The organism is Epilithonimonas sp. (genome assembly GCF_036780765.1).
Lineage (GTDB): Bacteria > Bacteroidota > Bacteroidia > Flavobacteriales > Weeksellaceae > Epilithonimonas.
This window is the reverse complement of sequence record NZ_DAIQCG010000001.1, coordinates 631,987-689,657: the sequence shown is the minus strand read 5'-3', so window position 1 is coordinate 689,657 and position 57,671 is coordinate 631,987. Positions and strand designations below refer to the sequence as shown.

The following is a 57,671-nucleotide window of genomic DNA, read 5'->3' as shown; positions in this document are numbered from 1 at the left end:
ATTGCATAAACAGCAGCTAAAACGATAACGCCAACGATAATATATTGTATCAATAATGAATTGTCCATTTTAAATTTATTTTAAAATTTGATAAACAATCAATGCCGAAAAGTATGCCAACAATGTCATTGAAAAGGTTTGTAACATTGTCCATTTCAAACTTTTTGTCTCTCTGTAAACAACCGCAATGGTAGAAATACATTGCATCGCAAAAGCATAAAAAAGTAAAATCGAAACACCGGTTGCAAAACTGAAAACTTTTTCGCCATTGGGATGAACATCTAATCTCATTTTTTCGATGAGTTTTCCTTCTGGTGCTTCATCATCCAAACTGTAAAGTGTAGATAATGTTCCAACAAAAACCTCTCTCGCTGCAAAACTTGTCAGGATTCCGATGCCCATTTTCCAATCGTAACCAAGTGGCGCAATTGCTGGTTCCATCTTTCTACCAATTCTTCCAAGATAAGAATGGTCAAGGGAAGATTCTGTTGCTACCAATTCATCTTTATGTTGTGGGGGACCAAAATAGCTCAAAGCCCAAAGAATTATACTAACCGTGAAAATCACTTTTCCGGCTCCAGAAATAAATTCCCAGACTTTCCCCAAAACCAATTTGAAATCATATCCGAACAATGGCATTTTGTAAGTTGGCAAATCCATTACCAAAAAACTCTTGATTTTGGTTTTGATGAAACTTTTCAAAATAAATGATGAAAATAAAGCCATCAAAAATCCAATCAGATACATTATCATTAATGCAATTGCTCTGTATTTGATACCGTAAAAACTTTCATCAGGAATAATCAATCCAATAATAATACTGTAAATTGGTAGTCTTGCAGAACACGTCATAAAAGGCGTTACAAGAATTGTAATCAATCTTTCTTTTACGTTTTCGATGTTTCTGGTGGACATAATCGCAGGAATGGCACAAGCTGTTCCGGAAATCAATGGAACAATACTTTTTCCATTCAATCCGAAAGGTCTCAGCATTCTGTCCATCAGGAAAACAACTCTCGCCATATATCCTGAATCTTCTAATAAATAAAGGAAATACAAAAGAATTCCAATTTGAGGTGCAAAAACCAAAATCCCACCGATTCCTGGAATAATTCCGCTAGAAACCAAAGAATTAATTGGTCCTTCAGGAAGATGTTCGCCTGAAAATTCTGACAACCAAGTGAAGAAATCCTCAATCCAGGTCATCGGATATTCTGCGAGGAAGAAAACACCTTGGAAAATCATTAATAAAATAAATAAGAAAACGACATAACCCCAGAACTTGTGAACCAGAACTTTGTCCAATCTTTCTGTCAGCAATTCTTTTAATTGAGGTTTCTTTTCGGTAATCTGAGCTGTAATTTTATCAATATTCTGATATCTCCTTACGGTTTCCGTAATCTGAAGACGTTTTGGAACACTACATTTTGAATCTTCCTGAGTAATAATCTCGTGGATATTTTCAATTTTTCCGAGATAAGTATCTGCCGCTAAAAGTGTCCAGATTTTGTAAAGATTTTTTTCTGATGTATTAGATGAAATCTTATAAACCAAAGATTTTTGTTCTAATGGAATTTCGAATGAATTAGTCTCCGCAATTTTGAATTCATTATTAAAAACTGCTTCACGAACGGTTTCTATTCCAACATTATTTTTGGCGTTGGTTTCAAAAACCGGAATATTCAGAATCTGTGAAAGTTTGGAAATATTAATTTTGATTCCTCGTTTTTCAGCTTCATCCACTTGATTGACAACCAAAATCGCTGGAATTCCTAAATCCTGAATCTGCTGAAAAAGAAGCAAGCTTCTTCTCATATTAATAGCGTCAGCAATATAAACAACGCCAGAATAATCCTCCTGAATCAGATAACGAGAAAAAAGGGCTTCGTCTTCCGAAGTTGGATAGATACTATAAGAACCAGGCAAATCGATAACCTCGATTTCCTCATTTTTGTAAATGTAATTTCCGGAATGGCTGGCAACCGTTACACCAGCATAATTTCCCGTTTTTTGTTTTCTGTTACAAAGGATATTGAAAAGTGTAGATTTCCCGACATTGGGATTTCCAACCAATAGAATTTGTTTTTGCTTTTTGTCCTGCATCATTCCGAAACTTCTACCTTAATAAATCTTGCTTCTGCTTCTCTCAGGGCGATTCTGGTTTTATCAGAACCGTATTCTATATAAAGAGGTCCATTGAAAGGCGCCTGATAAAGAACTCTGAAAGTGGTTTCCGGAAGCAATCCCATTTCGATTATTTTGGTTGGCATCTGAAGGCTTTCGTTGTCATAACCAAGAATTTTCCCGATTTTATTTTTCGGAAAACAACAGAGCTTATCGATGTGTTTTGTTTGCAAGACTAAAATTTTTGGACTACAAAGATAGCTTATTTCAAATTAATCTAAATAAGATGTTTGTCATAAAAAAAACCGGAAACTAATTTCCGGTTAGATATTTATTTTTTCTTTTTCTCTGTGACTTGTGGAACTTCTATTGGATTGTCTGTAGATTTGAAGAAATCGTTGAGCATTTTTTCTTGATTCTTCAGCATTTCTCCAATGGTAAGGTCGCTTCCCGGCATTTTCATGGAAAGCATATTTTGTGGGATTTGAGTTCTCGCTTCTGCCATTGGGTCTTGTTTGAAAGCAGCGTAAGCTTTTTCGAATTTATCTTTAGCAATCGTTTTCTTTTCATTACTCATTCCGTATTTTGCATTAACTTCCTCAGCATAAGTAAATTCTTTCCAGTCTTTCACAGTTTTGTTACCCGATAATAGCCAAGAATAATTTTTCTCGTCGTCTTCAATTTTTACGATTAATCCAGGTAATCCGTAGAATTTATAAGGTCCGTCTTGGAAAGGAATATCAGTTGAGAACCAAGCTGTCCATTTTCTTCCCCCAAACTCGGTTGTCGCTTTTTGCGTATTATAAGTTCCGATTTTTTCTTGTTCTGTTAGAATTTTCCAATCGAATTTAATTGTTTCATCGTATGCAAAAAGATTTCTGTTGATTCTGTCAACATACATTTCTGTCATTGCAGGATAGTTTTTGTAGATTTTATAGGAGAACTTTGGCCATTTTATCATTTTGGACATATCCTTAAAAGTCTTTGTTTTCTCCATTTCTTCAACTGCAGATTTGATGATAGAATCTTGTGCAGGCAAAGTGAAATCCTGATAAATTGATTTGTCTTTAGCAATGTCAAGTGTTGTCATTACTTTGTCCAATCTTGCAGAATCTTTTTTTGGTTTATATGTTAATTCATAAAAAAAACGGTTGGCTGTTTCTTGTGCAGAAACCATTAATCCTAATAATAACAAAGGAAGAATGACTAATTTTTTGAGAGATTTCATATTTTTATTTTCTTATTTATGACTAATTAGTGCAGGATTCTGAAAAATGTTACAGAATTATTGATACATTTTTTTTATCGATTCATTCATCAATTGATATATTTTCAAATGTTCTTTATCAGTAATCAGATCTTCGTGGAGTTTCAGAACTCTTTCATCTCCTCTTACGGCCGGTCCTGTTTGTGCCAATTTCGGTTCTAAATGATGAATTTTCTCCACAGTTTCATCAATCAAAGGAATGAAATAATTGAAATCTAAATCCTGAGAATCAGAAATTTCTTTAGCTCTTGCAAAAAGATGATTCACAAAATTGCAGGCAAAAACAGCTGTCAAGTGGATGTATTTTCGTCTTTCGTAATCCGAAGTTTCAACATTTTCAGAAATAATAGATGCTAATTCAAATAATGATTTTTCATCAATCTGATTTTCGGCCTCAATGAAAAAAGGAATTTTGGAATAATCCAGGTTTTTGGTTTTGGAAAAAGTCTGCAAAGGATAAAAACTTGCTTTTCTGTAATTACCTTTCAGGATTTCTAGTGGAAGAGAACCAGAAGTATGAGCAACTAAAGCATTTTCATTTTTGATTAAATCTGAAACTTGTTCTACCGAAGAATCTGAAACAGAAATCAAATAAAAATCTGCATCTTCCAATTTTTCTGTCGAAAAAGGAATGTTGAATTCTTCTGAAATCTTTTTTAACTCAATTTCATTACGCCCAAAAATTTGAAGAACTTCTAATTTGTTTTGAGTAAAAGCTTTTGCTAAGTGATAAGCAACATTTCCAGAGCCGATGATAACTGTTTCCATACAACAAAGATAAAGTTTTGACTAATTTTTAAACAGTTATGCTTAATATAAATTCAAAGAAAATTCAAAAAAAAATTTAACTTTGGTCTTATTTTTTAATCAAAACAACGAAACATCTGAATGAAGCTCAACGATGAGGAAATTGTAAAGCTTTTAACTGCACCTCAAACTGTAGAGAAAGGTTTGCGCGCGATGATGGATATCTATCAGAGTCGCCTTTATTGGCATATCAGACGTTTGATTGTGGATCACGACCAAGCTCAGGATGTTTTACAGGATACTTTTATCAAGGCGTATCAGAACATTCATCAGTTCAAGAGTGATAGCAAATTGTACACTTGGCTCTACAGGATTGCAACCAACGAGGCTTTGCAACAACTCAACAAAATGAACCGGATGAAGAAAACAGATGAAGATGCAGAATATTATATGCAGAATCTAGTTGCTGATACTGCTGGCAAAGATGGAGAAGAAATCCAGGTTTTGTTGCAACAAGCGATACAAACTTTGCCAGAGAAACAGAAATTGGTTTTTAATATGAGGTATTATGATGATTTGCCTTACGAGGAGATTTCTAAGATACTGGATATGTCCGTCGGAACTTTGAAGACCAATTATCATTACGCAAAAGATAAAGTGGAGCAATATATAAAGGACAACTACTCGGAAGAGTTTTAAAATAATAATAGAATAATAGTTATGAAACGTCTTTGACGTTGCTTTTGACAAATGAAAAATTAAATAAGAGCAAATGAAAATTGATATAGAAAAACTGAGCAGAAATACGCCGTATCCGGAACCTTCGGATGAGTTTTTCAAAACGCTTCAGGATCAAGTGATTTCGAAAACAATTGGAGAGAAAGTTCCCGTTGTTCAGAAAGAAGCAAAAGTTTTCTCTCTGAATTTCAAATGGATGGCTGCAGCTGCAGTAGTTTTGATAGCGGGAATTACAGCGTTTTTAGGAGTTGATAATTCTTCCGAAACACAAAGCCTTGCCAATCATAAACCGATTGTAGATTCTGTTTATAATATTAATGAGCCTAAAAGCAATACATCAGAACAATTGGCAAATAATACAGCGACTGAAGAACATCATGCAGATGTAATCAAAAAACAAAATGTTAAAAATCATCAGATTGCTTCTGCTAAAGTAAATGTTTCTACTGGTAAATCATTTAATAAGACAGACCGACAAGATTACGCTGTAGAAACTAAGAGAAAATCCGAGTCAGAAGTAGAGAAGGTTTTAGTAGCTTTTACGCCAGAACAATTGAAAGATTTGGATAGAAATAGTGAGCAAGATGTCTATCTTGACCTTTATAATTAATAACAAAATAGAGAGAAATGAAAAAATTGTTATTGACTTTTTTAATTACCGGTTTTTTTTCTGCACACACAGTTAGTGGACAAGACAGAAGATCTGGCACTACAAGTTTAAGGTCTAATTCGAGTTCAAATTCTACTTTGCGCGGTAATTCTGCATCATCATTATCACCGATTGGAAGCATGCAGAAACAGAACAATATCCCCAGAACTTCTGAATGGAGAACTATGAATAACCAAGAGAAAAGGGAGGTCGTGAACAATATGTCTACAAAAGAACGTTCTATGTTTCTACAGAAGATGAAAGAAAATATCGTGATTGATGATATAGACATTTCTGCAGATAAACAAGAAGAATTCAAAGCGCTTTATAATGAATATCAAACTAATCAAAAACAGATTAAAGAAAAATTTCTTGTAGAAAATAATATTGGAAACCTTTCTGATGAAGAAGCAACGAGAAGACTTAATCAAAGTTTTGATGTTGGACAACAACTTCTCAACAACCGAAGAACTTACGCGGACAAATTTTTAAAAATCCTTACACCGCAACAGGTTTTGAAGTTGTTCCAAACAGAAGGAAAAATGCGAGAAAAAGTTCTCGATAAAAAAAACGATAAGTAAACCAAAAACCTCTACATTTAGAGGTTTTTCTTATTTTATATTGCACATTCACAAATGTATCCAAATAATTTTCCTATTCTGCTAAAAATATGTATTTTCGCAAACTGATTATAAACACATAATATAAAATGGCAATTTTAGGCGAAATTAGAAAGAGATCATGGCTTCTGTTAGGTGTAATAGCCTTAGGATTGGTGGCATTTCTTTTCAACGCAGATACTTTTGATAAAATGTTCTCAAAAAACCCGAACGTTTTTGGTAAAGTGAATGGCGAAGATATTACAAGAGATGAGTACAACGACCAGTTATTCATCATGCAGCAACAGGCTCAGCAGCAAGGTCAACCTACAAAAGGTCTTGAGGAGCAGGCTTGGCAGATTCTTGTACAGTCAAAATTAATCAAGCAACAGTTTGATAAAATGGGTCTCCAGCTGACTGATGATATTTTCTGGAGCCAATTGCAATACGATCCAATGTTCGCTCAAAATCAACAATATTTTGATGAGAAAGGTAATTTCAAACTTCAGGAAATTAAATCTGAAATAGAAAAAGCTCAAACGACTAGTCCTGAGAATTATTCTTATTGGTTGAAGAACAGAAAATCAATCGAGTACAGAATGATGGCTAGAATGTTATTCGGAAATATCACTTCAGGAATCACAACCAGCAAAAAAGAAGCTGAATTGATGATCAAGTTCCGTGATGATATGGCAAACATCGATTTTGTAAAAGTTGATTACCTTGAATTCTCTAAAAAGAATGACGTAAAAGTGACAACTCAAGATCTTGCAGATTATATCAAATTGCATCCAACAAGATTCAAAGCAACTGCTAGCAGAAATTTGGCTTATGCTTATTTCCCAGCTACTCCAAGTGCTCAGGATGATGCTGCAACATTGAACGAAATCAACAAATTATATCTTAAAGGAACAGATGCTTCTAACGGAGCAGAAAACTTCCAGAATACAACAAACGATTCTATGTTCGTAGAATTGAACTCTGATGTTCCTTTCATTCCTCAGTATGTAACTACTTCTCAATTACCTCAAGAAATAAAAAATAAAGTTGCTACTGCTTCTATAGGACAGACTTTTGGTCCTTACAAAGAACAAACGCTTTATGTCGTTTCAAAATTATTGGATAGACAAATGAAGCCTTCTGATTCTGTAAGTTCAAGCCATATTTTGATTGGATATAAAGGAGCGGAAAGATCAACAGCTACAAGATCTAAAGAAGAAGCTAAAGTTTTAGCTGAGAAAATTTTGGCTGAAGTAAAATCAAATCCTGCTAAGTTTAACGAAAACCTTAAACAATCTGATGAACCAAATGCTGTCGAAAGAAACGGAAGTGTAGGTTGGACAACGCCATCATCTCCATTTGCGCCAGGATATTTAAGTTTCCTAGCATCTCACAAAAAAGGAGATATTGGATTAGCTGAGACAAATTTTGGTTACCATATTATTAAAGTCGATGAAAGACCAGAAAGTTTAAAATATAAAGTGGCTCATCTTGCTAAAAACATCAAAGCCTCTGACAAAACAGAAAATCAAGTTCTTACTCAAGCAACAAGATTCATTCAACAGACTGAAGGAAAAAGTTTCAATCAATTCAAAAGCTTAGCTGAAAAGAACAAGTACAGATTCGATAATCCTAAAACGGTTGGTCGTTTTCAAGGAACGCTTCCAGGTCTTAACACAGATAAGGATAGCGATGTGATTGCTTGGGCTTTTGATAAGAAAAGAGAAATTGGTGATACAGATATCTTTACAGTAGAAGGAACTGGTGACAGAATTGTAGCTTACGTTGTAGGAAAACAAGATGAAGGTCTTGCAGATCCGGAAACTGTAAGAGATCAAATTGAGCCAATTGTAAAAAATAAAGTTCTTGCTAAGAAAATTATTGAGAAAATCAACGCTGGAAAATATTCTACTCTTGATCAGGCAGCGAAAGCATTTGGAACTACAAAAGGAAATACAGATGTTAACTTGTTCAACCCAGCTGTAAATGGTGCTATGGAGCCTAAAGTTGCTGGTGCAGCATTTGGAGTGGCAAATAACAAATTATCTCAGCCAATTGAAGGAATGACAGGTGTTTATCTAGTGGTTAAAAAATCTGTTAAGACTAACAAATTGCCGGGTGATATCAAACAGATTACAGAGTCTATCAACCAGCAAAACTCTCAGCAGTTTACAGGCGCTTTCTTGAAGAGTCTTCAGGATAATGCTGACATTAAAGATTTTAGAATCGAAGTTTGGGACAAAACAGCTCAGAAATAATTTCCCAACATTTATCAATATAAACAAAAGCGGCATAATTGTCGCTTTTGTTGTTTTTTATTTATATGAATTATAAACCCAATATGCTTATATTTGCTAATTAGTAAAACCCAAATAAAACGTGAAGTTAAGTAAAGAATTAAAAACAGGATTAATCGCTATATTCGCCATAATTGGTTTCGTTGTGCTTTATCAGTTTATGAAAGGAAAAAATCTTTTCACAACAGATAATGTGTTCTATGCCAAGTATGATAATGTAGAAGGACTTTCTGTTTCCAATCCTGTTTCTATAAATGGATTGAAGGTAGGACAAGTAGATGAAATAAAACCGATAACTACAAAAGATGGCAAATTACATTTTGTTGTTAAATTGACAATAGACGACAAATTCGAGTTTTCAAAAAATTCTACTTTAGAGATTTTTGAACCAGGATTGATGTCAGGAAAAGAAATGAAAATCAACCTTGCTTATGGAGGAGGAATTGCAAAAGATGGTGATACGCTGAAAGGAAATTATCAATTGTCGATGCTTAATTCTCTTTCGTCTCAAGTAAAACCTGTTAAAGATCAATTGTCAAATGTATTATTGAGGTTGGATTCAACTTTAGCAAGTACAAACAAAATTGTAGATGAGCAAAACAGAAGAGAAATCAAATTGTTGTTGTCAAATCTTAACAGAACCATCGAATCTTTTAAAGGTGCATCTGATAGAACAAATGCTATTCTTGCCAATAATGAAAAAGGTCTTCACGAAGTTGTTGCTAATGCTAACAATGCAATGGTGACGGCTCACAAAACGTTGGATAAATTTGGATCTGTTGCAGAACGTGTAGATATCGATAAACTAAACGGAACAATTGACCAGTTCAACCAAACCGCTGGAAAACTGAATAACGTTATTTCAGGCATACAAAACGGAGAAGGTTCTCTTGGTAAATTGGCAAAAGATGAAGAGCTTTACAATAACCTTGAAAAGACTTCTAAAAACCTAAATGCTTTGGTAGAAGATTTCAAAGCTAATCCGAAAAGATATGTGAACTTCTCGGTTTTTGGTAAAAATTCTGAAAAAAAGTAATTTATGCAATATATTGACAATGTAATATTTCTGATTTTATTGATTGCAGGTTTCGGCTTGTTTGCTAAAAGCCTGAAAGAATTATATCGCAATATAAAACTCGGAAGAGAAATTGACCGAACCGACAGAAAAGCAGAACGCTGGGCAACTATGACCAGAGTGGCGCTTGGACAGAGCAAAATGGTAAAACGTCCTATCGCTGGGGTTTTGCACATTTTTGTTTATGTTGGATTTGTCATTATCAATATAGAATTATTAGAAATCATTGTCGATGGTATTTTCGGGACACACAGATTTTTAGCAAGCGTTCTTGGAGAATCATTTTATTCCTTTTTCACGGCAACTTTAGAGATTCTTGCAGCTTTAGTTGTATTTGCAGTTGTCGTATTTTTCATCAGAAGAAATTTTTACGGAGTCAAGAGATTGACGATGAAAGAACTTTTCGGTTGGCCTAAACATGATGCCAACTGGATTTTGATTATTGAATTTGCATTAATGGTTGCTTTCTTCACAATGAACGGTGCAGATTATTATGCAGATTCCGCTCGTTTCAGTTCCAATTTTCCAATTTCAAAACATCTATTTCCATTCTTTGGGAATTTCAACTTAGAAACACTTCATATTGTCGAAAAATCTGCTTGGTGGTTTCACTTTGTGGGGATTCTTTTCTTTATGAATTACCTTTATTATTCCAAACATTTGCATATCATTTTAGCATTCCCAAATACTTGGTTTGCTAATCTTGAGAAAAAAGGAAAATTCAATAATTTGGATTCTGTAACAACAGAAATCAAATTGATGATGGATCCGAATGCAGATCCTTACGCAGCTCCTGCAGAAGGTGAAGCTGAAGTTCCGTCAAAATTCGGTGCAGAAGATATTTTTGATCTTAATCAACATCAACTTTTAAGTGCTTATTCTTGTACAGAATGTGGAAGATGTACATCGGTTTGTCCAGCTAATATCACAGGAAAAAAATTATCCCCAAGATTGATTATGATGAAAACCAGAGATCGTTTGGAAGAAGTTGGGAAAAATCTAAATACAAACGGAGGTAAGTTTGTAGATGACGGAAAAAAATTACTTAACGACTATATCACCAAAGAAGAACTTTGGGCTTGTACTACTTGCAACGCTTGTGTAGAAGCTTGCCCGGTTTTAATTGATCCTTTATCAATTATTTTCGAAATGAGAAGATTCTTGGTAATGGAACAATCCGCAGCGCCACAAGAATTAAACTTAATGATGACCAATGTGGAAAACAATGCAGCGCCTTGGCAATATAATCAAGCTGATAGATTGAATTGGGCTAATGATTAATCTCTTAAAGTAAAAAGAACATTTACATTAATACAAAATACATTTTTACAACAAATGGATTTCACTATAAAAACAATGGCAGAATATGCAATGGAAGGCAAATCTCCGGAAGTTCTCTTCTGGGTTGGTTGTGCCGGAAGCTTTGATGATCGTGCTAAAAAAATAACCCGTGCATTTTGCAAAATCCTTAATAAAATCAATGTAGAGTTTGCTGTTTTGGGACAAGAAGAATCTTGCACTGGAGATCCTGCAAAACGTGCTGGGAATGAGTTTGTTTTCCAAATGATGGCTTTGACCAATATCGAAGTTTTGAATGCTTACGATGTTAAAAAAATAGTAACAGCTTGCCCACATTGTTTCAATACTTTGAAAAATGAATATCCAAGTCTCGGTGGAACCTATCAAGTGTTGCATCACACTCAATTTTTAAAAGATTTGATGAATGAAGGCCGATTGAAAATCGAAAGCGGAAGTTTCAAAGGGAAAAAAATTACTTTCCACGATCCTTGTTATTTGGGAAGAGCAAATGATGAATATGAAGCACCAAGAATGCTCTTGGAAAAGTTAGATGCGGAATTAGTAGAAATGAAACGTTGCAAAACCAACGGATTATGTTGTGGTGCTGGTGGTGCTCAAATGTTCAAAGAGCCGGAAAAAGGAAATAAAGACATCAATATCGAAAGAACAGAAGAAGCGCTTTCATTCGAGCCAAAAGTGATTGCTACAGGTTGTCCGTTTTGCAATACAATGATGACTGATGGTGTAAAACATTTCAACAAAAATACAGAAGTAGAAGTAAAAGATATTGTCGAGCTTTTGGCAGAAGCAGAAGATCTTTAAATCATCTTTATAATAAAAATTAAAGCCTCAGAATTTCTGGGGCTTTTCATTTTACGGATTTAGATAAAAAATCCGTAATTTTATATCTTTAAATTTCAAAAAAGAAATCGCCACCAGCGATTCCTTAAGACAAATAAAAATCAATAAATATCTTCTTATGAAAATCGAGGAATCCAGTATTGTAGAAACAAACGATTACCGAGTTATTATATACCCAGCGTCCAGACCGTTTACAGCGAAAGAAAGTAAAGTGATTGCCGAAAAATTGTACGATTTCTTAAGCGATTGGGCAGCGCACGGAAAAGAGTTATCTTCTTCTTTCAAAATAGAAAAAAATCAATTTATCATTATCTGTGTTGATGAAGAAAAAGAAGCAGCTTCTGGCTGTAGCATTGATGCACTTGGAAAAATAATGAGAGAGTTAGATGCAGAATTTGATCTTGGATTATTTGACAGGATGAAAGCTAGCTTTGTAGAAAATGGTGAAGTAAAAACTTTGAAATTATCAGATTTTAAGCATAAAATCAGAAGTGGCGAATTGTCAAAAGATATCGAGGTTTTTGATTTCTCTAAAAATACTTATCTTGATTTCCTAAGTCATTTTTTACAGCCTTTTGCAAGAAGCTGGGCATCGTCAATTTCATAATTTGATTCATCTTTACAATTAATTTCAAAACATCATTTTGAAAGTTCTTTTCCTGACAACTGCGCACAGATATAATGATGATCGTATTTTTTATCATCAGGCATTGGAATTAGTGAAAAGAGGGTTTGATGTGAAAATTTGTAGTCTTTCTTCAGATTTTGAAGGCACGATTGATGGAATCCAGATAGAATCTTATTCGGTTTTAGATCAATCTTCTAAACAAAAGGAAGATTTATTTCTTAAAATTTGTAATGCTTTTCGACCAGATTCAATTATTTGTTCTGAGCCACTGGCTGTAATCGCAGCAGGAAAATACCAAAAAATTAAAAAGTCAAGTATCGTTTATGACATTACAGAATGGTATCCATCATTCAGAATGTTGCAACCTTATTCGTGGTTGCTGAAGCCTTTTCATTTGATTAAGTTTTTTCTGATTCAGTTGTATGCAGGATTTCTGAGTACCCATTTTATTTTTGGAGAAGATTCTAAAAAATTCCCGTTGATGTATTGGTTTCCATTCAAAAAGAAACTAACACTGCCTTATTATCCCGATGATATTTACATTAAAAAACATATCAAACAAATCGAAAAAAATAAAATTACACTTTGTTGTACGGGACGGATTTCTAAAGAAGATGGAATTGATAATTTTTTTCAGACAATTGATTTTGCTAGAAAGAAAAAACCGAATTTAGAAATATCAATTTTAATTGTTGGAGCGCCTAAAAGAGATTCTGATGTCACACATTTTAATCAACTTTTAGAAAAATATGCTTGGAAAAATATCACTATCGTAAAGCCTACAAGTTTTGAAACGTTCACGAGTTCTTATTCTGATGCGGATATTTGTTTTGATTTGAGAGAAAAAAACTTTGAGTACAACAATTCTTTACCAATCAAGTTGTTTTATTATGCTGCGTCTGGTAAGCCAGTTATTTATACCAATTTGAAAGCGATTAGAAAGCATATTGATGTTTCAAAATTCGGATATTTGGTTGAGCCAGAAAACTCTGAATTGATTGCAGATTTGATTATAAATTACACAGAGAACCCGAGTCTTTATGACAAGCACGCTCAAAATGCAAGAGTCAATTATGAAAAAAAATACAACTGGGATTTAATTAAGCAAACATTTGTAGATTTTGTAAAACAATCTGAAAAGTGAAATATAAAGCAGTAGCAGAGACATTTGTTTCCCGATTTTTGATGCTGATATTGAATTTCGGATTGATTATCTTTTCTACCAATATGTGGGGCAGCGCAGGTAAAGGAACAATCTCTATTGTGACTTTGGATCTTGCTATTGTTGTGTTTTTTAGCAATATTTTTGCAGGAAGCAGTGTCTCATATTTTGCATCCAAATACAAAATAGAAAAACTGTTAGGATACGCTTATATTTGGTCTGTCTTGGTAGGTATATCGGTTCCGTTACTGGTTAGTTTATTCCATCAACAAGATTATCTTTTTTATCTTATTCCACTTTCTGTTTTCTCGTCACTATTGGCTGCTAATACCAATTTTTTCATTGGTAAACAGGAAGTTAGGTTGTATAATTTATATACTATTTTACAATTGGTAGTTCACATTGTTTTTATTTTCGCGATTATATTTTTGCTGAAAATAATGACCGTTGAATCCTATTTTTTGGCTCAGATTTTTTGTTTTATATTTTTGTTCCTGATAAGTTCTGTCAGACTTTTGAAAAGATGCAGCATAAAGAATATCTCTTTTGAAAAAGAAGTTGTAACTCATGTATTCAACTATGGTTGGAAAACGCAACTAAGCGCATTTGTGCAATTTCTTAATAACAGAGTATCATTTTATTTCTTAGAATACTATAAAGGTATTGCTAGTGTCGGTATTTTTTCTGTGGGTGTTGCATTTTCTGAAGCTATTTGGACAGTCAGCAGAAGTCTTGCTTTAGTTTTATATTCCGAAGCTTTGGATGATGAAAATAAAGGGAGTCTCATTCTCAAAACTAAATTATCCATCAAAATCAGCTTCATCTCAACAGCCTTGTTTATTGGCGTTGTTCTACTCTTGCCAGCTCAGTTTTACACTTGGATTTTCGGCAAAGATTTTTCACAGACTAAGCTGATTATTTTAGTTTTATCTCCAGGGATTTTAGCGATTGCAGTCAGCAATATTGTTGGATTTTATTTTGCCGGAATTAACAAATTGAAAATTCTTAATATCAAATCTTTTATAGGTTTTATAGTCACAATGATCACTTCTATTTTTCTAATTCCAAGATTAGGAATTTTAGGCGTTTGTATTGTAACTTCGCTTTCCTATTGTGTTTCGTCAATTATTTTACTTTGGAATTTTTATCAATTGACACATTTTAGCATCAATGATTTTTTATTTTCGAAGTCAGAAATAAAACTAATTTTACATAAAATCAAAAACAAACAACAGAATGGAAGTTAAACTTCTATTAAAAGGCAACAATACCTATTCTTGGATTCAGAATGAGAACCTATCTTTCATAGGTTATTTTTTTGATGAAAATCAGCATCTTTATCGTAATCAGGAAGCTGTCGATTATATCAGTAAAGAATTGCAAACAGTTTCTTTGGAACAAATTTGCAAAAAAATCAATGGCTTATTTTCGTTAATTGTTGTTTCTGAAAAAGACTATTATCTTGCCAGTGATGTGGTTAATTTTTTTCCTCTTTTCTATAAAATTAATAATAATCAAGTAGTAATCTCGGATTATTGGGACGTTATTTTGGATTTTACAAAGACATTTGATTTCAATAAGCCTGCAGTTGATGAATTCGAAACAGCTGGCTTCGTTTTGTCTAATGAAACTTTGGATAAAAACATTTACAAAACCAATGCTAATCAAATTCTAAAAATCTCTAATCTTGAGCAGAAAGCGACACAATATAAAAACTTTATCACAGATTTTTTCTTTGAGAAATCTTTTAGAGATTTGGCAATAGATTCAGAACAAGTTTTGATGCAGGTTGGAGAGAAATTAGTGTCATTTCTAGATGGAAGAACTGCTGTTGTACCTCTTAGCGGTGGTTATGATTCTCGCTTAATTGTCAGTTTGCTAAAGAAAATGAATTATGAAAAGGTAATTTGTTTTACTTATGGAAAAATTAATCCAGAAGTCCCAATCAGTAAAAAAGTAGCAGAAGAATTAGACTATGATTGGTATTTTGTAGATTTTACAAAGATTGATGTTGAGAAAGTTCTTTCAGATCAATCATTTCAAGATTATTTGGATTTCGCAGCGAATGGCTATTCAATGCCTTATTTGATGGAATATTTTGCAGTTGGAGAACTTAGAACTAAAAATTTAATTCCGGAAAATTCTGTCTTTTTACCAGGACATTCTGGCGATTTTTTGGGCGGAAGTTATATGAAAAAAACAGTAAAAAATAATATTGATTTTCATAATCTTCCAGCTTTTATAGAATCCAAATATTTTATTTTCACTCAAAAGAATAATAAAAGAAAACAGCAAATTCAACAAAGACTTCAGCAAAGTTTAAATCAAATTGGAAAATCACATTTCTCTGGAGATTATAATATGTCTGTTGAAGAATGGGATATTCAGGAAAAATTAGCAAAATTTATTTTCCACTCGTCGCAAGTATTTTTATATTTTGGTTTCGAAGTTTATTTTCCTCTGTGGGACAAAAATTTGGTTGAGTTTTACAGAAAAGTTCCTTTTGAATTCCGTGAAAATAAAAAGCTTTATGATTTCGTTTTAGAAAAATATTTTTTCCAGCCACAGAATATAAGTTTTGATAAAAAAGAACTTAGTGTTTCTGGATTCCAATTTTTTCTTCAGAAAATAAAAGATGCCATACGATATTTCTTCCCTTGGAAGATGGTTTTAAAGCGAATGAATAATGCGGATTGGCCTTATTATCAACGGTTAACTAAAAACATGAAAAGCTATTTGGAAACCAAAAGAGTAAAAGAGTTTACACATTTTAAAACTTATAATGCAGTAATGTGTGCTTGGTATATTGAGTATATTCAGGAAAAATATAAGTATTAATATTCTATCTTTGCAAAGATGAAACTAAGAATATCCATAATTTTAACAGCGCTTATATTGTTATTTTCTTGCAGAGGAGATAATGAAGAAGATGTACAAGTGATAGATCAGGTTCTGACGCTTTATGTTAAAAGCGCAACTAATGATCAGGATTTGCTAAATTCTAAGATTCCTGGTTCATACTCTTCCGTTTCTTTATTAGATCTTTTGGATGAGACAATAGCTAACAAACCTATTTCGGGTCAGACTTTTGTAAAAGATGCAGACACGGTAGTTTATATGGATTATCCAGCAGGTGCAATTAGGCTTTTAAAAGATTCTATTAGTCCAGAACTCAAAACTTATTATTCAAACTTTATAATTCGTTACTCGAAAAAAGTAAATGATGTTGTTGTCACTAATTTTGCTTCGGATACTATCCTTATAGAATATAGCTGGACACCTTCGCTTTTTCAGATATCAAAACTTTGGTATAATAATGATCTTAAATTCACAAAAGTTCCAGGTCAGAGAAATGTGGTTCAAATCGTGAAATAAAATCCCTAAATTTGCAATTGTCAGAAAATTAGCATAATTATTCTGATTACGAATACTACTATCAACCAACAACCAAACTATGTTACAGGTTAATTTTTTGCGCGAGAACAAAGAGCGCGTTTTGGAAGGCTTGAAGAAAAGAAACTTCAAGGAATTAGATTTGGTCGATGCAGCGGTTAATGCTGACGACGAAAGAAAAAGATTACAGTTTGAGCTAGACTCACAACTTTCCGAAATGAACAGAATTTCCAAAGAAATCGGAATTCTGATGAAAGACGGGAAAAAAGAGGAAGCTGAAGCTGCAAAATCCCAAACGTCGCAATATAAAGAGTCCAGCAAAGAATTACAAAATCAATTGAATGAAGTTGAGAAGTCACTTCTCAATATTTTATATCAAATCCCAAATATTCCTTACGAGAAAGTAGTTGCCGGCGTTTCTGCTGATGACAACGAGATTGTTTATGAATCTACAACGGTAGAAGGTCTTGGCGAAGGAGCCATTCCACATTGGGAACTGGCTAAGAAATATAATTTGATTGATTTTGAATTGGGTGTTAAAGTTGCTGGTGCTGGTTTCCCTGTTTATTTCGGTAAAGGAGCTAGATTACAGAGAGCTTTGGTTCAATATTTCCTGGACAAAAATACCGATGCAGGTTATCTGGAAGTGAACGTTCCTCACGTGGTGAACGAAGCTTCTGGCTATGGAACTGGACAATTGCCTGATAAAGAAGGACAAATGTATTATGTTGGTGCAGATGATTTATACCTAATTCCAACAGCTGAAGTTCCTGTGACTAATATCTACAGAGATGTGATTATTGAAGAAAAAGATTTGCCTATCAAGAACACAGCTTTTTCTCAATGTTATAGAAGAGAAGCGGGAAGTTACGGCGCGCACGTAAGAGGTTTGAACAGACTTCACCAATTCGAAAAAGTGGAAATCGTGAGAATTGAAAAACCTGAAAATTCTTACGCTGTTTTGGAAGAAATGGTAGAACACGTTAAATCTATTTTGGAAGATTTAGAATTACCGTACAGAATTTTGAGACTTTGTGGAGGAGACACAGGTTTTGCATCTGCAATGACTTATGATTTCGAGGTTTGGAGTGCAGCTCAGGAAAAATGGTTGGAAGTAAGTTCTGTTTCTAACTTTGAAACTTTCCAAGCCACTCGCTTGAAATGTCGTTACAAAGGCGATGGTAAAACCCAATTGGTTCATACATTGAACGGTTCTGCAATGGCTTTGCCAAGAATTATGGCGGCGCTTTTGGAAAATAACCAAACATCAGACGGAATCAAATTGCCAAAGAAAATCGCAGAATATACAAGATTCGAATTGATTAATTAAAATTCTAATACAAACATGAAAGTCGCAAAGTAAATTTTGCGGCTTTTTTTGTTCAAAAATTAATTACTTTACTGTCATTCCTTAAAACCTGACGGACTGGCTAGACATAGTCAATTTATAGTAGGAGATTCCTTCGGAATGAAAAATATTGTTTTTATTTAAAATGTTGTGTTTAACTCAGATACGTAGCTCGACTTGAGAGAAAATCCATTTTTACACAACGCTGTGGAGCGAAAAGAATGGGAGTCCTCCGACAAGCTCAGGATAGACAGCAGACGAGTTAGTTACCCAAATTAAAAGATTCTGAGAGTCAAATATTTAAATTTTCAGAATTAATGTTGTGATTTTCAAAGAAATTGTTTACTTTTGCACCTCGAATAATTATAAAAATTTATAAACAATGTTTGCAATTGTAGAAATAGCAGGGCTTCAATACAAAGTTGAGCAAAACCAAAAGTTGTTTGTGAACCGTTTAAAAGGAGATAAAGGAGCGAAAGTTTCTTTTGATAAAGTTCTTCTTACTGTAAACGGCGCAGTAACTGTTGGTGCCCCGGCTGTAAACGGTATCGCCGTAGAAGTAGAAATTCTTGACCACGTTCAAGCTGACAAAGTAATCGTTTTCAAAAAGAAAAGAAGAAAAGGTTATGCTAAGAAAAATGGTCACAGACAACAATTAACTCAAATCCAGATTGTTTCTATCACTGGTTTTGACGGTGCGAAAAAAGAAGCTAAAAAAGCTGCTCCTAAGAAAGCTGCTAAAGCTGAAGTAACAGAAACTAGCGAAACTTCTGAATAATTTTTAACCCAAAAAGCTTAAAATAAAATGGCACATAAGAAAGGAGTTGGTAGTTCCAAAAACGGTAGAGAATCTCATTCTAAAAGACTAGGTGTTAAGATTTTCGGAGGACAAACTGCAATCGCAGGGAACATCATCATCAGACAAAGAGGTACTCAACACCATCCAGGTGAAAACGTAGGAATGGGTAAAGATCACACTTTACACGCTCTTGTTGACGGTACTGTAGTTTTCAGAAAGAAAGCAAACAATAGATCTTTTGTATCTGTTGAGCCAAACGCATAATCACAAGCGTTTTATAAAATAAAAAATCCCGACTTTTCAGTTGGGATTTTTTTGTATGAATACTTATTTTAAAGTGATTCTAATTGCTCCTCTGTAAATTCCATATTATGGAAAACATTCTGAACATCATCATCCTCTTCAAAACGCTCCAGCATCTTCATATTAGCTTTGAATTGATCTTCAGACATTCCTTTAGTATTATTAGGTATTCTTTGTAATTCGGCACTTTTAGCTTCAATCCCTAGTTCATCCAGCTTGTGAGACAATGAGCCGAAATCTTCGAAAGCAGTTGTAATCATTACTTCTTCTTCGTCTTTTTCTACATCTTCTGCGCCACCGTCGATCATTTCCATTTCGAAGTCATCCCAGTCCATTTTGATTTGAGCTAAATCTATCGTGAAAATACCTTTTCTATCGAATATGAAAGCTAATTCTCCGTTCTTACCAAGATTTCCATCAAACTTGTTAAAAATAGCTCTTACGTTAGCCACTGTTCTTGTAGGATTATTAGTTGTACACTCCACAAAGAAGGCAACTCCGCCTTGTCCATATCCTTCATAAGTGATTTCTTCATAGTTTTCTGCATCTGCACCACTTGCTTTCTTAATAGCTCTTTCGACATTGTCTTTAGGCATATTAGCACCTTTGGCATTTTGGATGCATCTTTTAAGAGCTGGATTAGAATCCGGATCAGGACCGCCAGCTTTTACTGCCAAAGCTATATCTTTCCCAATTTTTGAAAATGTTTTGGCCATCTTATCCCATCTGGCCATTTTTGAAGCTTTTCTATATTCGAATGCTCTTCCCATTACAGTTTTTATTTTATACTACAAAAGTACTGAAATATGGAAACAAAAAAAATACCTCCAATAAAATTGGAGGCATTAATATTTAGAAATAATGTTTAATTATTTTCTTTTTTTAGTTGATTTTTTAGCTGGAGCTTTTTTCACAACTTTTTTCTCTACAACTGGAAGATCTGATTTTTGAAGAGCATCCCAAGCTGCACCATTTACAGCTTCAACAACTACTTTTCTATCAGCTTGTCTTTCAGCATCAGAAGCTTTTTCAGAAACTTTAGCATCTCTCTCTCCAACTCCAACTGATTTCAACTGGCTTGCAGAAACACCTTGAGCTTCTAACGCAGCAACTACAGAAGCAGCTCTTTGTCTAGATAATTTCAAGTTATAAGCTTCAGCTCCTTTAGCATCAGTATGACCTGTTACCAAGAACGTAGCATCCTTAGCACCTTTAAGGATTTCAGCAGCTTGATTAATTTTTCCAGCAGATTCTGCTCTTAAAGTAGCTTTGTTGAAATCAAACAAAATATTTGTAAGTGCACCTGTTGCTTCACTAGCATAAACAGAAGCTGGTTTAGGACAACCTTGGTATTCTTTCAATCCAGGAACTGTAGGACAAGCATCATCTTTGTCTAATACACCGTCTCCGTCTGTATCTGGCCAAGGACAACCGTTGTTTTCTTTAGGACCTGCAACATCTGGACATTGATCGTCTTTATCTGGAACACCATCACCGTCTGTATCAGGACATCCTTGGAATTCTGGTAAACCTGGAGTATCTGGACATAAATCATCCTTATCTGGGATACCATCTTTATCTCTATCTGTGTTACCAAATCTGAACAATAATGAAGCAGAAGCTTGCCAGAAGTTAGCAACATTAGACTTATCTACTGGAGTAGTAACATAATCTCCCTGAACTCCTAAACCGAAGTTTTTAGTTACCCAGAAATTAATACCTGCACCCGTACTTACAGTAAAGTGGTTTGCTTTTCCAGACAAATCTCCATCTTTATTATAAGCTTGGTAAACTTCACCAGACTTTCTATCCCAGTTAGGAAAAGAAAGACCTGTGTAGTCATGTCTTAAGTAGTTAGCACCAACTCTCAAGTATGGATCAAACCAAGACTCTTCATCCCACAATAAACCTGCTGCTTTGAACTGAACACCAAGACCTGTCATCAAGAAGAATTCTTTCTCCATTGCAAATCTTTTGTTATCAACGTTACCAACAGTAGTTTGCCAGTCTAATACGATACCTTTACTAAGGCTTCTCGCAACTGTTAACTTAGAAAGCGGTGGTGTAATTGAATACTTGGAAACTCCAAATAAATTTTCTTTAAAATTGTTGAATGAGAACGTATTGCTGAAGTTATTTCTTTGAGCAACGTGATTCACTCCATGAGCACCTACTCCAATAACCCACTTATTGGTAGTAGTTTGTGCGAAAACAGTAGAAGCAACCGTAAGTGCTAATGCTGAAATTCCTAATTTTAGATTTTTCATAGAATTAAATGATTAAATAATTGATAATGCAAAATAAATATAATTTTTCTTTATAAACAAAGTTTTTTTAACTTTTCTTTAATAGACGCTGGATGTTTACTTTGTTTTCTCTATCCTTTATAGCCTCTCTTTTATCAAAGAGTTTTTTTCCTCTGGCTAATGAAATGAGTAACTTTGCTTTCCCTTGATTGTTGATATACAACTTCAAAGGTATTATCGTATTGCCAACATCCTTTAACTTTTTTTTAAGTTTTTGCAATTCGTAATGATGCAGTAACAATTTCCGTTCCCTTTTTGTTTTGTGGTTGTAAAAAGTTCCTAATTTGTACTCATCTATCATCATATTAATGACATACAGTTCATCATTTATGAACTGACAGAAGCTTTCTGTGATAGATGCTTTAGAAGAACGCAAGGATTTTATCTCAGTACCGGTCAATACAATACCAGCCTCATACTCATCCAGAATCTCATATTCAAAACGAGCACGTTTGTTAAAAATGTTAACCGACTTTTCTATTTTAACTTTCATTAAGTCTAATTTATATAAAATTTAGGACACTTCACTATCCCAACTTATTTTCGTATTTTTGCACAAATTTACAAAACTATATGTTAACAGTATCTAATATATCTTTACAGTTCGGGAAAAGAGTACTCTTCGACGAAGTTAATATAAAATTTACAAAAGGAAATTGTTATGGTATTATCGGTGCCAATGGTGCCGGAAAATCTACATTTCTTAAAATCTTAAGCGGAAAGCAGGACCCTACTTCTGGGCATGTTTCATTAGAGAACGGAAAAAGAATGTCTGTTCTTGAGCAGGATCACTTTGCTTATGACAATTTCACACTTCTTGAAACGATTCTTAGAGGTAACAAAAGACTTTTCGAAATCAAGGAAGAGATGGATGCCCTTTATGCTAAAGAAGATTTCTCTGATGAAGACGGAATCAAAGCTGGAGAATTAGGCGTAATCTATGACGAAATGGGAGGATGGAATTCTGAAGCTGATGCACAAACTTTGCTTTCAAACGTTGGAATCACAGAAGATATGCATTACCAATTGATGAGTGAATTGGAAAATAAAGACAAAGTAAGAGTTCTTCTTGCTCAGGCTTTATTCGGTAATCCAGATGTTTTGATTCTGGATGAGCCTACCAATGACTTGGATATCGCTACAATTGCTTGGTTAGAAGATTTCTTGGCAGATTATGAGAATACGGTAATCGTCGTTTCTCACGACCGTCACTTCTTGGATACAGTTTGTACGCATATTGGAGATTTGGATTATGCAAAATTGAACCTTTATACTGGTAACTACTCTTTCTGGTACCAAGCTTCTCAATTGGCAACGAGACAAAGAGCTCAAGCTAACAAAAAAGCAGAAGACAAGAAAAAAGAATTACAGGATTTCATCGCGAGATTTAGCTCCAACGTAGCAAAAGCTAAGCAAGCAACTGCTCGTAAAAAGATGATTGACAAGTTAAATATTGATGATATCAAACCTTCTTCAAGAAGATATCCAGCTATTATTTTTGATGTAGAAAGAGAAGTTGGAGATCAGATTCTTGATGTTAAAGGTCTTGAAAAAACCAAAGACGGCGAATTGCTATTCTCAAACATCGACCTTAACCTTAAAAAAGGCGATAAAGTAGCTGTTCTTTCCAGAAACTCATTAGCAATTACAGAGTTTTTCGAAATCTTAGCTGGAAATATCGAAGCTGACAAAGGGAATATCGCTTGGGGTGTAACCACAAACCAATCATATATGCCTTTGGATAATACCAATTTCTTCCAAGACGATTTGAACTTGGTAGATTGGTTAAGACAATTCACGAAGAATGACGAGGAAAGACACGAAGAGTTTATGAGAGGTTTCTTGGGAAGAATGTTATTCTCTGGAGACGAAGCGCTAAAATCTTGTAAAGTTCTTTCCGGAGGGGAAAAAATGCGTTGTATGTTCAGTAGAATGATGCTTCAGAAAGCGAACATTCTTTTATTGGATGAGCCAACCAACCACCTAGATTTGGAAAGTATCACAACCTTGAACAACTCTTTGAACAACTTCAAAGGAAATATCTTATTATCTTCTCATGACCACGAATTGCTGGGAACGGTTTGTAACAGAATCATCGAGTTGACGCCAAAAGGAATCATAGACAGAGATATGACTTATGACGAATATCTTGGAGACAAAAAAATCAAAGAATTGCAGGAGCAGATGTATTCTTAATCCTCAATTAAAAAAATAAATTTTATAAAAGCATCTCGAGTTAGGGGTGCTTTTTTATTTTATTTCAGCTCTTATTTGAGTAGGGATATTTAGCTTGATATATTGTTTTTTTCATTTTGAAATAAAGCTTGTTCCTTTTTATCAATTCAAAAAAAAATAAATAGTTGAAAAAATTAGTGAAGCTTTTTTTAATTTTAAAGAAATATACCAACCTTATGAATTTTAAAACCGAGCATCAAAAAACTTAATCAAACCAATCAACGATTTGGATTTATTTTATGAAATACAATATCTTAGGAAATTAACTCAGCTTATACCAAGCTATTTTTGTCAGCGTAATTAAGCTTAAAGAAAATAAAAGTCATTATCGAAAATGCCAAAAGTGAACTTCCTCCATAACTGAAAAACGGCAAAGGAATCCCAACTGTTGGAAATAATCCCATTACCATTCCAAGATTAATTACAAAGTGAATCAATAAAATGGAAGCAAAACAATATCCGAATACTCTATTAAAAGTTGATTTTTGATTTTCTGCGAGATAATAAATTCTACCGATGAAAATCGCATAACAAAGAATCAGAATTGAACTTCCTAGGAAACCCCATTCTTCTCCAACGGTACAAAAGATATAATCGGTTTCCTGTTCTGGAACGAACTTACCTTGGGTTACAGAGCCTTGTTTATAGCCTTTTCCCATCATCCCACCAGAACCAATTGCTGTTTTGGAATAAAGCAAATTGTAACCAGAAGTATCACGGAATTCTCTTTCACCTTTGTACAAAACTTCAACTCTTTCTTGTTGGTGTTTGGGTAGTTTTTCGAAAACAATTGGTGAAACAACTGATAACACTGCTAATAAAACAATGATACCAATTGCCGGCAACAAAGAATAAATGTTCTTATGCAGCATTGCGACATTGAATACAACCCAAATCGCTCCTAATACAAGAATGATAATCGTGAAATACCAAAGGTTGATTTTTAACGGGTCGTTCAAATAATTAGCAATAAGGAAAACACCAGCGAACAAGGTTCCGACCAAAAATAATTTTCCAGATAAACCTTCTCTATATAAAGCAATAACGAAAGCCACAAAAACCAATAATGATCCAACATCGGGAATCATCAAAACCACAGCTCCAGGAATGGCAATAATTGCTAAAGATGTGATTAATGAACGTTGATTATTGATATTAAAATCCTGATTGGAAACATAATTTGCTAACATCAAAGAGGTTCCTATTTTCGCAAATTCAACAGGTTGCATTGTGAATCCTCCGAATTTGTACCAGTTTTTTTGTCCGAGAATTTCTGTTCCGAAAGGAAATAATCCAATCAGAAGTAGAACACCCCCAACATAAATAATAGCTGACATATTCTCGAAGAATTTGGTTCTCATAAAGAAAATAATCATCCCGACGAAACAAGAAATCCCGAAGAATATCAACTGTTTTTGTCCCAGGTCTTCTTTAACACTATAAATATTCAGAACGGCGAAAACACACAATAAAACATATAATGTCATTCCTAATTTGTCAATACCTTCTGCCCACTTCATTTTACTTTGGATTTTAGAGGTTTAACTTTGGAACTATCTTTCTTTAATTTTTTATCTTGAATAGCCTTCAGACTATCTTTAATTTTCTTTAGCTGAATCGAATCTTTTGGTGGTTCTTTGTACCAGCCTTTTCGTTTCATATCAGCAATATATTGGCGTTTATATTCTGGCATAAAACTCGAGGTAATCATTTTCTTGTAAAGATTTTCTCTTTTAAGTTCACCCGTTATATATTTTTCCGCAATCGTGGTACAAGCCGGACCAGCCCAAGTGGCACCAAATCCTGCGTGTTCCATAACTGCTGCTACTACAATTTTTGGTTTATCAGCAGGCGCAATCAATACAAAAATCGAATTATCTTTTCCTTGAGGAACCTGTGCTGTTCCCGTTTTTGCCAATTGAGTAAAATCTTTGGACATCAAACTTCTTCCTGTTCCTCTTAACATTACCGCTTCCATCCCTTGAAGAATAACATTGTAAAAATGAGGATTCTGAACCAATGTCATATGTTTTTTCTTAAATCTTGGGTCTGGATTTGGTTTTCCATCAATTGACTTAACAACGTGAGGTGTATAATACCAACCTTTATTGGCAATTGCAGCAACAAAATTAGCCATTTGCATTGGTGTCAAAAGAACATCGCCTTGTCCCATACCATTATAAATAGCTCCAGTCGGCATCTCGTCCCAGTTTTTATAATCTGTCCGTTTAGAACCACTCGCTTTATAAATGGATTTCATTCTTTTTTCATAAAACTCTCCAGACGGAATTCTACCTTTTGCACCAACCGCCAAATCATTATTAAGGAATTCTCCAACGCCAAAACTATTGATGATTTTTTTCCATTCATCCACTCCTTTTGATGGATTTCCTGGATATTTTTTTATGATTGAGATATAAGCATAAGTGAAATAACAGTTACTGGAAACCTGAATTGATGGAATCAGCGGGTCTGCACCGCCATGACCTTTGATACTTTTTCCTCGATAGAAAAAACCTCTTCCACAAGGGTAAATCGTTTGATCAGTCATCACGCCCATTTCCATTGCTGCCAAAGCGGTCAATAATTTGAAAGTTGAACCTGGAGGATATGCTGCCTGAACAGAACGGTCAAAAGTTGGTTTATTTTCGTAGATTGTATCGTTGGCCAATCTGTAAAGATTTCTGGATTTATTCGGGCCAGTGAAAAGATTCGGGTCGATGTCTGGCCCTGTTGCCATTGTCAAAATTTCGCCATTATTTGGGTCTAATGCTACAACTGCACCGTGTTTGTTAACCAACATTTCCTCGGCCATTCTTTGCAAATCGTAATCGATTGTCAAAGTCAAATCTTTTCCAGTGACAACTTCTTTGTCAAGCTCTCCGTTTTTATAAGACCCAATACTTCTCTGGCGAATATCTTTCTGGATGTATTTCATTCCTTTTTCGCCTCTGAGGTCTTTTTCGTAAGCTTTCTCAATTCCGCTTTTTCCAACAATATCTCCTGGCAAATAATACAGTGAGTCTTTCTTAATATCATTATCATTCACCTGATTGGTATAACCCAAAAGGTTTCCGGAAGTGTTGATTTCATATTGTCTCTGTGGACGCGGAACGATTGAAAATGCTGGATATTTGAAAATCAATTCCTGAACTCTCGCCATATCTTCACGACTTAGATTTTTCATAAAAGTCATCGGCGTCAACTTAGAATAATATTTTTCCTTTTCAATATTTTTCATCGTTTTGATGAAATCCGGTTTGGAAATATTCAATAATTTACAGAAACCAAGCGTATCAAAATCAGGTTTAAGAAGTGCAGCGGTGTAAGAAATCTCGAATGCAGGCTGATTTCCTACAAGGATTTTTCCGTTTCTATCAAAAATAACACCTCTTGGCGGAATAACATATTCGATTTTAATAGAAGTATTAGCAGCATTAAGCGCATATCTATCTGTAAATAATTGCAAATAAGAAAGCCTTGCAATAAAAATTAATGCAAAGACAGAAAGTGCGAGAATTATTCTGAGGTATTGTGATTTCATCTGTAATCTTAAATCTTTTCAGAGGACATATGCAACCCCAACAAAGAGCGTATTTTTTTGGTTTTTGATAGACATTCTTTCGGTTTCAGACTTTTTGTTTGATTTTAAAGGCTAATGTATAAGCTAATATAAATACAAACGAGATTATACTGGTAACTATTACATTAAATAAAATTTCAAAAAATCTGTCAAGTTTAAAAAACTCGATGTACTGCACCAAAAACTGATGGATAAAAATACTGGTTATGATAAAAAATATGAACTGTGTCCACTGGATACTTTGGAAAGAGAAAAAATCTGTCGTTGTATCTGTAGATGTTCTGAATATAATTGTTCTAAAATAAGCGATAACCGTAGTTGCAAAAGCATTGATTCCCCAAGTTCCTAGAAATGCATCTACACATAATCCCAATAAAAAACTCAATCCTAAAAATTGAAATTGATTTCGGAAAAATGGATAGAACATTACAAACACAGGATAAAGCACAGGAATATATTGCCCAAACAAAGTAATCCTGTTCAGAATGAAAACCTGAAAAGCTGTAAGTATTGCTATCAAAAGCAAATCCGATGCAATGTTTCTACTGACCATCTTTTTTAATTTGAGCTTTTAAAGTATCATCTATTTTCTGAACTTCAGATTTCTTAAGGTTTCTTACGACGTAAACTGTACTTAGTTTTCCAACTTTTTCACTCAGTTCTACAGAAACATCCCAAAACCCTGTTTTGCTGTCAACCTGATAACCGGCAACTGTTCCTACTAAAATTCCTGCAGGGAAAATTGAAGATTTCCCATCTGTTACAACAGTGTCTCCGACTTTTAAAGGAACATATTTCGGAATATCAGACAAAGTCATTGTTCTAGAATCATCGCCTTTCCAGGAAAGCGTTCCAAAGTAACCAGACTTTTTAAGCGATGCACTGATTTTGATTTTATTGGTACTCAAAACCGACTGAACCAAAGAATAATTATCAGTTGTATTGATAACGATTCCGGCAATTCCTCTTGGTGCAATAACACCCATTTTGGAACTCACGCCTTGCAAACGTCCTCTGTTAATCGTGAAGTAATTATCTTTTCTATTGATTGTATTGTAAACAACTTCGCCGTCAACGAAGGTATAAATCTGTCCGCCTCCAATCGTATCATAAACTCTTCGGAAAACTGGTTTATCCAACTTTTCTTTTCCGTAAAGTTCTGTCATCAAAGCTTTGTTCTGAACAACAAGGTCTTCGTTGATTTGTTTTAATTTCAAGTAAGAAGTTCCTTCGTCAATGTAACCAGAAACCCAAGAATTGAATGCCGAAGTCTTCGCAGCCAAATAACTTTGTTGCATTGAGTTTTTACTGAATATCAATACAATTGCAACCAATTGCAAGAATATGAAGAACACAAATAATGCATTCTTGGAAAAAAATCTCAGCAAAGCACCCATCTAAGTTATAAATGATAATTGATGATTGATAAATGATTTTTCAATCTTCGATTTCAGAAGTATCAAAAAATTACAATCATTTCAATTTTAAGATGATTATTATTTGATTAAGAAATTGAATTTGTCCATATTTTTAAGAGCAATCCCAGTTCCGCGAACCACCGCTCTCAATGGGTCTTCTGCGACAAAGACAGGAAGTCCAGTTTTTCTGTGAAGTCTGTCTGCCAAACCTCTCAAAAGAGCACCACCACCAGCAAGATAAATTCCGGTTTTATAGATATCAGCAGCCAATTCCGGAGGAGTCAAAGAAAGAGTTTCCATTACCGCATCCTCGATCCTGATAATCGATTTATCAAGAGCTTTAGCAATTTCTTTATAATTAACCATAATCTCTTTTGGCTTTCCAGTAATCAAATCGCGACCTTGTACAGGAATATCATCAATTGGAACATCCAATTCTTCTACTGCAGAACCAACTTCTAATTTGATTCTTTCTGCAGTTCTTTCTCCGATGTATAAATTATGGTGCGTTCTTAAGTAATAAGCAATATCATTTGTGAAAACGTCACCTGCAATTTTTACAGATTTATCACAAACAATTCCACCAAGCGCAACTACAGCAATTTCAGTTGTTCCCCCACCTATGTCGATAATCATATTACCTTCTGGCTTTTGAACATCAATCCCAACTCCTATTGCAGCTGCCATTGGCTCATAAATCAAACGAACTTCTTTTGCATTCACTTTTTGAGCAGAATCTCTTACCGCTCTTTTTTCAACTTCAGTAATACCTGAAGGAATACAAATCACGATTCTAAGTGCTGGTTGAAAAAGCTTCCCTTTGATACCCGGAATTTGTTTAATAAATTCCTTGATCATATGTTCTGAAGCGTGGAAATCTGCAATAACTCCATCCTTCAAAGGACGAACCGTTTTGATATCCTCGTGAGTCTTCCCTTGCATATGTTTTGCCTGCTCCCCCACGGCAATCGGCTTACCTGAAGAACGTTCTATCGCAACGATAGAAGGCTGATCCACAACTATTTTGTTATTGTGAATAATAAGCGTGTTCGCAGTCCCTAAGTCAATCGCAATCTCTTGCGTAAACATATCCAATATACCCATTTTGTTCAGTCATTATTAAGTTTACAAAGATATAAATTTAGACTTATTCTCTATCTTCATTTCAAAATAATTTGGTTAAAATTTCCTTAAAATTTCAAGAATTTTTCACAACAGATAAATCAGAATTTCACTTAGAAATCAAAAATTATTACTCCGATAAAAATTTCTTCAAAACATTATTATCCTTATATCTTTTCGAACTGAGTTTATAGATTTTATCAATTTTCGAAAATGAAATTCAGAAAGAATCTTTGTTTTAAAAATTGTAATTTTGCAAACTGAAAATGAGTCCAAAACATAAATTTCATCAAACATCAGATTTTACAGTTCTAAGCATCAGTTATGAAAAAGCCGATGCAGAAATTCGTGGGAAATTTGCTTTTTTTGATGACCACATAAAATCTTTTGCCAACAAAATTCACGAAGAGGATTTGGGTGATGCATTTGTGGTTTCCACTTGTAACAGAACCGAAATCTATTCCACGACTAAGAATTATCTCCACATTGCAGAATTGTATTGTAATACAGTTGGCGTTCAGCTTTCAGATTTTTTGAAATATGTAAATGTTCTCCAGAGAGAAGATGCATTGTTTCATCTTTTCCGTGTTGCAGCAGGCTTGGAAAGTCAGATTATCGGCGATTTTGAGATTGTTTCTCAAATCAAGAATGCTTATCATCGATTCAAAAAATACAAAGATTTTTCTAACCCTTATTTGGAACGCGCGATTAACTCATCGATTCAGATTTCGAAAAGAATTAAAAATGAAACTGGAATTAGCACTGGTTCTGCTTCGGTTTCATATGCTGCGGTTCATTATATCTTAAATAATACGAGACACATCCACGAAAAAAACATTCTCCTTCTAGGCGTTGGAGAAATCGGACAAAACACCATTGACAATCTCGTAAAGCATATCTATCAGCCCAAAATCAAAATAGCCAACCGTTCTTTTGAAAAAGCGGAAAAAATTGCTGATAAATACAACATTCCACAAATCGATTTCAATAGTTTCCCAGAAGAACTAAAACAAACTGATGTTCTAATTGTAGCAACAGGCGCTCAGAAATATATTATTGATGAATCCAATTTTCCTAAAGATAAAGAAATGCTGGTCATCGATTTATCAATTCCGAATAACGTTCAGAAAGAAATTGGAAATTGGGAAAATGTGACTTTGATAGACGTGGATCAACTTTCACAAACCATCAAAGCAACGATGGAACAGCGCAAGAAGGAAATCCCAAAAGCGGAAGGCATCATCAAAGAAATGGCGAAGGACTTTGTGGATTGGGAAAAGAAAAGAAAGCTTGCCCCTAACATTAACCATTTCAAAAATTCGCTCAAAAAAATCGAAGAGCACGAGATGCATAATATTCATAAAAAATTCAATTACGCCAAGATTGAAGATATGGAATTATCTAATAAATTAGTGCAGAAACTAACCAACCGATTTGCAAAATACATCCTGGAAAATCCATTAAGGGCGACTGAAGTCACAAAACTGATGGAAGAAATCCTAGACATCCATAAACAAGACATCCATAAACAAGACATCCATGAACAAACTGAAAATAGGAACGAGAAATAGCCCGCTTGCCCTGTGGCAAGCTCACGAAGTAGAATCGAAGTTAAAAACTTTGGGGTTTGAAACCGAGATTGTTCCTATCGTAAGCTCCGGAGATAAAAATCTTGACCAACCACTTTACGCATTGGGAATTACCGGCGTTTTCACAAAAGATTTGGACATTGCTTTATTAAATAAGGAAATTGACATTGCTGTGCATTCTTTGAAAGATGTTCCGACTCAATTGCCTCAGAATATTCAGATTTCTGCAGTTTTGGAAAGAGATTTTCCGGAAGATGTTTTGGTAAGAAATAATGATGCGGAACCTTTGGATTTGGAAGTTTTGAAAATTGCCACCAGCAGTTTGAGAAGACGTGCTTTCTGGTTAAAAGAATTTCCTGAAACTGAATTCACTGATATCCGAGGAAACGTTCAAACCCGTTTGAAAAAACTAGATGATGGAATTGCCGATGCTACGATTTTTTCTCTAGCAGGAATCAAAAGAATGAATCTGGATATTAATTATGAACAAATTCCGTTCTTATTACAAGCTCCTTCGCAAGGTGTTGTTGCGATTGCGAGTTTATCTGATAATGATGAGCTGAATGAAAGTTTAAAAACAATTTCACATAAAGAAACCGAAATCTGTGTGACGATAGAAAGAGAATTTCTGAAAACGCTGGAAGGCGGTTGTACAGCTCCAATTGGTGCAAAAGCTGAAATGGTTAACGGACAAATCAGATTTATCGGAAGACTTTGTTCACTTGACGGAAAAAACTGTATCGAAACGGATGAGATTTTTGACTGGAATGGTTCTGAAAACTTCGGAGAAAAAATCGCTTTGGAAGTTCTGAAAAATGGAGGCAAGGAATTGATGGACGAAATTAAAAAATCTTTGTAATTTTTTTCAATTCAACATCCCTTTTGTCATTCCGTAGGAATCTCAACAACTAAATTTAGACTCCTACGGAATGACAAAATAATGTTTTAATTTTACCATTGTCAGTCTGAGGTTCCCTAAGACATATAATTAATATGAAAATCCTTTTTACAAAATCATTAGACAAAGAAAAGGTTTCTGAGAAATTGGGAGCCAATTTTTTGGTTGATTTTGTTGAAGTTATCAATACGGAATTTATAAAAACTAAATCTTTCGGTTTAAAAAATAATTCATTGATTTTCACAAGTGTAAATGGTGTAAAAGCTTTTTTCGAAAATGGATTTTCTGCAAACGAAAACTTTGCCGAACCGAAAAATTATAACAAAATTTACGTTGTAGGATCTCAAACTAAGAAGGAACTGAGAAAGCACAATTTCGGAACTTATAAGCTTTGCAAAAATGCAAGTGAACTTTCACAGTTCATAACAGAAAATTCTGTAAACGAGAAGTTTTTGCATTTCTGTGGCGATATTGCGCTTGATATCTTGGATGAGAAATTGCCTTTGCAAAATATTTCTTACAAAAAAATCCCTGTTTATAAGACAGAACTACTCTATCCGAAAATCGATGAGAAATATCAGGCGATAGTTTTCTTCAGTCCGAGCGGAGTTCGTAGTTTTGCGAAGTTTAATAATTTGGATGATGTTAAGATTTTTTCGATTGGAAAAACCACAACTTCTGAAATAGAAAAACTAACTGATAATAAAATAATTACAAGCTCAAAAAACACTTTAGCAGATTTGTTGAATTTGATTTTAAAAGATACTTCAACAGGCTCAGTATGACAATGTTGATGTGATGATTTGAAAGACTAAAGTTGTATTTTGCGAAGCGCGCCCCGACTTGAGCGGAAATCCTTTTTACGCAACGAAGTGAAGTGAAAAGATTGGGAGCGGAAAGCGGATTAAGGCGCCCAAAATAATATTAAAAATGATTAAAAACGACCTATATTTAAAAGCACTTCGCGGGGAAACCGTGGAAAGACCGCCAGTTTGGATGATGAGACAAGCCGGAAGATACTTGCCGGAATTCATCGCTTTGCGCGACAAATACGACTTTTTCACAAGATGTCAAACGCCGGAATTAGCTTCGGAAATCACGGTTCAGCCGATTAGAAGATTTCCTTTGGACGCGGCGATTTTGTTCTCAGACATTTTGGTAGTTCCACAAGCAATGGGAATCGATTTCAAAATGAAGGAATCGGTTGGACCTTGGTTGGATGAACCTATCAGAACGGCTCAGCAAGTTGACAACGTTATCGTTCCTGATGTAAATGATACTTTGGGTTACGTTTTCGATGCGATAGAAATGACTTTGGAAAAACTGGATAATGAGATTCCGTTGATTGGATTCGCGGGTTCGCCTTGGACGATTTTCTGTTATTGTATCGAAGGTAGAGGTTCTAAGGATTTCAATATTGCGAAATCATTTTGTTTTCTACAGCCAGAAGCGGCGCACAAATTATTACAGAAAATCACTGATACGACGATTGCTTACCTGAAAAGAAAAGTAGAAAAAGGTGTTTCTGCTGTTCAGGTTTTCGATTCTTGGGGCGGAATGCTTTCGCCAGCAGATTATCAGGAATTTTCTTGGCAATATATCAATCAGATTGTTGAAGCTCTTGCTCCGTTGACGCACGTTGTGGTTTTCGGGAAAGGTTGCTGGTTTGCTTTGGACGAGATGACGAAATCTAAAGCGTCTGCAGTTGGTGTTGATTGGACAATCACGCCGGAATTAGCGAGACAATTCACGAATAATGCTGTGACTTTGCAAGGGAATTTTGATCCGTCAAGATTACACTCGAAGCCAGAAACTATTAGAAAAATGGTTCACGAAATGATTAACCGTTTTGGAAAAGATAAATACATCGTCAACCTCGGACACGGGATTTTACCAAATATTCCTGTTGAAAATGCCGAAGCTTTTATAAAAGCGGTGGTTGAATGGAAAGCATAAAAAAAGGAGCAAATTAATTTGCTCCTTTTTTTATTCTAATTGTCCTGGTGCGGGATCTTGAGGTTTTAAAGACTCGTTATTCAATCCATCTTTTGGCGGTTGCATTCTTTTTCTGGTTTTAACATCCTCTATTTTCTGTCTTTGTTCAAGATTGAATGTATCTTTCTTATTCATTTCCATAGTTTGAGAAGATGTATCCATTTTCATCTCCGTCGATTTCAGATTTTTCTCTGCTTTCGATCTCATATTATCTTTTTGAGGAGTCGTTTGTGCGTTCATCAATAATGTTCCAAACATTAGAAATGCTCCCGTTATCATTAACTTTTTCATAACAATTTATTTAGTGTTAATAAGAAGTCTCAAACACTAAACCATATTATGTTAAATTTAAGAAGCTATAAGATTTTTGGGAAAACTTTAGTACAGCTTACTTTTCTAAAACTTGTCTTAGTTTTTCAACAAAAACATAAGTTGCAGGACAAATCAAAGTATTCTTGATGGTAAGATTATTAATTTGATAAATCTTCTTGCGATCTGTGTGAGGATATTCTCTACAAGCTTTGGGACGAACATCATAGATTGAGCAAGTATTGTCATCATTCAGGAAAAAGCAAGGTAAATTTTGAAGGACTTTATCATTGTCTTCATCTACTCTCAGAAACTTGGATTCAAAATCTGCTTGTTTCATCCTAAGATGTTTTGAGATTCTTTCGATATCTTTTTCTGTATAAAGCGGACCTGTAGTTTTACAGCAATTGGCACAACTAAGACAATCGATTTCTTCGAATGTTTCCTCGTGCTTTTCTAAGACCAGATAATCCAGATTCTTGGGCGGTTTCTTTTTGAGTCCGTCCAAAAACTTTTTATACTCTTTTTGTTTTTGTTGTGCTTGCTTTTTATATAAATCAAGATCCATTTTGCAAAATTAGTGGTTTTTCAAACAAAAACTGACATTAATCTTATTTCAAACTGATTCAAAAAGTGATAACTTTGATAGAATAAAATATCGAATTATGAAAGATATTACAAGCAGAGAAGATGTTGAGTTTCTTGTAAAAGAATTCTATGACCAAGTTATTAAAGATGATTTAATTGGATTCTTTTTCACAGATGTTGCAAAGATTGACCTTAGCAAACATCTTCCGAAAATGTATAATTTTTGGGAAAGTATTCTTTTGGGAAATCCGGTTTATGAAGGTCATCCAATGGCGAAGCATTTTCCAATCAATGATGTTGCTGCGTTGGAAGAGAAACATTTTAACCGTTGGTTACAGATTTGGGAGAAAACAGTTCACGATAATTTTGAAGGCGAAAATGCTGAAAATGCCATTGCAAGAGCGTTGAATATCGCCAGAATTATGAGCTTTAAAATGTCGAATGCGAGAAACATCGATTAATAAATCATACTTCTAAACGTTGAATCGCACGCAGCCCGACTTGAGCGGAAATCCTTTTTACGCAACGTAGTGGAGTGAAAAGATTGGGAGCGGAAGGCGGATTAAGCTGCCCCAATAATTTTAAAAATTCAAATTATGTATCTGGCAATCTATCCAATCCGTCAACATATGAAAGAGTAAACCAACACCAATAATTCTTGGAACGCCTTTAAAAAATAACAGCAGAAAATAAACGCCCATCGCCCAATAGGTATGAAGCGGATGAAAATTGATACTGCATCTGTTAGGTGCGAAAATCGGTGTACTAAGCAAGTGGTCTGCATCTACGAGCATTGTCGCGAGCATTATGAAATAAGCTCTTTTCCAGTCTTTTCTGAAGAACAAAAAAGCCAGCACAATTGGAAAACCAAAATGCAGAAAATAATGGATTATTGTTCTTAATGTTATAAAATCAGAAAAGTTCATTTTCTAGCGTAATATGATTGGTAATTTGTCTTTTTTAAACTGAAGTTTCAGGTAATAATAATTTCCCTTGTTGCCATAAAAAAGATAATCTACTTTTGAAATTGATTTTTTGTCAGAGGATGAAAGTACTTTTAATAAACCCACTAATAATGAATTATTTTTAAGCAATACAAAACTTCCAGATGGCGAGTCTCCAAAATCTATGTTTTTCCGAGTGGATTGAATCGAAATTTCATTTGAATTTTTCTTGATTACATTGGGTTGAAATGGAATTGCTGTGAACTGATTTTGTTCATTAATCCACTTTTTATCTTGAAAATAAGACCAAAGTTTTTCGGCTTCTGGGCTTTGTAAATTAATCTTATAATTTGGTTGTACTAACTTCTGATAGCTAACTTTTTCAACTTCATTGAAATTATCATCATAAGCATAACTCACAATCTTATCATTAACAGATTCTAATTCTGAAATCGCACTAACAGAATTGATATTGATAGAATCAGTCAGCTTTTCATTGAATAATCCTGAAATGATTTTAGCATTTTTAGAATCTAATTTCAATTTCAAAAATTGCGTTTGTTTGTCCAAATCTGAGATTTGTGATGAGAAAACATCCTGAACGGATTTAGTTTTGATTTCGATATTGTCATCATTCAGATTGATCGCAAACTTGCGAATTTTAGATTTTCCAAAATAAGACACGCTCGCAATCGAATTATTAATGAATTGGTCAGCGTTTAACACTTTATTTTTAGAATTAAGAATCATCTGAACTTTAGTCTCAAAATTCGATCTCGAAAATCCTATAACACATTTCGAAGCTTCAATTTTTATTGAAAAAATGTCTTTTGTATAAATATTTTTTTTCGAAATTTTGAAGCCTTTTTTTGTCAAAAATTCAATCAAACTATTTTTATCCTTAATCTCAAAAACACTGTACCATTCAGCAAAATTAGAATCTTTCAAATGGAAAATCTGGATATAATCTGGAATGATTAAACCATTATTTTTATGTTGAGAACTTGATTTTCCAAACCATTGAGAAGGATGTTTTATCCAAGTCAAAAAATATTGTTTTGAAACTTCTTTAACATCAATCAAAACAACAGCATCTGCATTTTTCGGAATAGATTTCAGTTCTTTATCCTTGCGAAACCACAGAAAAAAAACGGTAATTCCGACAATTAAAATCAGTAAAAAGAAGACTGTTCTTTTCTTCATTTAAAATGAGGTTGGTTTCGCTGGCTCCATTATTTTAATTAAATCATTGCAAAGGTCAAAGAAATACATCAAGCTGTTTTCCGAGGAATTGGGTGTTGTATAATTGAATTCTGTTTCAATACTTTCGCCTTTCACATTGGTTTTGAAATCAAAATCACCTGCATTTTTTCTGAAAAGGTTAAGCGCTTTTTGTTCCGGCAAAGTTTTGAATTCTTTTTCCAACCCGTTCATCAATCTCTGCATATTGAAACTTCCTGACTGCGAATTTTTAGAAGCTTCTTTTGCCCATTTTTCAGAAATTCCGGATTGTTTTTCTGGAGCTAAATTAGCAAGAGATGTTGTCAGGTAAACGATTCCGTCTTTTACCGTGAAGAACATTTGATCCACATAACTGCTGTTTTTCGGGTCTTTTTTCAGGTAATAGATTTCTCCATTTTTTCCAAATTTCTGCGCCAATTCTTTGTTAGAAGTCAACACATCGAAAATACGTTTCCAATAATCATCATTATCCGTCGCAAAAGCAAAAGTGAAATCCGGAACTGCTATATCTTTGGTTTTTCTGATTTCCTTGCTGTTGAAGTTCTCATCAAACTCATAATCTGTGTACTCTACTTTTTTAGTATTAAGTTCATTCAAAACAAAAATTCCGCTTCCTGGAGCGATTTTAGAAATAGCTTTTTCATCCAGAACGATTTTTACTGTTTCGATAATTAATCCGATTTCTTTTTGATATTTTTCGTTGTCATTACTACTTTCGAACAAACTGTATAACATATCAAAATATTTGTATCCATCGACATTAATCGCATAATAACCGATACTTTTATCCGGAATCAACGACATCAATTTCTTATTCTTTTTGCCTTGATAAACTGCTGAAATATTCTTCTGAGCTTCTTTATTTCTATGTTGATAATTGTTGACAAATCTTAATTTATTCTTCTCAAAATAAACATTGTAAGTTGAGTTGGAATTGTAAAGATTATCCAAAAGACTTCCGTAACTGTAGAGGCTCAACAACTTTTTATATGGTCCGTTTTTGAAGACTTCTCCGTAATTCGTATAGATGAAAATATCAGATTTTGGGTCTTGAAACGCAACCATTTCCTTTGGAACTTCTATCTCAAAATTGGCATCGAAATGTTTATCAAATTCCCTTTCAGCAAAAGCTTTTATAATCTTAAAATCTTCCGCTTTTATAGAATCCATTTCTTTTTTGTAAGCCAAATCCTCCGCTTCTTCATCATATTCTTCCGTTGGTTTTGCAGAAGCAACTTCTTCGCTTTCAACAGCTTCTTCCGTTTTTGGTTTTGGCGGATATTGATGATGTTTTTCGAGATACTTGATATCTTTTTGGAGACGCACAATTTTCGCGTTATGTTCCTTGATATCTTCTTTTTGATATTTGATTTCTTCCTTTAGATATTTGATTTCTTCTTTGTAATTAAATGGTTTTTCGACTTCCGTATAAGCCGAGTCCAATGTCGTAGCTATTGAATCAACATTCACAGCAATAGAATCTAATTTAAAATCTACCTCTGCACTATCGATAATGTCTTTACTCCAAATAGTTTGAGAGGAATTTTTGGTATAACTTACGCCTGTAATAACCGCACGTTTGTCATTCCAAGCGACAAAAGTTTCGTCATTGAGATTGACGTAAGAATATTTATCTTTTTTCGTCACTTCCAATTCCTTTTTAGCAGAAACGTTGATGAATTCTAGAAATTTCTTAGAATCCTGAAGAATAAAATGCGCTGTGTAAGCCTTCACAGAATCATTGAAACTAGAAAAATAATGGTATTGTTTCGCATCATTCTGGATTCCGATGTTGGAGAAATCTTTCCAAGTTGGCTTTTCCTGATTGTTCTCGTTCAAGTCTTGCAAAATCGGATTCAGTTTGTTCCAATTTACTTTTTCGTTGAGTTGTTTGGAATTGATTTCCATATAAAAAAATGCATTCTTAGGAATTTCATTTTTGCTCTGAGAATTGGCAAAAAAGAAACCCAGCAAAAGGAAATATAGAATCTGGAATTGGTGTAAAACTGTTTTCATATGTAGTTTTTATTGTAATGAAATGGTATTCTGAACCTGCTTTTTTTCAAGTACAAAATCCAAAATATTGCTATTAATTTTTAAAGCTTTTTTATTCGGCGAAATGGCATAAGTATTATTAGTCTGAGACTTAATCACATTTTCAAATTGCAAAATAGATGTGTAAGTCGCATTATTGAAAACCTCTTTATCCGCACTGCTGAGTTTGTTGTAATCGTTTTTGAAAGAATTAATCTTATTTCTTACGAATATTTTCTCAGTAACATTATTCTTGTATAATTGAGTTGGGATAGACTTTCCAATGATATTTTTGGCTTTTAGTTTTTCTAAGCCAGCATTGATATTTTCAATCTTTTTGAAATTACAGCTCAGCTTAATAATATAATTCTCAGCATCAAAAGACGTTTTCACTTGACTGATTCCCGGAACAGTTTTAAATATTTCTGAAGCTTCTTTCAGCTTGCTTTCTATCTCCGATTTTTTAGGAACTTTTTTGCCATTAATCGTTTCCATTTTTGAGATAGATTGCAAACGGGTTTTACTTTTGCTTGCATTCAAAATGATGGAATACTCTCCGCTTCCGTCGGCTTTGAGAATCATTTTATCTATAATATCAAAACAGCTTGTCAAACTAATGCAAGTGATGAACAGAGCGAAATATTTAATCAGATTTTTCACAGGAATTGAAGTTGGTTGTTAACAAAGATAATTTTTATAATTTTAAATCCTTCCTTTTAAATAATCTTGTCGAAGTTCCTCATCCAGCTTTTCTATTGCATATCGGAGACAAGTTCTTGGCATTTCTTTATAATGAAGATTGAGAAAATTCAATAGTTCTTTTTCGTTCATTTTTCCCATTTCTCGAAGAAGCCAGCCGTTAGCTTTGTGCATCAAATCGTGTGGATGTTTCAGATTTTTGAGAGCGAAGTTTTTCGTTAATTCAAATTGTCCCTTTTTGATGTGATGCATTGTTCCCACGATCGCCATTCGCATTTCCCACATATTTTTGGAATCAGATAATTTTTCTAAGATTTTAGAGTCTTGATTTTCAAAACAATATCGGCCTAAAATTTTATAACACGATGTATCAACCAAATCCCAATTGTTGATGTGTTTTGTATGTTTCAGATAAAAATCAATGATTTCTTTTTGCCCGATTTTATCTTTAGTCTTCTCGAATTTGTAAACCAACATCAGCAAAGCCGTCAAACGATGTTCGTGGATTTTCGAAGACAGCAATTCGCTAAGTTCATCCAGAGTAATTGTTTTATAAAATTCCTTTGCAACACTTCTTTGGTCAGGCACAGTTACGCCGATAAACAAATCATTTTCGCCATATTCGCCTTTTCTAGTTTTGAAAAAAGTTTGCATAATCTCGGCTTTTCCGGGAATTACTAAATCCGCCAATACTTTGGCAACTACTTTTGCTAAAGTCATTACTTCAAATTAAGTTGCATCTGAAATTCTGACAAATACTTCGCAAGATGAAAACCATCCATCAAACCGTGATGTCCTTCCACAGAAACTGGCAACATTTTCCGTCCGTTTTTCTCGCTGAATTTTCCAAAGACAATTTTAGGAATCGATTCTTTTGGGTCAAAATCTGTCGGATGAAGCAGACCTGTAAAATTGGTCCAAGGCATTGTCGAGTGTCGAATATGATTCGGTGGTAATTCTTCGTTTCTGATTCTTAATCCAGTAGAATTTTGAACCTCATCAATTTCTTTTTGCAAATTTTGGTTAAAGATTTGAAAATCAACAGAGTATTCGAAAAAAGAGAAACCAAACGTTCCGTCATTTCTGGCAATCGTGGAACCAACATGTACAATGTCGAACGCTATAACTTCATCATTCACAATTCGATAACCAAATTCCTCAACGGAATTAATTGCCTTCATCGATTTATGAAGATAATGAGCGAAGAAAGATTCACTGTTTTCTTTGGCTAATTGATAAGTTTCGGTACAATCAACTTCTGTAACGATTCCAAAATAAGGACTTTTCATACCGGAAAAGAATTCGAAATGTTCTTTTCTTTTCCAGTTTTCTACATCAATAATTTTCATTTCTAAATTTAGATTAATGAATTTCTTCTTCTAATATTTTTTCCTCCGTCGCAATTTTCTTAGGATTCGCCACTTTAGCAATTGTCAATCCCTGCACTATAATAGAAAATACAACTACACAATAAGTAATGCTAATGATTATCTGACTGTACTCATTCACAGGAATTGACAAAGCCAGAGCAATAGAAACGCCTCCGCGGATGCCGCCCCAAACCAAAACTTTGACTGTCTGCGGACTAAATCGATATTTGAAAGCCATAAATTTGGTCGGAACAAAAATCGCAACCCAACGCGCCAACAAAACAATCATAATACAAATTCCGCCAGCTACTAAATATTCATTTAAATCCTTGATTAACAACAATTCAAAACCAATAAATAGGAATAGAACCGCGTTCATAATTTCGTCAATCAATTCCCAAAATTTGATCAAATAATCTTGCGTTTCGGATTTCATTTTGAAGCTTTCGCTGAAGTTCCCCATAAACAATCCGGCAGCAACCATAGCCAAAGGTGCAGAAATATGCATCTCGTGAGCGATCAAATAGCCGCCCATAACTACTGATAATGTGATAAGTACGGAAATAATATAATCATCCACAACACGCATTGCTCTCGATGCCGTATATCCGAGAAGAACTCCCAACAGCAAACCTCCACCTGCTTCACGAAGCAAAAGCAAACCGATATTTTCGACATTCAAATTGATTTCTTTTCCGATGGCAATTTGTAAAACAACTGTAAAAACAACGACCGCCATACCATCATTAAACAAAGATTCTCCGGCCACTTTGGTTTCCAAAGATTTTGAAACTTTGGCCTGCTTCAAAATACTGAGAACCGCAACTGGATCAGTTGGAGAAATCAGTGCTCCGAAAACTAAACAGTAGATAAATGGCATCTGAATACCGACTAATGGCAAAAGATAAAATGTTCCAAAAGCCACCGCAAAAGTTGAAATAATCACACCAACTGTAGAAAAAATCACAACAGGGCCAAATTGCTCTTTTAAATCTTTGATATTGACGTGGATTCCTCCTGCAAATAATAAAAAATTCAACATTGCGCCCATTAGAACTTCGGTAAAGTCTAAACTGTGAACAAGCTCAGTTAAATGAGTTGTGGTTTTCGGTAAGAAATTTTCGCCCGACGCAACCAACGTTACGGAAACGATAATCGCAATCACCATTATCCCGATTGTACTCGGTAATTTGAGAAGACGATAGTTGATATATGCGAATAAAGACGCTAGAACGATTAAGACTGAAAATGAGTAATATAACTCCATTTATTTAGCTGATGATTTTTGGTTGATGATTGTTTGCTTTAGCATTAATTTAAGTTTAAAATTTAATTTTCCTCATCATCAAAATATTCGAACAAGAAATCATTGTAAGGAAAACGAGAGATATGGAGTCTGTGAACCTCATCATAAATCATTTTTTTCATTTCTGGGAAATTCTGCTTGTTAAGCGCAGAAATGAAAACCGTTGGATATTTTGATTTTGCCATCCAAGTTTTTTTCCATTCTTCCAAGGAAATGTTCTTTTTGGATGAAGGTGTCAAATCATCTTCATCTTTCTTCTCATAACTGAAATCGTCAATCTTGTTGAAAACCATAATCATCGGTTTCTGATGCGCATCAATCTCTTGAAGAATCTGATTAACAGACGCAATATGGTCTTCGAAACTATCGTGAGAAATATCGACAACGTGAACCAACAAATCTGCCTCACGAACCTCATCCAAAGTGGATTTGAAAGATTCTACCAACTGCGTCGGCAATTTTCTGATGAAACCAACCGTATCTGTCAAAAGGAAAGGAAGATTTCCAATCACGACTTTTCTCACAGTTGTGTCAAGCGTTGCAAACAATTTATTTTCAGCAAAAACGTCAGATTTTGACAAAGCGTTCATCAACGTAGATTTTCCAACGTTAGTGTAACCAACCAAAGCCACACGCACCATTTTGCCACGGTTTTGTCTTTGGGTTCCCATTTGTTTGTCTATGACTTTCAATTTATCCTTCAGCAACGTGATTCTGTCGCGGATAATCCTTCTATCGGTTTCGATTTCCGTTTCCCCAGGACCACGCATCCCGATTCCTCCTTTTTGTCTCTCAAGGTGAGTCCACATTCTAGTTAATCGAGGAAGAAGATATTGATATTGAGCCAATTCCACCTGAGTTCTTGCGTAAGAAGTTTGGGCTCTTTGGGCAAAAATATCGAGGATAAGATTGGTTCTGTCTAAGATTTTGACTTCCATATCACGCTCCAGATTCTTCAACTGAGAAGGCGATAATTCGTCATCAAAAATCACAGTTCCAATCTGGTGTTCTTTCACGTAATCACGAATCTCCTCCATTTTTCCTTTTCCCACAAAAGTTTTGGAATCTGGCTGAGACAATTTTTGAGTAAATCTTTTATCAACTGTAGCTCCAGCCGTGAAAGCCAAAAACTCCAATTCGTCCATATATTCTGTCAGTTTATCCTCATCCTGATTTTGGGTAATTACACCTACCAAAACCGCTCTTTCGTACTGATGTTCTTTCTTTTCTAACATTTAAAATTTATAATTTTCTGATTCTCACAAGATACTATTTTTAGACAAAAAAACCAAAGAATATCTTTGGTTTTCTATAATTCGGTTTTAACTTAAAATTGAATTTTCAAATTAAACTAAAGTCGCCGTCAACGATTTTTCAAAACTGAAAGCCTGACTTACAGGACAATTTTCTTTGGCATCTTTGGCAATTTTTTGGAATTCTTCTTCTGAGATTGCAGGAACTTTTGCAGTCAAAGTCAATTCAGACAACGTGATTTTTCCGTCAACCAAAGAGATTTCACAATCTGTTTCTAAAGATTCTGGAATAAAACCTGCTTCTGACAACAGCGCTGAAGTTTTCATTGTAAAACATCCCGCGTGAGCCGCCGCCAATAATTCTTCCGGATTAGTTCCAACTCCTTCCTCGAATCTACTTTTGAAGGAATATTGAGTTTCATTAAGCGTTGTACTTTGTGTTGTCAGAACACCGCTTCCGTCTTTTACTGTTCCTTTCCAAACAGCTTTTGCACTTCTTTTCATAAGTAAGTATTTTTTGTAATATTTTAAATTCTTGAATCTTTTGACTTTAATCTTGAATCTTCTCTCAATCCCAATCTGCAGCCACAAATTTCATTGTTGATTTTCCGTCTGTTAAAGTTAAGAAATGTCCTTCAATTTTATACTGATTCATATTCGGCAAATCTTTTCCGAATTGTTCTTCCAGTTTCATCCTTCCTTCACAATACATCATTGTAGAACCAACACCAGAAAATTTGGCTTTTCCTTTATCAAATTCAGCAGTGAAAAACATCCCGTTGCAACCCATTTTTGCACCATATTGATCAGGAGCTTCTGTTCTTTTAGTCAAATCGATATTGGCTTCGAGTTTTGTTAATTCTGCTTTGGTAAAATCATTATACTCAACCAACATCCATTTTCGGTTAATATTTCCCATTGATTCTGACACTTTTTTTGATGAATTACAAGAAATTAACAAAAGCATTAATAATGATAAAACACCGATTGATTTGAGAAATTTCATTTTTTAAATTTACACAATATCTCTACCAAATTCATACCATTAGATTTAAAATAATCATTAAATTAGCCCATTAAAATAAGTCTTAATGTAATCGCTTTGATTGAATTTGATTTACTTCAAAACTTAATTCAGCGACCTTCATTTAGAATTAATAATTTTTTACCTATGAAAAAAATGTTACTAGTAATGACCCTTATTTTGGGTTATGCTCAAATGAAAGCCGACGAAGGAATGTGGCTTCTGATGCTTGTAAAACGTCTGAACGGCGTAGATATGCAGAAAGAAGGACTGCATTTGACTCCTGAGGAAATTTATTCTGTCAACAATTCCAGTTTGAAAGATGCTATCGTGAGTTTCGGTGGTTTCTGTACTGGCGAAATGGTTTCTAGCCAAGGTTTGATTTTTACTAACCACCACTGCGGTTATGATGCTGTAGCAGCTGCTTCAACACCAGAAAAAGATTATTTGAAAAACGGATTTTGGGCAATGAAACCAAATGAAGAATTCAATGCAAAAGGTTTATATGTAAGATTTTTGGTAAGAATGGATGACGTTTCTGCAAGAATCAATGCTAAATTAAATAACAATATGTCTGCAGCTGATAGAAAAGCCGTTATCGATGCAGAATATAAAGCCATCCAAACAGAAAATTCTGAAAACGGAAAATACACTGTTGTTGTAAAAGATTTCTTTAATGGGAATGAGTTCTATTATTTTGTTTATCAAGACTATAAAGACATCAGATTGGTTGGAGCTCCACCTTCATCTTTAGGAAAATTCGGTGGCGATACAGATAACTGGGAATGGCCAAGACACACTGCAGATTTCACAGTTTTCCGTGCTTATGCAGATGCAAACGGTAATCCTGCAGAATATTCTGAAACCAACGTTCCTTTGAAGCCAAAACATCATTTACCTGTTTCTCTTAAAGGTTACAAGCCTGGAGATTTCACAATGATTCTTGGATACCCTGGAAGAACGAACCGTTATTTGACTTCTTTCGGTATCGAGCAAATGGTGGACAAAGATTATCCGGCTTGGGTAGAAGCTTCTAAAGTGGCGATGGACGTGATGAAGAAGTATATGGACAAAGACAAAGCGACTCAATTAGATTATGCTTCTCAGTATGCAAGTGTTGCCAACTACTGGAAAAACAGACAGGGAACTATTGATGCTGTTAAGAAAAACGGCACGGTTGCTGAAAAACAAAAAACAGAGCAAACTTACAATCAATGGGCGGCTCAATCTCCAAATGAGCAAACTTATTATGGCGTTTTACCAGAAATAAAATCTTATTATAATCAAGTTTCTGGAAGAAATGTAGAAAGAAACTACGGTGGAATTCTACAAAGAAATGCACATTATATCGCAACAGCTTACCAATTAGGAAGTCTTTTCAAAACTTACGCTGACCAAGACGAAGCTGGAAAAGCAGCTATGAAAACTAAAGTTCTTGATGCAGTTGATAAAGCTTACGACGGTTTCCACGATAACGTTGAAGGCGAAATGTTAAACTCTCTTGCTTCTCTTTACAAAACAAGAGTGGCTAAAGAATTTGCTTCTCCAACGATTTTGGCTGCAGATGTGAACAATCTTTCAACTTTGGCTTACGAGTCTGTTTTTGCTAACAAAAAATCGGCTTTGGCTTTTGTAGAAAATCCTGACAGATTGAAAATCGATGCTGATAAATTGAGACAATTCGCCAACGGAATTGTTGAAGACCAAAAATTAGGATTGGAAAAATATTCTAAAGTTGATGAGAACTTTGCTAAAAACAGCAGACTTTTCTTAGACGGACTTAGAAAAGCTCAGCCTGAGAAAAAATTCTATCCGGATGCTAACTCTACAATGAGATTAACTTACGGGACAATCGAAACACTTCCTGTAAGAGAAGACAGAAATTATAAAGGAATCAAAGAAAACTATTATACCGACATCAATGGTATGGTTGCCAAATACAAAAAAGGCGACGAAGAATTTGACCTTCCTAAAAAAGTGCTAGATCTAGCGAAGAAAAAAGATTATGGTCAATATGCAGACAAGGCTGGCTTTATGCCGATCAACTTCTTGTCTAATAATGATATCACAGGAGGTAACTCTGGCTCTCCAATCATCGATGGATACGGAAATCTTATCGGTCTTGCTTTCGATGGAAACAGCGAAGCTTTGAGTGGCGATATTGTTTTCGAACCAAACTTACAGAGAACAATCAACGTTGACGTTCGTTATGTACTTTGGGTAATCGACAAATATGCTGGTGCAACTAGATTAATCAGCGAGTTAACTTTGGTAAAATAATTTATCATTAATATATTGAAAGCCACCAATATTTGGTGGCTTTTTTGTTGCTCAAATTTCTGGAAACCATTTTCAGTATTTTTTTGTAAATTAGAGAAATCATTTTTTATGAGTTTAAAATCCTTACTTCATTGGTCTTTCATTTTCCCATTATTATCATTAATTTACTATCTGCTTGGCGTTACAGATGACAGTCCATTATTGGCTGTGTTAGGTGGTGTTTTGTTAATTACATCTGTTTTAGGCGCTGTTCATCACGCAGAAGTTGTTGCCCATAAAGTAGGTGAACCTTTTGGAACCATCATTCTTGCAATAGCCATTACAGTTCTGGAAGTTGGATTAATTGTTTCATTAATGATAGCCGGAGGAAAAGAAACCCACACGCTCGCAAGAGACACGGTTTTTGCCGCAGTAATGTTAATTTTAAACGGAATTCTTGGTGCTTGTCTTTTAGTTGGTGGCATCAAATTCAAAGAACAATTCTTCGCCAGAACTTCTGGAAATATGGCTTTAATAAGTCTCGTTGCGATTGTCGTAATGACTTTGATTTTACCAAATTATACAACCAGTGAACTTTCAGCAACATTTAGTAAAACGCAACTCATATTCTTTTCCTTAGCGTCTCTCGTGATTTATAGTACATTTTTGATGGTTCAAACAGTGAGACACAGAAATTACTTTCTTCCGGAAAACGATGACGAACCACACGCAGAGCCGCCAACCAACCTCGAAAGTACAATGAGTTTGATTTTTTTGATTATCTGTTTGGGCGTTGTGGTATTTTTAGCAAAAGCATTATCCCCTCAAATCGAAAACATGGTTCATAATTTCGGAGCTCCACAAGCATTAGTCGGGGTAATCATTGCAGCTGTTGTCCTCTTACCAGAAGGAATGGCAGCGATAAAAGCAGCAAGAAGAAATCAATTTCAAACGAGTCTTAATCTAGCTTTAGGTTCTGCAATCGCCAGTATTGGATTGACAGTTCCCTGTGTTGCGGTAGTTTCTATTATTTACGAAATGCCATTATTACTCGGACTCGACATCAAATCAATGGTTTTATTGGCATTGTCACTTTACACCGTGATGTTATCTTTAAACCGAGGAAAAACCAACATTCTTTACGGCGTTGTACTTTTGGTAAATCTCTTCGCTTATATTTTTACTGTTATCGTACCTTAAATTTTATATTTTTGGTAAATGAAAACCTTCGAAACCGAAAGATTAAAAATGAAACTCGCAGACTTGGACGATGCAGATTTCTTTCTGGAATTGTATAATTTACCATCATTCATCAAACATATTGGTGACCGGAATCTTCGTACGAAAGAAGAGGCAGAAAATTACATCACCAATCGTTTCCTTCCTCATATCGAAAAGTTAGGCTATGGGAATTATGTTGTGATTCATAAAGAACTCAACAAAAAAATCGGTGCTGTTGGTGTATTTCTTCGGGACGGAATCGAGGTTCCTGATATTGGTTTTTCTTTTTTTCCTGATTTTGAAGGAAAAGGATTTGCTTATGAATCAGCTTCGAAACTCAAAGAATTGGTCGCTACAAATTTTGGTTTGACAAAAATTTCTGCGATGACTTCTGATGAAAATATTCCTTCTCAAAAATTAATCGAAAGACTAGGATTGAAGTTCCAGAAATATGTCATTTTCCCTGATGATAATGAGAAATTGAGATATTATGAAAATTGAATTCAACCTGCCTCATCGCATCGAAATCATTGAACCGAAGAAATTAATTGGATTCAGCATTACAACTTCTTTTCAGGATGATAAAACGCCGATTGTGTGGAAGAAATTTATGATGAGAAGAAATGAAATTACTACCCGAATTTCCAATCAATTATTTTCGCTTCAAATCTATCCTGAGAATTTTACACCAAATCAAATTTTCACAAAATATGCTTTGGCGGAAGTTTCTGATTTCGATAATATTCCTAATGATTTTGAAACCTTCGAATTAGAAAGTGGAAAATATTTGGTTTTCAATTACAAAGGAAAAGCGGAAAATGGACCGGAACTTTTCAGATATATTTTCCAAAATTTCATACCAGAAAATCAATTTGAGGTTGACAACAGACCTCATTTTGAGATTTTCAATGACAATTACAACCCAAATGATGATTCTGCCGAGGAAGAGATTTGGATTCCGATAAAGTAAAAAAAGTCTCGCAGATTAGGCAGATATTGCAAGTTTTTCATCTGCGAAATCTGTAAAATCTGCGAGAAAGTTTTGCTAATTTCTATTCCAAAATCTGCGCAGCGTGGTCTTTGGTCTTAACTTTATCAATCACCTGAGTACAAATTCCGTTTTCATCAAAAACAAAAGTCGTTCTCACAATTCCCATAAACTCTCTCCCCATAAATTTCTTCAACTGCCAAACTCCGAATTTGCCAATGATATCGTGATTCTCATCGGCTATGATATCAAATGGCAACTCATTTTTATCACTGAAGTTTTTCTGACGCTTTACAGAATCTGCACTTACGCCAAGTAATTGATAGCCTTTCTTCTTCAAAACTGAATAATTATCTCTCAAATTACAAGCTTCGGCAGTACAACCAGGTGTGCTTGCCTTCGGATAAAAGAAAACAACCAATTTTTTCCCTTTCAGTTTTTCTGAATCGATATTTTTTCCTTCTTGATTAATTCCGATAAATTCTGGTAAAGAATCGCCAACCGTCAACATAATTTCTATTTTTGTGTTACAAATTTAGCATCAAAATGACGAAAAAGCAAAGAGCACAGATTGTTCAGGAAGAATTAGAAAAATTATATCCCGAAGTTCCGATTCCGCTGGATCACAAAGACGCTTATACTCTGATGGTTGCGGTCGCACTCTCTGCACAGACGACGGACAAAAAAGTGAACCAAATCACACCAAAACTTTTTGCTGTTGCTGATACGCCTGAGAAAATGGCTAAGCTGAGCGTGGAAGAAATCAAGGAACTCATCAAAGAAATTGGACTTGCCAATTCCAAAGCGAAAAACTTGAAAAAAATGGCGGAAGTCTTGGTGGAAAAATTCAATTCTGTAGTGCCGCAGACTTACGAAGAACTGGAAAGTTTGGCTGGTGTTGGTCACAAAACAGCTTCTGTTGTAATGAGCCAAGGATTTGGTTTTCCTGCATTTCCGGTTGATACACATATCCATAGATTGATGACACAATGGAAATTAACCTCAGGAAAAAACGTTGTAGAAACCGAAAGAGATGCAAAAAATCTTTGGAATGAAAATGTTTGGAATAAGCTTCATCTTCAGATTATTTTTTACGGAAGAGAATATTCGCCAGCGAGAGGAAATAAAGAAAAAGATTTTATTCCGAAGCTTCTGTTTCCAGAAAAAACTTAATTTTTATTCTTCAGCATTCTCCTCATATGGAAATATTTGGTTTGCCTGATGTGATGCGGATATTTTCTTCCTTTCGGAATATTATTGAAAATCAAAGCCATAACTAACAAAATCAAAACACCACTCAAAACCGGCGAAACCGCATACCAATAACCCAAAGCTTGAATTTTCCCAGCAGGAAGAACAGCAATCAAAGCCGTTGCACCACCTGGTGGATGCATTGTTTTCGTAATTTGCATCACAACAATAGAAGAAGCCACTGCAATAGAAGCGTTTAACCAAAGAATATCCGGTAAGAATTTATATGCCGTAACACCAACTAAAGCTGACAAAACGTGTCCGCCAATCAGATTTCTGGGTTGTGCTAAAGGGCTATTTACAGCGCCATAAATCAAAACGCTTGATGCGCCGAATGAACCAATCAGAAATACATTTTCAATCTCGGTCAAATGTTGTGACTGCAAAAAAGCAATCAATCCAATCCCAAAAAAAGCGCCAAGAAATGACCAAAAATGGTCTTTGAAATCGACCAAAGTTTCTTGGTAAAAAATATATCTTGTGTGTCGCAGCCTTCTTTTTATATGTTTCTTCATTTTTTTATTTCTTTGCCCAAAGCTCCATTTTACGTTCCAAAACTTCTAATGGAAGACAACCTTGGCTCAAAACCTCGTCGTGGAAAGATGCCAAATTGAATTTCTTTCCTTGTTCTTTTTGATATTTATTTCTCAGTTCACGGATTTTCATCGCACCCGTTTTGTAGCTCAAAGCTTGTCCAGGCAAAGCCATATAACGCTCCACTTCTGCCGTTGCACCAGCTTCGTCATAAGCGACATTGCTTAAGAAATATTTAATCGCTTCTTCGCGAGACATTTGCCCAGTGTGGATTCCTGTATCAATAACGAGACGAACTGCTCTCAACATCTCATCACTCAAAGAACCCATTTTTTGATAAGGGTCAGTATAAAGTCCAAACTCTGAACCTAAAGATTCGCAATACAACGCCCAACCTTCACCGTAAGCACCAATCCAACCGAATCTCATAAACTTGGGTAATTTGGTATTTTCCTGTTGCAAAGAAATCTGATAATGATGTCCGGGAATCGCTTCGTGCAGGAAAAGAGACTCCATTCCAGATGTCACGTTGAATTTTGTTGGGTCAGGAATTGGCATATAAAAAATCCCTGGACGTTTTCCATCGGCACTTCCTTGGATATACTCTGCACTGGCACTGGCTTCACGGTATTTTTCTGTTTGGCGAATTTCGAAAGGTGTTTTTGGTGTTACGTTGAACATCGTTTTCAACTTCGGAGTGATTTTATCCAAAATTGACTGAAACCCTGCCAATACTTCTACCGAAGTTTTATAAGGCATCGCTTTTGGGTCGGTTTTTACATAATTCAGAAATTCTTCCAGAGAACCTTTGAAACCAACTTGAGCTTTTACTTTTTCCATTTCTTTACGGATTCTTGCTACTTCTTCCAATCCGGTTTTATGGATCTCATCCGGTGTTCTATCCGTTGTAGTCCAGCTTTTGACATAATAAGCATAAACATTACTACCATTTGGCAATGTATCATAACCATCTGTTGTTCTAGCTTTTGGCAAATATTCTTTTTCTAAAAAATCAGCCATTTTCAGATAGGCAGGAATCAACTTATTCTTGATAGCATCTTGGTAAAGCTTGGCATATTTGTTAGCAGTCACCGGTTTGAAATCTTTCGGAAGGTTTTTTATAGGACCGTAAAAAATATTTTTATCGATTTCGAAAGTCGTGATTTCTTCAGCTTTCATTTGTGGAATCATTTTTAGGACTAATGATTTTGGAAGAACCACATTATTTTTAATTCCTAATCTAAAATTCTCAATTGCAGAATCCATCCAAATTGGGAATTCATCAACTCTTTTCAACCAATTATCATAATCTTTTTCTGTTTTGAAAGGCTGAATTCCTGTTCCACTTCCCAACATCGGAAAAGTCAAGGGCAAACCATCAAACTGTGTGAAAGGAATATATTCGGGATGATAAGCATAACGTTCTTGTTTGTCAATCAATGTATATTCCAAAACATCAAAAACAACTTTCTGGTCATTATCCAAACTATTATAGTCAATCGATTTCAGTTGATTCTGAACCGAATTATAAAATGCGATTTCTTTTTTGATAAAATCTTGACTCAGATTATTTGGTAAAAGGTCATTATATCTGTCATCACCTTGTGAAGTAGCTTCCAGAGGATATAATTTCAAATATTCTTCATAATAATTACTCGCAATAGAATCCAAATCAGAAGTATTGAATCCTTCATTCTTCACCATCGGAGAATCTCCTTTTTTACAGGATATTATATTGATAGACAATCCTATGAGCAGCAATATTTTGTAAAAAAATTTCATTTTTTAAATTTTGTAGTGTAAATATAATATTTTAAAGTCAGGAATCCACCCTCTCATTTGCGGGGCAAGGTCATCCTATATTAACAAAACATCAACAGACGCAGCAGTTCTTATGATAATTATCAAAAATAATTAATAAAAATTTTTCAAATTCATTCAATTTTTTATCTTTGTTCAGCACAATTAAAAATTTATAATAATCTATTATCCTTAAAATGAAAGGAATCTTAAAGATTTATCACCCAGAGGAAACTCTTAAATATTTCATCGATAGCACTTATTGCAAATCTGTTTACATCAACTCACAGAATTTTTTGGAAGTTGAGATTATCACAAACGACTCATTGGACCACGTGGACGATGATTCTTTACAATACAATTTCCCGCAATTATCTTTAGACATTATAGAATTTCCTGTTACAACATCTGAATTAGAAGGACAAACGTTCATTATTGAAGATACGGATGATGAAGTTTTCACAGAAGTTGACCTTTTTGATGATGAAGAGGCGTTCTTGTTCGAGAATGAATTGAAGTTTGATAAAAATGAAACGGATGACCTTCAGCTTTCTTGGAGAGGTCTAATCACTGATTTCTATACTGGTTCTGAAAACCCTATTCCCTTCAAATTAAAATGCCACTTCCGTCCAGATGAGATAGAAGTTGACGATTAATTCTTTCAGAAAATAATATTTATATTTACGAATCGTTATAAAAACAATATTATAACGCTAACAAGCCATTGCCAATGTATCAGGATCTGGATGATATTATTTTCGAAGACAGACATAAAGCTTACGGCGCTTACGCTTTCCGCAAACATTATGATTTTACGCTTACCAAAGCTCTGGTAGTCGGCATTTTCCTGTTCTCTATTTTATTTTTTCTTCCAGCTTCTTTTATTAAAACGAAAAAGACAACTGCTGTCAATAGTGAAAATATCATTCCTGTTGAATTGACAGAAATGCGTATAAATTACGGCGATAACCGAAATGGAAAAGGCACCGAAGAGCCAAAAGAGGAAGAAGGAAGTCCTGCGCCAATTGTTGAAGAGAAAGAAGAAAAAGAAGTCGTGACAGAAGTTGCTAAAGCTTCAAAAGAAAAAGTAGAAAAAGACATTCCTGAAAATACTGTTCCTATCCCAACCAGAACCAAAAATCCACCTGTCGCAACTAAAAAAGTGAATGATAAAGCCAAATCTCCCGCCGTTGCTCATTCTACAAAAACAACAACCGGAAAGACCAATGCAAAAGGCGACATCAAAAAAGAAAATTCAACTGGAGATGGGAAAGGGAATGCCGCAATCGGAAATCTACTGAAAGGACGAGGAACAAAATCCGGCTCACAAGGAAACGGAACTGGACCGGGAAATTATGGCGACCCACTTGGCGGAGATGGTGACGGAAATAGCTTAATCGGAATTGATAGGAAATTAACCGGATTCATCCCAGGAACAATGGGAAGAGGTGGCACACAACCGAATCACAATTGCTCTGCAAGCGGAAGTATTACAATTTCATATACCGTTGACAAATCCGGAAAAGTCACTTCCGCAAGACGATTAAGTGGAGTGTCTGACCCTTGCGTTGCAAGTACCGCAGTAAGTTGGGTAAAACAATATGTGAAGGCAGAAACGGCCAATGTCTCGTCCAAAGGAACTTATAAGATTACTTTTTAAAATTCCTTTTAATTATGATTTTTTCGTAAATTCATTCATAATCTGTTCGGATTAATCATCAACTAATTCATAAATTTGAAACTATAAAATAACAGACAAAACTATGGCAAATCAAAATATTTCTATTTGGGAATTCCTTTTTGGTGGAGGCTTAATAAGCGTTTCTCTTATCATCATACTTATATTTTCAGGAATTGCAGCCATTGTTTTTTTTGGACAGAAATTATACGCACTCAACAGAGAAAATCAAGTTGACCCTTATCTTCTGAAAAACGTAAACGACCTTCTGAATGACGGTAGAATCCAATCTGCTGTAGATTTTTGCAGAAGAGATAATTCGCCGGAATCCAGAAGTGTAGAGAAAGGACTTTCCAGATTGGGAAGACCTGTGAGCGAAATCGCCAACGCCATGGAAACTCACGCTCAAATAGAACTTAATAAAGCTGAAAAAAACATCAATTATTTGGCAACACTTTCTGGTGCTGCTCCAATGTTGGGACTTCTTGGCGGTGTTTTGATTTTGGCTTCGACTTTCGGAACTTTGTCAAAAACCGATACTGTTGTCGCTCAAAATCTTTTAGCTGCTAATTTCTATAAAGCTTTAGCACCTTCTGCTGTTGGTCTTATCGTTGGATTTTTGTCGTATATTTTTCATAATATTTTGGTTGGAAAAGTTGATTATCTGTTGATGAAAATTCAGTATCACACCAATGAGTTTTTAGACATCATCAACAAACCTTCTTAAGATGGAATTCCAAAGAAGAACAAAAAAATTATCCGGATTGCCGATTGCGTTTTACGTAGTGGCATTGTTATTTTTTGTGCTTTTGTTTTCGTTCAATTCTCTTTACTACAAAGCATCCAAGCAACCAAAACCTGTTATTGTAGAAACTGCAAAACCAATAGAAGAACCCAAAGCAGATTCTATTGTAAAACCTGAAATCTATGTTCCAGATGTGGAAGTTTTACCTCCAGATACAGTTTCTCTAGCAAAAGAAACGCCTGCTGTAAAAGAAGAAAAGAAGGAAACACCAAAAACTGAGAAAGAAGATAAGAAACTCGCTAAAAAAGACGACTCTTCGACTCCGCTCAGAGTGACAGATTCTGATTCTAAGAACGATAAAATCACTAAAATCGGGAAAGACAGAATTTTAACAGGCTTTATTCCTGGAACAATGGGAAAAGCAGGAAAATTACCTTCGCACAATTGCAAAACCAAAGGTCAGTTGGTGATGTTCATTACCATTGACAAAGCTGGAAATGTGACCAATGCCGGACGAAGTAGCGGAATAAAAGATGGTTGTAACATCACAGCCGCCGTGATTTGGACAAAACAATATGTGAAAGCCAAAAAATCTCAGAATATTTCTCAGGGAACTTACACGATTAATTTTTAGATTTTATTCTTTTTAATTCTCCTTATTTTTAAATTTGTATTTCATTTTGAAATATGACTTCACAAGAATATCAGGAAGCTGTAGATTGGCTTTTTGTTCAGGCTCCGAATTACCAAATTGATGGCGAAAAAGCCTACAAGCCGGGACTCGATAACATCAAAAAATTATGTGATTTTTTCGGAAATCCACAGGATAAAATCAAAACAATCCATATTGGAGGAACCAACGGAAAAGGTTCTACAAGCAATATGTTGGCTTCGGTTCTTCAGGAAACTGGTTATAAAGTAGGACTTTACAATTCGCCACACTTGATTGATTTTACGGAAAGAATCAAAATCAATGGAAAGAATTGTGATAAACAATTTGTTTACGATTTCATCCAAAAACTGAAACATTTACCAGAAGATATTCGTCCTTCTTTTTTTGAATTTACGACGATAATGGCTTTCGAATATTTTCATCAGCAAAAAGTTGATTTTGCAATTATCGAAGTTGGTTTGGGCGGACGATTGGATTCGACCAATATCATCAAACCTTTAGTTTCAGCAATTACAAATGTTCAACTCGACCATCAGAATATTTTAGGCGATACGATTGAAAAAATCGCTTTTGAAAAAGCTGGAATCATCAAAGAAAATATTGCGATAATTTCGGGAGATGAAAATCCTGTTGTAAAAGAAATCATTAAACAAAAAGCCTTCGAAGTTAAAGCTGATTTTATCGACGCAACTGGTATTAAAACTGATTTAGTTTCAGATTTAAAAGGAAATTATCAGAAAAAAAATATCCTGGTAGTTTTGGCTTTGGTTAATGAATTGAGGAATCAAGCAATTAATATTACTAATGAAAATCTAAAATCTGGACTTTTGAATGTTCATCAAAACACAAACTTCATCGGACGTTGGTTTGAGTTTTCAAAAGAACCGTTGACAATTTGTGATACAGGCCACAATCAAGCTGGTTTGGAAGAAGTTTTCAAACAACTCAATGAATATTCACAAAAAAAACATATCATTCTAGGATTTGTGAATGACAAAAAAATCGATAATGTGATTCCAATGTTACCTTCCGAAGCTCAGTTCTATTTTGTAAAACCAAGCGTTGACAGAGGAAGACATCCGGAAGATTATGAAGATTTATTAAAAAAATCGAATCTTAATTTTAAAATTTTTGATTCCGTCCAAGCTGGCTATCTTGCTGCAAAACAGAATTGTAAAGAATACGAAATGATTTTTGTTGGCGGAAGCAACTTTGTAGTCGGAGATTTTTTAGAAAAAAATTTGTGAATATAGTTATAAGTTGTATATTTGCACCACTCAAAACGGTAACACGTTGCGGGCTCTTAGCTCAGTTGGTT

59 protein-coding genes and 1 tRNA gene (2 of these 60 only partly in view) are annotated in these 57,671 nt (G+C 34.7%); 32 read left to right on the top strand and 28 right to left on the bottom strand.

Annotation, left to right across the window (positions count from 1 at the left end; all coding sequences use genetic code 11):
* From V7P73_RS13960 to V7P73_RS03275, 5 genes are all read right to left on the bottom strand, one after another.
* On the bottom strand, positions 1-68 hold the 5' portion of the coding sequence (locus V7P73_RS13960) for a FeoB-associated Cys-rich membrane protein (protein ID WP_442896955.1). The gene continues 76 nt to the left of window position 1, outside the view; only the first 68 of its 144 coding nucleotides appear in the window; its start codon is at positions 66-68; the stop codon falls past the left edge of the window.
* A gap of 7 nt (positions 69-75) precedes the next feature.
* The gene (gene feoB / locus V7P73_RS03290) at positions 76-2,106 is read right to left on the bottom strand and encodes a ferrous iron transport protein B (RefSeq protein ID WP_333851453.1); all 2,031 of its coding nucleotides are present in this window, start codon (positions 2,104-2,106) and stop codon (positions 76-78) included.
* On the bottom strand, positions 2,103-2,357 hold the full coding sequence (locus V7P73_RS03285) for a FeoA family protein (protein WP_333851451.1): 255 nt from the start codon (positions 2,355-2,357) through the stop codon (positions 2,103-2,105). The genes feoB and V7P73_RS03285 overlap by 4 nt, the downstream gene beginning before the upstream one ends.
* Positions 2,358-2,455: 98 nt before the next feature.
* Positions 2,456-3,352, bottom strand: a complete 897-nt coding sequence (locus V7P73_RS03280; RefSeq protein WP_333851449.1) for a GLPGLI family protein — start codon at positions 3,350-3,352, stop codon at positions 2,456-2,458.
* A 57-nt stretch (positions 3,353-3,409) separates the two neighbouring features.
* Positions 3,410-4,159: a Rossmann-like and DUF2520 domain-containing protein gene (locus V7P73_RS03275; protein ID WP_333851447.1), complete on the bottom strand. Its 750-nt coding sequence runs from the start codon at positions 4,157-4,159 to the stop codon at positions 3,410-3,412.
* A 120-nt stretch (positions 4,160-4,279) separates the two neighbouring features.
* Between V7P73_RS03275 and V7P73_RS03270 the strand changes: the two genes are divergently transcribed.
* From V7P73_RS03270 to rpmA, 15 genes are all read left to right on the top strand, one after another.
* Positions 4,280-4,837 (top strand): RNA polymerase sigma factor, encoded by a 558-nt coding sequence (locus V7P73_RS03270; protein WP_313098529.1) that lies wholly within the window; start codon positions 4,280-4,282, stop codon positions 4,835-4,837.
* 73 nt (positions 4,838-4,910) lie between these two features.
* Positions 4,911-5,486: a hypothetical protein gene (locus V7P73_RS03265; RefSeq protein WP_333851443.1), complete on the top strand. Its 576-nt coding sequence runs from the start codon at positions 4,911-4,913 to the stop codon at positions 5,484-5,486.
* 17 nt (positions 5,487-5,503) lie between these two features.
* Complete coding sequence (locus V7P73_RS03260) at positions 5,504-6,106, top strand: hypothetical protein (RefSeq protein WP_333851441.1); 603 nt, start codon at positions 5,504-5,506, stop codon at positions 6,104-6,106.
* A gap of 128 nt (positions 6,107-6,234) precedes the next feature.
* Complete coding sequence (locus tag V7P73_RS03255) at positions 6,235-8,382, top strand: peptidylprolyl isomerase (RefSeq protein WP_333851439.1); 2,148 nt, start codon at positions 6,235-6,237, stop codon at positions 8,380-8,382.
* A gap of 121 nt (positions 8,383-8,503) precedes the next feature.
* The gene (locus V7P73_RS03250) at positions 8,504-9,457 is read left to right on the top strand and encodes an MlaD family protein (protein WP_333851437.1); all 954 of its coding nucleotides are present in this window, start codon (positions 8,504-8,506) and stop codon (positions 9,455-9,457) included.
* A 3-nt stretch (positions 9,458-9,460) separates the two neighbouring features.
* Positions 9,461-10,777: a 4Fe-4S dicluster domain-containing protein gene (locus V7P73_RS03245; RefSeq protein WP_333851435.1), complete on the top strand. Its 1,317-nt coding sequence runs from the start codon at positions 9,461-9,463 to the stop codon at positions 10,775-10,777.
* 54 nt (positions 10,778-10,831) lie between these two features.
* On the top strand, positions 10,832-11,617 hold the full coding sequence (locus tag V7P73_RS03240; protein ID WP_333851433.1) for a (Fe-S)-binding protein: 786 nt from the start codon (positions 10,832-10,834) through the stop codon (positions 11,615-11,617).
* Positions 11,618-11,774: 157 nt separating this feature from the next.
* Positions 11,775-12,263, top strand: a complete 489-nt coding sequence (locus V7P73_RS03235; protein ID WP_333851431.1) for a hypothetical protein — start codon at positions 11,775-11,777, stop codon at positions 12,261-12,263.
* 37 nt (positions 12,264-12,300) lie between these two features.
* Positions 12,301-13,428 (top strand): glycosyltransferase, encoded by a 1,128-nt coding sequence (locus V7P73_RS03230; RefSeq protein WP_333851430.1) that lies wholly within the window; start codon positions 12,301-12,303, stop codon positions 13,426-13,428.
* Entirely contained in the window at positions 13,425-14,693 is a 1,269-nt protein-coding gene (locus V7P73_RS03225; protein ID WP_333851429.1) for a lipopolysaccharide biosynthesis protein, read from the top strand. The genes V7P73_RS03230 and V7P73_RS03225 overlap by 4 nt, the downstream gene beginning before the upstream one ends.
* Entirely contained in the window at positions 14,683-16,284 is a 1,602-nt protein-coding gene (locus V7P73_RS03220) for an asparagine synthase C-terminal domain-containing protein (protein ID WP_333851428.1), read from the top strand. The genes V7P73_RS03225 and V7P73_RS03220 overlap by 11 nt, the downstream gene beginning before the upstream one ends.
* Before the next feature lie 18 nt (positions 16,285-16,302).
* Positions 16,303-16,821, top strand: coding sequence for a hypothetical protein (locus V7P73_RS03215; protein WP_333851427.1), 519 nt, complete (start codon positions 16,303-16,305; stop codon positions 16,819-16,821).
* Between the two features lie 79 nt (positions 16,822-16,900).
* Positions 16,901-18,169, top strand: a complete 1,269-nt coding sequence (gene serS, locus V7P73_RS03210) for a serine--tRNA ligase (RefSeq protein WP_333851425.1) — start codon at positions 16,901-16,903, stop codon at positions 18,167-18,169.
* 400 nt (positions 18,170-18,569) lie between these two features.
* Positions 18,570-18,965: a 50S ribosomal protein L21 gene (gene rplU, locus V7P73_RS03205; RefSeq protein WP_333851423.1), complete on the top strand. Its 396-nt coding sequence runs from the start codon at positions 18,570-18,572 to the stop codon at positions 18,963-18,965.
* Between the two features lie 27 nt (positions 18,966-18,992).
* The gene (gene rpmA / locus V7P73_RS03200) at positions 18,993-19,250 is read left to right on the top strand and encodes a 50S ribosomal protein L27 (RefSeq protein WP_116035323.1); all 258 of its coding nucleotides are present in this window, start codon (positions 18,993-18,995) and stop codon (positions 19,248-19,250) included.
* Between the two features lie 68 nt (positions 19,251-19,318).
* Here rpmA and V7P73_RS03195 read toward each other — a convergent pair whose 3' ends face one another.
* The 3 genes from V7P73_RS03195 to smpB form a co-directional block, all read right to left on the bottom strand.
* Positions 19,319-20,059, bottom strand: a complete 741-nt coding sequence (locus V7P73_RS03195) for a YebC/PmpR family DNA-binding transcriptional regulator (RefSeq protein WP_333851420.1) — start codon at positions 20,057-20,059, stop codon at positions 19,319-19,321.
* A gap of 99 nt (positions 20,060-20,158) precedes the next feature.
* Positions 20,159-21,556: an OmpA family protein gene (locus V7P73_RS03190; RefSeq protein WP_333851418.1), complete on the bottom strand. Its 1,398-nt coding sequence runs from the start codon at positions 21,554-21,556 to the stop codon at positions 20,159-20,161.
* A 67-nt stretch (positions 21,557-21,623) separates the two neighbouring features.
* The gene (smpB, locus tag V7P73_RS03185) at positions 21,624-22,088 is read right to left on the bottom strand and encodes an SsrA-binding protein SmpB (protein WP_333851415.1); all 465 of its coding nucleotides are present in this window, start codon (positions 22,086-22,088) and stop codon (positions 21,624-21,626) included.
* 80 nt (positions 22,089-22,168) lie between these two features.
* On the opposite strand from smpB, the gene V7P73_RS03180 reads away from it, so the two are divergent.
* Complete coding sequence (locus V7P73_RS03180; RefSeq protein WP_333851414.1) at positions 22,169-23,791, top strand: ABC-F family ATP-binding cassette domain-containing protein; 1,623 nt, start codon at positions 22,169-22,171, stop codon at positions 23,789-23,791.
* Between the two features lie 311 nt (positions 23,792-24,102).
* Here V7P73_RS03180 and rodA read toward each other — a convergent pair whose 3' ends face one another.
* From rodA to V7P73_RS03155, 5 genes are all read right to left on the bottom strand, one after another.
* Entirely contained in the window at positions 24,103-25,350 is a 1,248-nt protein-coding gene (gene rodA, locus V7P73_RS03175; RefSeq protein WP_333851412.1) for a rod shape-determining protein RodA, read from the bottom strand.
* Positions 25,347-27,374: a peptidoglycan D,D-transpeptidase FtsI family protein gene (locus V7P73_RS03170; protein WP_333851410.1), complete on the bottom strand. Its 2,028-nt coding sequence runs from the start codon at positions 27,372-27,374 to the stop codon at positions 25,347-25,349. The genes rodA and V7P73_RS03170 overlap by 4 nt, the downstream gene beginning before the upstream one ends.
* Positions 27,375-27,459: 85 nt before the next feature.
* Positions 27,460-27,966, bottom strand: a complete 507-nt coding sequence (locus V7P73_RS03165) for a rod shape-determining protein MreD (RefSeq protein ID WP_333851408.1) — start codon at positions 27,964-27,966, stop codon at positions 27,460-27,462.
* Complete coding sequence (gene mreC, locus V7P73_RS03160) at positions 27,956-28,810, bottom strand: rod shape-determining protein MreC (RefSeq protein ID WP_333851406.1); 855 nt, start codon at positions 28,808-28,810, stop codon at positions 27,956-27,958. Before mreC ends, V7P73_RS03165 begins: the two co-directional genes overlap by 11 nt.
* A 99-nt stretch (positions 28,811-28,909) precedes the next feature.
* Positions 28,910-29,935, bottom strand: coding sequence for a rod shape-determining protein (locus V7P73_RS03155; protein WP_027383133.1), 1,026 nt, complete (start codon positions 29,933-29,935; stop codon positions 28,910-28,912).
* Positions 29,936-30,219: 284 nt separating this feature from the next.
* On the opposite strand from V7P73_RS03155, the gene hemA reads away from it, so the two are divergent.
* The 4 genes from hemA to hemE all read left to right on the top strand — a co-directional run bounded on the left by hemA (position 30,220) and on the right by hemE (position 34,396).
* The gene (gene hemA, locus V7P73_RS03150; protein ID WP_333851404.1) at positions 30,220-31,524 is read left to right on the top strand and encodes a glutamyl-tRNA reductase; all 1,305 of its coding nucleotides are present in this window, start codon (positions 30,220-30,222) and stop codon (positions 31,522-31,524) included.
* Positions 31,493-32,401: a hydroxymethylbilane synthase gene (gene hemC / locus V7P73_RS03145; protein WP_333851402.1), complete on the top strand. Its 909-nt coding sequence runs from the start codon at positions 31,493-31,495 to the stop codon at positions 32,399-32,401. Before hemA ends, hemC begins: the two co-directional genes overlap by 32 nt.
* 134 nt (positions 32,402-32,535) lie before the next feature.
* Complete coding sequence (locus V7P73_RS03140; RefSeq protein ID WP_333851400.1) at positions 32,536-33,225, top strand: uroporphyrinogen-III synthase; 690 nt, start codon at positions 32,536-32,538, stop codon at positions 33,223-33,225.
* Positions 33,226-33,370: 145 nt separating this feature from the next.
* Positions 33,371-34,396 carry a uroporphyrinogen decarboxylase gene (gene hemE / locus V7P73_RS03135; RefSeq protein WP_333851398.1) on the top strand — a complete coding sequence of 342 codons (1,026 nt, stop codon included), beginning with the start codon at positions 33,371-33,373 and terminating at the stop codon, positions 34,394-34,396.
* 30 nt (positions 34,397-34,426) lie between these two features.
* Here hemE and V7P73_RS03130 read toward each other — a convergent pair whose 3' ends face one another.
* Together V7P73_RS03130 and V7P73_RS03125 are read right to left on the bottom strand one after the other, a co-directional pair.
* Positions 34,427-34,726 carry a hypothetical protein gene (locus V7P73_RS03130; RefSeq protein ID WP_333851396.1) on the bottom strand — a complete coding sequence of 100 codons (300 nt, stop codon included), beginning with the start codon at positions 34,724-34,726 and terminating at the stop codon, positions 34,427-34,429.
* Between the two features lie 97 nt (positions 34,727-34,823).
* The gene (locus tag V7P73_RS03125) at positions 34,824-35,312 is read right to left on the bottom strand and encodes a YkgJ family cysteine cluster protein (RefSeq protein WP_333851394.1); all 489 of its coding nucleotides are present in this window, start codon (positions 35,310-35,312) and stop codon (positions 34,824-34,826) included.
* 97 nt (positions 35,313-35,409) lie between these two features.
* Here V7P73_RS03125 and V7P73_RS03120 point away from each other — a divergent pair, with 97 nt between their 5' ends.
* On the top strand, positions 35,410-35,793 hold the full coding sequence (locus V7P73_RS03120; protein ID WP_333851393.1) for a group III truncated hemoglobin: 384 nt from the start codon (positions 35,410-35,412) through the stop codon (positions 35,791-35,793).
* Positions 35,794-35,913: 120 nt separating this feature from the next.
* Here the strand turns inward: V7P73_RS03120 and V7P73_RS03115 are convergent, their stop codons facing one another.
* The 10 genes from V7P73_RS03115 to V7P73_RS03070 all read right to left on the bottom strand — a co-directional run bounded on the left by V7P73_RS03115 (position 35,914) and on the right by V7P73_RS03070 (position 45,186).
* Positions 35,914-36,258, bottom strand: a complete 345-nt coding sequence (locus tag V7P73_RS03115; protein ID WP_333851392.1) for a DUF6122 family protein — start codon at positions 36,256-36,258, stop codon at positions 35,914-35,916.
* Between the two features lie 3 nt (positions 36,259-36,261).
* Positions 36,262-37,479: a hypothetical protein gene (locus V7P73_RS03110; RefSeq protein ID WP_333851390.1), complete on the bottom strand. Its 1,218-nt coding sequence runs from the start codon at positions 37,477-37,479 to the stop codon at positions 36,262-36,264.
* Entirely contained in the window at positions 37,480-39,534 is a 2,055-nt protein-coding gene (locus V7P73_RS03105; RefSeq protein WP_333851388.1) for a DUF4836 family protein, read from the bottom strand.
* A gap of 9 nt (positions 39,535-39,543) precedes the next feature.
* The gene (locus V7P73_RS03100; protein ID WP_333851386.1) at positions 39,544-40,212 is read right to left on the bottom strand and encodes a hypothetical protein; all 669 of its coding nucleotides are present in this window, start codon (positions 40,210-40,212) and stop codon (positions 39,544-39,546) included.
* A gap of 42 nt (positions 40,213-40,254) precedes the next feature.
* Positions 40,255-40,971, bottom strand: coding sequence for a DNA alkylation repair protein (locus tag V7P73_RS03095; protein WP_333851384.1), 717 nt, complete (start codon positions 40,969-40,971; stop codon positions 40,255-40,257).
* Positions 40,971-41,600 carry a chloramphenicol acetyltransferase gene (locus tag V7P73_RS03090; protein ID WP_333851382.1) on the bottom strand — a complete coding sequence of 210 codons (630 nt, stop codon included), beginning with the start codon at positions 41,598-41,600 and terminating at the stop codon, positions 40,971-40,973. Before V7P73_RS03090 ends, V7P73_RS03095 begins: the two co-directional genes overlap by 1 nt.
* 13 nt (positions 41,601-41,613) lie before the next feature.
* The gene (locus tag V7P73_RS03085) at positions 41,614-42,888 is read right to left on the bottom strand and encodes a cation:proton antiporter (RefSeq protein WP_333851381.1); all 1,275 of its coding nucleotides are present in this window, start codon (positions 42,886-42,888) and stop codon (positions 41,614-41,616) included.
* Positions 42,889-42,950: 62 nt separating this feature from the next.
* Entirely contained in the window at positions 42,951-44,162 is a 1,212-nt protein-coding gene (gene hflX / locus V7P73_RS03080; protein WP_312422976.1) for a GTPase HflX, read from the bottom strand.
* A 111-nt stretch (positions 44,163-44,273) separates the two neighbouring features.
* Complete coding sequence (locus V7P73_RS03075) at positions 44,274-44,684, bottom strand: OsmC family protein (RefSeq protein ID WP_333851379.1); 411 nt, start codon at positions 44,682-44,684, stop codon at positions 44,274-44,276.
* A 64-nt stretch (positions 44,685-44,748) separates the two neighbouring features.
* Positions 44,749-45,186 (bottom strand): META domain-containing protein, encoded by a 438-nt coding sequence (locus V7P73_RS03070; RefSeq protein ID WP_333851377.1) that lies wholly within the window; start codon positions 45,184-45,186, stop codon positions 44,749-44,751.
* 165 nt (positions 45,187-45,351) lie between these two features.
* Here V7P73_RS03070 and V7P73_RS03065 point away from each other — a divergent pair, with 165 nt between their 5' ends.
* The 4 genes from V7P73_RS03065 (at position 45,352) to V7P73_RS03050 (ending at position 49,654) form a co-directional block, all read left to right on the top strand.
* Positions 45,352-47,484, top strand: coding sequence for a S46 family peptidase (locus V7P73_RS03065; protein ID WP_333851376.1), 2,133 nt, complete (start codon positions 45,352-45,354; stop codon positions 47,482-47,484).
* Positions 47,485-47,592: 108 nt separating this feature from the next.
* Positions 47,593-48,663: a calcium:proton antiporter gene (locus V7P73_RS03060; RefSeq protein ID WP_333851374.1), complete on the top strand. Its 1,071-nt coding sequence runs from the start codon at positions 47,593-47,595 to the stop codon at positions 48,661-48,663.
* A gap of 48 nt (positions 48,664-48,711) precedes the next feature.
* Positions 48,712-49,185 carry a GNAT family N-acetyltransferase gene (locus V7P73_RS03055; RefSeq protein WP_333851373.1) on the top strand — a complete coding sequence of 158 codons (474 nt, stop codon included), beginning with the start codon at positions 48,712-48,714 and terminating at the stop codon, positions 49,183-49,185.
* Positions 49,175-49,654 (top strand): GyrI-like domain-containing protein, encoded by a 480-nt coding sequence (locus V7P73_RS03050; protein ID WP_333851372.1) that lies wholly within the window; start codon positions 49,175-49,177, stop codon positions 49,652-49,654. Before V7P73_RS03055 ends, V7P73_RS03050 begins: the two co-directional genes overlap by 11 nt.
* An 82-nt stretch (positions 49,655-49,736) precedes the next feature.
* Here V7P73_RS03050 and bcp read toward each other — a convergent pair whose 3' ends face one another.
* A complete protein-coding gene (bcp, locus tag V7P73_RS03045) occupies positions 49,737-50,183 on the bottom strand; it encodes a thioredoxin-dependent thiol peroxidase (RefSeq protein WP_313098474.1) in 447 nt (148 codons plus the stop codon).
* Positions 50,184-50,218: 35 nt separating this feature from the next.
* Here bcp and nth point away from each other — a divergent pair, with 35 nt between their 5' ends.
* Positions 50,219-50,845, top strand: a complete 627-nt coding sequence (gene nth, locus V7P73_RS03040; RefSeq protein WP_333851368.1) for an endonuclease III — start codon at positions 50,219-50,221, stop codon at positions 50,843-50,845.
* On the opposite strand, the gene V7P73_RS03035 is transcribed toward nth, so the two are convergent.
* Positions 50,842-51,438, bottom strand: coding sequence for an HPP family protein (locus V7P73_RS03035; RefSeq protein ID WP_333851366.1), 597 nt, complete (start codon positions 51,436-51,438; stop codon positions 50,842-50,844). The two genes, nth and V7P73_RS03035, sit on opposite strands and share 4 nt — an antisense overlap.
* A 4-nt stretch (positions 51,439-51,442) precedes the next feature.
* Positions 51,443-53,239: a DUF885 domain-containing protein gene (locus V7P73_RS03030; RefSeq protein ID WP_333851364.1), complete on the bottom strand. Its 1,797-nt coding sequence runs from the start codon at positions 53,237-53,239 to the stop codon at positions 51,443-51,445.
* Positions 53,240-53,454: 215 nt separating this feature from the next.
* Here V7P73_RS03030 and V7P73_RS03025 point away from each other — a divergent pair, with 215 nt between their 5' ends.
* The 6 genes from V7P73_RS03025 to V7P73_RS03000 all read left to right on the top strand — a co-directional run.
* Entirely contained in the window at positions 53,455-53,913 is a 459-nt protein-coding gene (locus V7P73_RS03025) for a hypothetical protein (RefSeq protein WP_333851363.1), read from the top strand.
* A gap of 74 nt (positions 53,914-53,987) precedes the next feature.
* A complete protein-coding gene (locus V7P73_RS03020) occupies positions 53,988-54,917 on the top strand; it encodes a ferric siderophore ABC transporter substrate-binding protein (protein WP_333851362.1) in 930 nt (309 codons plus the stop codon).
* Between the two features lie 103 nt (positions 54,918-55,020).
* Positions 55,021-55,662, top strand: coding sequence for a MotA/TolQ/ExbB proton channel family protein (locus V7P73_RS03015; protein WP_333851360.1), 642 nt, complete (start codon positions 55,021-55,023; stop codon positions 55,660-55,662).
* 1 nt (position 55,663) lies between these two features.
* Positions 55,664-56,314 carry a hypothetical protein gene (locus V7P73_RS03010; protein WP_333851358.1) on the top strand — a complete coding sequence of 217 codons (651 nt, stop codon included), beginning with the start codon at positions 55,664-55,666 and terminating at the stop codon, positions 56,312-56,314.
* A 53-nt stretch (positions 56,315-56,367) separates the two neighbouring features.
* Positions 56,368-57,600, top strand: coding sequence for a bifunctional folylpolyglutamate synthase/dihydrofolate synthase (locus V7P73_RS03005; RefSeq protein WP_333851356.1), 1,233 nt, complete (start codon positions 56,368-56,370; stop codon positions 57,598-57,600).
* 50 nt (positions 57,601-57,650) lie between these two features.
* A tRNA-Val gene (locus V7P73_RS03000) sits at positions 57,651-57,671 on the top strand; it runs 154 nt beyond the window's last position.

What these genes read in the sequence shown, in the direction of transcription:
- feoB (WP_333851453.1), bottom strand. Translation starts at nt 2,106, where the DNA reads ATGATGCAGGACAAAAAGCAAAAACAAATTCTATTGGTTGGAAATCCC.
- V7P73_RS03280 (WP_333851449.1), bottom strand. Translation starts at nt 3,352, where the DNA reads ATGAAATCTCTCAAAAAATTAGTCATTCTTCCTTTGTTATTATTAGGA.
- V7P73_RS03275 (WP_333851447.1), bottom strand. Translation starts at nt 4,159, where the DNA reads ATGGAAACAGTTATCATCGGCTCTGGAAATGTTGCTTATCACTTAGCA.
- V7P73_RS03270 (WP_313098529.1), top strand. Translation starts at nt 4,280, where the DNA reads ATGAAGCTCAACGATGAGGAAATTGTAAAGCTTTTAACTGCACCTCAA.
- V7P73_RS03265 (WP_333851443.1), top strand. Translation starts at nt 4,911, where the DNA reads ATGAAAATTGATATAGAAAAACTGAGCAGAAATACGCCGTATCCGGAA.
- V7P73_RS03260 (WP_333851441.1), top strand. Translation starts at nt 5,504, where the DNA reads ATGAAAAAATTGTTATTGACTTTTTTAATTACCGGTTTTTTTTCTGCA.
- V7P73_RS03255 (WP_333851439.1), top strand. Translation starts at nt 6,235, where the DNA reads ATGGCAATTTTAGGCGAAATTAGAAAGAGATCATGGCTTCTGTTAGGT.
- V7P73_RS03245 (WP_333851435.1), top strand. Translation starts at nt 9,461, where the DNA reads ATGCAATATATTGACAATGTAATATTTCTGATTTTATTGATTGCAGGT.
- V7P73_RS03240 (WP_333851433.1), top strand. Translation starts at nt 10,832, where the DNA reads ATGGATTTCACTATAAAAACAATGGCAGAATATGCAATGGAAGGCAAA.
- V7P73_RS03235 (WP_333851431.1), top strand. Translation starts at nt 11,775, where the DNA reads ATGAAAATCGAGGAATCCAGTATTGTAGAAACAAACGATTACCGAGTT.
- V7P73_RS03220 (WP_333851428.1), top strand. Translation starts at nt 14,683, where the DNA reads ATGGAAGTTAAACTTCTATTAAAAGGCAACAATACCTATTCTTGGATT.
- V7P73_RS03215 (WP_333851427.1), top strand. Translation starts at nt 16,303, where the DNA reads ATGAAACTAAGAATATCCATAATTTTAACAGCGCTTATATTGTTATTT.
- serS (WP_333851425.1), top strand. Translation starts at nt 16,901, where the DNA reads ATGTTACAGGTTAATTTTTTGCGCGAGAACAAAGAGCGCGTTTTGGAA.
- rplU (WP_333851423.1), top strand. Translation starts at nt 18,570, where the DNA reads ATGTTTGCAATTGTAGAAATAGCAGGGCTTCAATACAAAGTTGAGCAA.
- rpmA (WP_116035323.1), top strand. Translation starts at nt 18,993, where the DNA reads ATGGCACATAAGAAAGGAGTTGGTAGTTCCAAAAACGGTAGAGAATCT.
- V7P73_RS03195 (WP_333851420.1), bottom strand. Translation starts at nt 20,059, where the DNA reads ATGGGAAGAGCATTCGAATATAGAAAAGCTTCAAAAATGGCCAGATGG.
- V7P73_RS03190 (WP_333851418.1), bottom strand. Translation starts at nt 21,556, where the DNA reads ATGAAAAATCTAAAATTAGGAATTTCAGCATTAGCACTTACGGTTGCT.
- smpB (WP_333851415.1), bottom strand. Translation starts at nt 22,088, where the DNA reads ATGAAAGTTAAAATAGAAAAGTCGGTTAACATTTTTAACAAACGTGCT.
- V7P73_RS03180 (WP_333851414.1), top strand. Translation starts at nt 22,169, where the DNA reads ATGTTAACAGTATCTAATATATCTTTACAGTTCGGGAAAAGAGTACTC.
- rodA (WP_333851412.1), bottom strand. Translation starts at nt 25,350, where the DNA reads ATGAAGTGGGCAGAAGGTATTGACAAATTAGGAATGACATTATATGTT.
- V7P73_RS03170 (WP_333851410.1), bottom strand. Translation starts at nt 27,374, where the DNA reads ATGAAATCACAATACCTCAGAATAATTCTCGCACTTTCTGTCTTTGCA.
- V7P73_RS03165 (WP_333851408.1), bottom strand. Translation starts at nt 27,966, where the DNA reads ATGGTCAGTAGAAACATTGCATCGGATTTGCTTTTGATAGCAATACTT.
- mreC (WP_333851406.1), bottom strand. Translation starts at nt 28,810, where the DNA reads ATGGGTGCTTTGCTGAGATTTTTTTCCAAGAATGCATTATTTGTGTTC.
- V7P73_RS03155 (WP_027383133.1), bottom strand. Translation starts at nt 29,935, where the DNA reads ATGGGTATATTGGATATGTTTACGCAAGAGATTGCGATTGACTTAGGG.
- hemA (WP_333851404.1), top strand. Translation starts at nt 30,220, where the DNA reads ATGAGTCCAAAACATAAATTTCATCAAACATCAGATTTTACAGTTCTA.
- hemC (WP_333851402.1), top strand. Translation starts at nt 31,493, where the DNA reads ATGAACAAACTGAAAATAGGAACGAGAAATAGCCCGCTTGCCCTGTGG.
- V7P73_RS03140 (WP_333851400.1), top strand. Translation starts at nt 32,536, where the DNA reads ATGAAAATCCTTTTTACAAAATCATTAGACAAAGAAAAGGTTTCTGAG.
- hemE (WP_333851398.1), top strand. Translation starts at nt 33,371, where the DNA reads ATGATTAAAAACGACCTATATTTAAAAGCACTTCGCGGGGAAACCGTG.
- V7P73_RS03130 (WP_333851396.1), bottom strand. Translation starts at nt 34,726, where the DNA reads ATGAAAAAGTTAATGATAACGGGAGCATTTCTAATGTTTGGAACATTA.
- V7P73_RS03125 (WP_333851394.1), bottom strand. Translation starts at nt 35,312, where the DNA reads ATGGATCTTGATTTATATAAAAAGCAAGCACAACAAAAACAAAAAGAG.
- V7P73_RS03120 (WP_333851393.1), top strand. Translation starts at nt 35,410, where the DNA reads ATGAAAGATATTACAAGCAGAGAAGATGTTGAGTTTCTTGTAAAAGAA.
- V7P73_RS03115 (WP_333851392.1), bottom strand. Translation starts at nt 36,258, where the DNA reads ATGAACTTTTCTGATTTTATAACATTAAGAACAATAATCCATTATTTT.
- V7P73_RS03110 (WP_333851390.1), bottom strand. Translation starts at nt 37,479, where the DNA reads ATGAAGAAAAGAACAGTCTTCTTTTTACTGATTTTAATTGTCGGAATT.
- V7P73_RS03105 (WP_333851388.1), bottom strand. Translation starts at nt 39,534, where the DNA reads ATGAAAACAGTTTTACACCAATTCCAGATTCTATATTTCCTTTTGCTG.
- V7P73_RS03095 (WP_333851384.1), bottom strand. Translation starts at nt 40,971, where the DNA reads ATGACTTTAGCAAAAGTAGTTGCCAAAGTATTGGCGGATTTAGTAATT.
- V7P73_RS03090 (WP_333851382.1), bottom strand. Translation starts at nt 41,600, where the DNA reads ATGAAAATTATTGATGTAGAAAACTGGAAAAGAAAAGAACATTTCGAA.
- V7P73_RS03085 (WP_333851381.1), bottom strand. Translation starts at nt 42,888, where the DNA reads ATGGAGTTATATTACTCATTTTCAGTCTTAATCGTTCTAGCGTCTTTA.
- hflX (WP_312422976.1), bottom strand. Translation starts at nt 44,162, where the DNA reads ATGTTAGAAAAGAAAGAACATCAGTACGAAAGAGCGGTTTTGGTAGGT.
- V7P73_RS03075 (WP_333851379.1), bottom strand. Translation starts at nt 44,684, where the DNA reads ATGAAAAGAAGTGCAAAAGCTGTTTGGAAAGGAACAGTAAAAGACGGA.
- V7P73_RS03070 (WP_333851377.1), bottom strand. Translation starts at nt 45,186, where the DNA reads ATGAAATTTCTCAAATCAATCGGTGTTTTATCATTATTAATGCTTTTG.
- V7P73_RS03065 (WP_333851376.1), top strand. Translation starts at nt 45,352, where the DNA reads ATGAAAAAAATGTTACTAGTAATGACCCTTATTTTGGGTTATGCTCAA.
- V7P73_RS03060 (WP_333851374.1), top strand. Translation starts at nt 47,593, where the DNA reads ATGAGTTTAAAATCCTTACTTCATTGGTCTTTCATTTTCCCATTATTA.
- V7P73_RS03055 (WP_333851373.1), top strand. Translation starts at nt 48,712, where the DNA reads ATGAAACTCGCAGACTTGGACGATGCAGATTTCTTTCTGGAATTGTAT.
- V7P73_RS03050 (WP_333851372.1), top strand. Translation starts at nt 49,175, where the DNA reads ATGAAAATTGAATTCAACCTGCCTCATCGCATCGAAATCATTGAACCG.
- bcp (WP_313098474.1), bottom strand. Translation starts at nt 50,183, where the DNA reads ATGTTGACGGTTGGCGATTCTTTACCAGAATTTATCGGAATTAATCAA.
- nth (WP_333851368.1), top strand. Translation starts at nt 50,219, where the DNA reads ATGACGAAAAAGCAAAGAGCACAGATTGTTCAGGAAGAATTAGAAAAA.
- V7P73_RS03035 (WP_333851366.1), bottom strand. Translation starts at nt 51,438, where the DNA reads ATGAAGAAACATATAAAAAGAAGGCTGCGACACACAAGATATATTTTT.
- V7P73_RS03030 (WP_333851364.1), bottom strand. Translation starts at nt 53,239, where the DNA reads ATGAAATTTTTTTACAAAATATTGCTGCTCATAGGATTGTCTATCAAT.
- V7P73_RS03025 (WP_333851363.1), top strand. Translation starts at nt 53,455, where the DNA reads ATGAAAGGAATCTTAAAGATTTATCACCCAGAGGAAACTCTTAAATAT.
- V7P73_RS03020 (WP_333851362.1), top strand. Translation starts at nt 53,988, where the DNA reads ATGTATCAGGATCTGGATGATATTATTTTCGAAGACAGACATAAAGCT.
- V7P73_RS03015 (WP_333851360.1), top strand. Translation starts at nt 55,021, where the DNA reads ATGGCAAATCAAAATATTTCTATTTGGGAATTCCTTTTTGGTGGAGGC.
- V7P73_RS03010 (WP_333851358.1), top strand. Translation starts at nt 55,664, where the DNA reads ATGGAATTCCAAAGAAGAACAAAAAAATTATCCGGATTGCCGATTGCG.
- V7P73_RS03005 (WP_333851356.1), top strand. Translation starts at nt 56,368, where the DNA reads ATGACTTCACAAGAATATCAGGAAGCTGTAGATTGGCTTTTTGTTCAG.